Raw genomic sequence first — 56375 nt, forward strand, 5'->3', positions numbered from 1 at the left:
TCGCGACCTTCGACACGACGAGCAGTCCGATCTCGCCCGAGCGGAAGCCCTCGAAGAGGCGCTGTCGCTCCTTGACCGCCGTCTGCCCGGTGATGACGGGCGCGTCCAGCGCCTCGGCGAGCTCGGCGAGCTGCTCGAGGTACTGGCCGATCACCAGCGTCGGCTGACCCGTGTGCCGCTCGACGAGCTCGCGGACGACGCCGAGCTTCTCGGGCGTGCAGGCGGCCAGCCGGTACCGCTCCTCCGGGTCGGCGGTCGCGTAGGTCATCCGGGAGGCGTCGGGCAGGGAGACCCGGACCTCGATGCAGTCCGCCGGGGCGATCCAGCCCTGCGCCTCGATGTCCTTCCACGGGGCGTCGTACCGCTTCGGGCCGATCAGGGAGAACACGTCGCCCTCGCGGCCGTCCTCGCGCACCAGCGTCGCGGTCAGCCCGATCCGCCGTCGCGCCTGCAGGTCCGCGGTCATCCGGAAGATCGGCGCCGGCAGGAGGTGCACCTCGTCGTAGACGATGAGACCCCAGTCGCGGGCGTCGAACAGCTCCAGATGCGGATAGACGCCCTTCCGCTTGGTCGTGATCACCTGGTAGGTCGCGATGGTGACCGGGCGGATCTCCTTGACGGTGCCGGAGTACTCGCCGATCTCGTCCTCCGTGAGGGAGGTACGACGGACCAGCTCGTCCTTCCACTGCCGGGCACTCACGGTGTTGGTGACCAGGATCAGGGTGGTCGCCTGCGCCTGGGCCATCGCGGCGGCACCGACCAGCGTCTTCCCGGCTCCGCAGGGGAGGACCACGACACCGGAGCCACCGTGCCAGAACGACTCGGCCGCGGCGCGCTGGTAGTCGCGCAGCACCCAGCCGTCCTCGGCGAGGTCGATCGCGTGCGCCTCGCCGTCGACGTAGCCGGCATAGTCCTCGGCCGGCCAGCCCAGCTTGAGCAGCGCCTGCTTGAGGTTGCCCCGCTCGGAGGGGTGCACCGCCACGGTGTCGTCGTCGATCCGCGCGCCGAGCATGCCGGCGATCTTCTTGGCGCGCAGCACCTCCTCCAGCACCGGCCGGTCGCTGGACGCCAGCACCAGCCCGTGCACCGGGTGCTTCTCCAGCCGCAGCCGGCCGTAGCGGGCCATCGTCTCGGCGACGTCGACCAGCAGCGCGTGCGGGACCGGGTAGCGCGACCAGGTCAGCAGCGTGTCGACGACCTGCTCGGCGTCGTGCCCGGCCGCGCGTGCGTTCCACAGCCCCAGCGGGGTCAGCCGGTAGGTGTGGATGTGCTCCGGCGAGCGCTCCAGCTCCGCGAACGGCGCGATCGCCTTGCGGCACTCGGCGGCCTGCGGGTGGTCGACCTCCAGCAGCAGCGACTTGTCCGACTGCACGATCAGGGGTCCGTCTGTCACCGCACGAGTTTAGAGGGTCCGCAGATAGGTGGCGCCGTCGCGAGCGTCGCGAGACGCGGGTGATGGCAAGGCGGCGGAGCGAAGTCGTGCTTGGCCGCCCATCGAGCGACGCCAACGCCGCCAGCGCCCGCGTGTCGCGGCGCGCAGCAGGCGGGACCTATCTGCGGACCCTCTCACGCGACGGGGACCACCCTGCTGATCCGGTGCACGGCGTAGCGTCGCTCGGCGTCCGGGTCGTCCGCCTCGGCGTCGGCATCGAACGCGGTGAGCTGGCCGCCCTCCACCACGAGGGGGCGCACGGTCCGCTCGGACACGACACCCTGGTTGTCCGTGAACCCGATGAGGACGACACCGCCCCGCTCGATCGCGTCCCGCAGCGCCGACAGGACGCCGCCGCCGGGGATCGACGCCGACGCGGGTCGGGACCGGGCGGCCTCGTCGCCCTCCCGCAGGGTGGCCACCGCGGAGGCGACGTGCGCGGCGTGCCGGGCTGCCGACCGGGCGGCGTCCGCGACCTCGCGGGTGCGGGGGGTGCGGGCCCGCAGCGAGTCCGGGGTGCCGACCCGGACCACGCCGTCCGGGCCCTCGACCACCGGCGCCAGGCCGAGCTCGCGCAGCCGGGGGAGCAGGACGTCGATCGTCAGGGTCGACACCACGACGGTCGGGGCGATCCGTCGCAGCCCGAGCCCGGCACCCTTGGGGTGGTTGACCAGCGCGGCGAGCGCGGCCTCGTCCTCGGAGCGCACGAACGACGACGCCAGGCCGACCCGCAGCCGGCCGAACGAGCGGACCACGTCGTCGATCAGATAGGTCAGCGGCTGGGGGACCGGCGTCCGCGAGGCCGCCAGCACGAACGCGTGCAGCTCGGCCGCGGTCCAGCCGGCATCCAGCGCCCGTCGTACCGAGTCGGCGGTGAAGCGGTAGACCGTCGCCGCGCCGTGCGAGTCGACGTCCGCGACCTGCTGCAGCTGCCGGGCCAGGTCGGGTTCGAGCGGTCCCGGCGCGACCGCGGTCAGGTCCGCCTGGAGGAGCACGTGGTCGACCGGCGGCGGCAGCAGGGCGGCGAGTGCGGGCGCCGGGTCCTCGCCGGCCAGCAACGGCCGGGCGTACGACGCCAGCACGTCCGCTCCCGTGATGCCGAGGACCGCCGCCTCGGCGACCGCCCACGCCACCAGGTCGGGGCGGGTCCGGGGCCGCCGCGGTCGCTCCCACGCGACGTGCGCGACGAGAGACGGCAGCCCGGTGCCGGCGGCGAGGCCGTGCCCCTCGGGCAGCCGGGCGAGAACGGCCAGCGCCATCGCCTTGGCCTCCGGCATGCCGGCCGCGGAGAGCTCGGGGGTGAGCGCGTTCCACGGCTTCTGGTCCGGTCCCCGCTCGCCGACCAGCGACGGCAGCCGGGGGCTGGACAGCCAGGCCCGGGCGAGCACGGTCCACCGCTCGGCGACGGGCAGCTCGGCCCACTCGTCGAACGCGGTGGTCGGGACCCACACCGGGTTCCCGTCCGCGTCGGCCCGGGTCGCGGCGAGTCCCGCCTCGTGGGCGAGCTCGACCAGCAGCGCCGCCTCGGGCTCCGGTACCTGGAGCTGCGCCGCGGTCGCCCGCAGCTCCCGCACTCCCAGGCCCGTGGTGCGCAGCGCGGGCGCCGGCCGGCCGGCCCACCACTCCAGGAGCAGCCCGACGCGTCGTACGACGTCCGTGGCCGCGCCGAGCGCGGCACTGGTCGCCAGCCGCGGGGACCGCTGCTCGGACGCCACTGCCGGCGCGACGTCGACCGGCTCCGTCGTCGTCCGGCCGCCGCGGACCGCGAGACCCACCTCGCCGGGCACGACCAGCAGGCCCGGCAGCAGGGATCCGCCGGGGACGAGCAGCCGGCGGGCGACGAGCAGCTCGGCCGGCGACTCGGCGTCCTCCGGGCGGACCCCCACCCGCACGGTGCCGGACCTCGCGGTCCCGCCCTCGGCGATGACGTGGTCGAGCAGCGCCCGGGCGGAGTCCGGCAACGAGGCCAGCGCCTCGGCGATCTCCGTGGCCGGTCGGGGGGCGGGGGAGCGGGGCCGCAGCCCGCTCACGCCGGCAGCCGGTCCGCCGGCCATCGCGTCGCTCACGCCGCTCAGGGCGCGGAGGCCCTCCGGGGAGTCCCAGGCGACGGTGAGGTCCCGGAGCCGGGCCAGCGTCGCGGCGACGTACCCGGCCTCGGCGCGCACCATCGCAGTGACTTCGGAATCCGTGGTTTGACCCGCGACGACGAGGGCATCTAGGACCGAGAGCTCGCCTCGGGTGAGGCCGTCGAGAGCGCGTGCGATCGAGTTCCTCACCGCGGCGCGAGAGGCGAGTTGTCCGAAGTCGTGAGGGGCAGGGGTGGCCAGGTCCAGACGTTCGGTGAGCAGGCGTTGGAGCCGCTCGTCAGGCCACGACCGCAGCTGGTCGGCCAACGACCGGTGTCCGCTCGGTCCCGCTCCCACGGTGCCCAACCTAGGACATCGATGAACCGGGTCGAGCTGCACCACGGCGCAGCCACCGACGTCGGCCTGGTCCGGGAGGTCAACGAGGACGCCTTCCTGGCCGATCCGCCGGTCTTCGTCGTCGCCGACGGCATGGGCGGGCACGACCGCGGCGACGTGGCCAGCACCTATGCCGTCGAGGAGCTGGCCCGCCTCGCCCACGGCGACTACGCCCTCGAGGAGGGCGCCGCCGCGGTCGACGCGGCGCTCCAGGCGGCCCAGGACCGACTGCTCGCCTACGACGAGGAGCAGCGCGCCGCCGGGGCCGACGACACCTTCGCCGCCGGCACCACCGTCGTCCTCGCCCTCCTCGTCGAGTCCGCCGACGGGCCGCACTGGCTGCTCGCCAACGTCGGCGACTCCCGGATCTACCGCTACAACGAGGGCGAGCTGGAGCAGGTGAGCGTCGACCACAGCCTGGTCCAGGAGCTCGTCGACGCCGGTCGGCTGACGCCCGACGCCGCGGCCGTCCACCCCAGCCGCAATGTCGTCACCCGCGCGCTCGGCGGAGCGGCGATGCCGGGTGCCGTGAGCGGCGCCGCCGACTACTACCTCCTCCCGCTCGCCGCGGCGGAGCGGCTCCTGCTGTGCTCCGACGGTGTGAGTGGCATGGTGGACGACGTGACGATCGCCTCGATCCTGGCCGGGTACGACGACCCGCGCGATGCCGCCGACGCCCTGGTCGCCGCCGCCGTGGGTGCCGGCGGTCATGACAACGCGACCGCGCTCGTGGTCGATGTGGTGGGATTGGCGAACGACGATCCGTACGACTCGCACGCGCAGCGGCTGAGTCTGGAGCAGAAGTTGGGGGCTCTCCCATGAGCGACGGCATTCAAGGGGCCGAGCGGGCGACCGGTGCCTGGTCGTACCGTGACGGTGCGTGGTTCGCGGTCTTCGGCACCGGCGCCGCCATCGTGCTGCCGGACACGCAGAAGGACCAGGTCGTCGGTCTCTGGGCCATGGTCGACGGTGGCGCCGGGTTCGACGACGTCCTCGACGGCCTGCTCGCCTCCGGGCTGAGCCGGATCCCCGGCTTCGTGCTGGTCAGCGCGGGGGAGGGGCCGACCCGCTTCCTGCTCCGCGGAGCCGGTGTCGTCGCGACCGTCACCGCCGCCGGTGGGACCGTGACCGTCGACGGCGGCGAGAGCCACACCTGGGTCGAGCGCAGCCTGGACGACGTCACCGCGCTGAGCATCGAGCTCCCCGCCGCGGAGGGCGCGGCGGAGCCCGCGGACGTCGACTTCCCGATCGTCACCGGCCTGGTCCGGGTCGGCCGGATCGACCGCCCCGCGGCGATCCCGGCCGTCGGTGGTGCCTACGCCGCCCCGGAGCCCACGGTCGAGCAGGAGCCTGGATCGGCGCCGCTCGATGAGGAGCCGGTCGTCCTCGACGAGCCCGGCCCGCTCGACGAGCCCGGCCCGCTCGACGAGCCCAGCCCACTGGACGAGAGCGCGGCCGCGGTGACCGAGGCGTCGTACCTCGACGACAGCCCCGTCACCGAGGTCATGGACAGCGTCGACGAGCCCGTCGACGAGCCACTCGGCGCGGCGCCCCAGGACCCCGCGCCGGACGGCTGGGTGACCCCGTGGGACACCCCGGCCGCCGAGGGCGACCCGGGCGAGGCTCCGGTCGTCCCGGCTCCGGCCGTCCCGGCTCCGCCGGACTGGGTGCCGCCCCCGCCGCCGGGCGTCCCCGTGCCGGGTGTCCCCGCGCCGGGTGTCCCCGCGCCGGAGGTCCCCGACGCGCCGCCGCTGCCGATCGGCTCCTGGGAGCCCGTCGGCGGGGTCGCGCCACCGCCCGGACCGGGCGTCGAGCACGACGGCTTCACGGTCGCCGGCGCCGGCGAGCCGCCGGCCCCACTGGTGCCGCCCGTGCCCGGCACGCCGGCCGCCCCACCGATCACCCAGCCGGTCGCGAAGCTGCTGGTCTCCGACGGCCAGTCGATCATCGTCGACCGGGCCGTCCTCATCGGCCGCGCGCCGGAGGCCCGGAGGTTCGCCTCGACCGAGCAGCCGACGCTCGTCACCGTGCCGAGCCGGCTCCACGAGATCTCCTCCACCCACATCGAGGTCCGCCCGGGCGTGGGTGCCGACCTCGGCACCGCCGTCGTGACCGACATGGGCTCGACCAACGGCACGGTCCTGGTGCAGCCGGGACTGGGGCCGGAGGACCTCAAGCCCGGCATCGCCGTCCAGCTGATCCCGGGTGCGACCATCAACCTCGGTGACGGCGTCACCATCCAGGTCACCCGTCCCTGACCCTGCCCGCTACTCGGAGCGCCCTGCATGACGCACGTCCCCACCTCACCGTCGCCCGTCGAGGCCGGTGTCGCCTTCCCACCGGCGGAGATGGAGCGTCGGTTCACCGCCGCGGTCATCGACCGGGCGCTGGGCTGGGCGCTCGCCGCCGCGGCGGCGTTCGCGGTGTGGAGGCTCGTCGAGCCGGACCACGCCGGGATCGTCGTGCTCACCTTCGTCGGTGTTGTGGTCCTCGTCGGCCTGGTGCTGGCGGTGCTGGTCGGTACGACGGGCCTGACCCCGGGCAAGGCGGCCACCGGCCTGCGGGTGCTCCGGCGTACGACGGGCCGGCCGATCGGCCTCGGTGCCGCCCTGGTGCGCACGACGGTGCTCGGCATCGCCGGGCTGCCGACCGCCGGCCTCGGCCTGGCCACCCTCGCCTGGACGGCGGCGATGGACCCGACCCGGCAACGGCGCGGTCTCCACGACCGGATCGGCGACGCGGCCGTCGTCGACGTCCGGCCGCGGGAGGTCGAGGTGCCCGCCGAGGTCGAGCGGCCCCAGCAGATCGTGAACCTCACCGCCATGCGGCTGTTGCCGTCGCCGGTCGAGGAGCATCCCGCGACGCCGTTGCCGGACTCGATCCCCACGCCGACCACTGCCCCTGCCCCCGCCCCCGCGCCGACCCCGGCTCCGGTCGCGCCGACCCCCGCGCCTCCGGTCACCCCGGCGCCGGTCACCCCGGGGCCGGCCGCGCCGGCCAGGCCCGCCGCTCCCACGCCCGCCACTCCCACACCGGCGGCCGCCCCGCGCCCGCCGGTCGAGCAGACCCGGGTGCGGCCCACTCCTGGGAGCGAGCCTGCCGTCGCGCCGAGCCCGGACACCGTCCGCTGGCGGGTCGAGTTCGACACCGGCGAGCGCTTCGTGGTCGAGGGCCTCGCGCTCGTCGGCCGGCGCCCGGAGCCCCGGCCGGGAGAGCCGGTGCGCCACGTCGTCCCCCTGCGCTCCTCGGACATGTCCCTGTCGAAGACGCACGCGCAGTTCCAGGTCGCCGCGGACGGCGCGCTGGTGGTGATGGACCGTGGGTCGACCAACGGCTCCTACGTCATCCGCAAGGGGATGTCCCGCTCGCTGTCGCCGGGCCGCCCCAGCACGCTCCTCGCGGGCGACGAGGTGCGCTTCGGCGACCGCACCATGCGCGTCGAGCGCGAGAGCTGAGCGGCGTTGTTGGGCCGAGCGTGTCGGCCGTCCTCCGGACCGCGGCCTGTCAGCGCGCCTCCCACTCGCGGCGCAGCAGCCCGTAGACCGACGTGTCCCCCCATGACCCGTCCCGATCCGCGAAGTCCTCGCGGGTGTGCGCCTCGTGCCGCATCCCCAGCCGCTCGCACAGCCGCGCGGAGGGGAGGTTGCGCGGGTCGAGCTGCGCCATCAGCCGGTGCAGCGGGTAGTGCGTGAACGCCAGGTCGACCAGGGCCCGGGCCGACTCGGTGGCGAACCCCCGACCGGCGTGCTCGGGGGCGAAGACCCAGCCCAGCTCCGCGATCGACGGCGGGTCCTGGGGACCGTGCCGGGCGGCGAGGCGCAGCATCAGGTCACCGACGAGCACGCCGTCGTGCTCGACCGCCAGCGCCAGCATGTCGCCGGGCACCGACGGCGCCGTCCCCGCCACGAGCCGCTCCATCCGCTGCGTCAGGCCCGCGGCGTCGAGCGGCCCGAACGGCAGGTAGCGGGTGACCTCGGGGTCCGCGCAGTAGGCGCCGATCGCCACGTCGTCCGTCGGCAGCACGGCGCGCAGCACCAGCCGCTCGGTCCGGATCGGGAGGAGGGGCGCCGACAGCACCGGCGGGATCAATTCGGTTGCCACGTTCGCGAGAATAGAGGCCGAGACCGCATGTCCTACGATGTGCCGTTCGTGTGCCCGACCGGGCGCACGCCGTGATGACGAGAGGTTGGGCCGACCCGTGCCGACTGGCAAGGTGAAGTGGTACGACGCGGAGAAGGGCTTCGGCTTCCTCTCCCAGCAGGGCGGCGAGGACGTCTACGTCCGGGCCGATGCGCTGCCGGACGGCGTGACCACCCTCAAGGCGGGCACCCGGGTCGAGTTCGGGATCGCCCAGGGGCGTCGCGGCGAGCAGGCCCTCCAGGTGCGGATCCTCGACGCGCCCACCTCGGTCGCGCGCAACCAGCAGCAGGCCAAGCGCAAGAAGCCCGAGGAGATGGTCCCGATCGTCGAGGACCTGATCCGTCTGCTCGACGGCATCGGCGAGGCCTATCGGCACGGCCGCCACCCCGACCGCCGCACCGCGCAGCCGGTGGCCAAGCTGCTGCGCGCGCTGGCCGACGAGCTCGAGTCCTGAGCCACGGATCCAGGCTGAGGGGCGTCAGCCCCGGGTGGCGCCGACCGGTCGCGTCGGCTGGCTCTTCTCGCGCCGAGACGGACTGGACCGCAGCACGAACACGGCCCAGGCCGTCAGCAGGACGGCGGCGAAGCCCAGGCCGATGCCGTTGACCGCGGGGTAGGACAGCATCACGCCCAGGAAGCCGCCGACCACCCACGCCAGCTGCAGGGTGGTGTCGCCCTTGGCGAAGGCGCTCGCGTGCGCGCGCACCGGGACGCCGGACTGGATGGTCGAGTCGAGGGAGACCTTGGCGAGGTACTGCATCAGGCCGACGGTCAGGCCCAGCAGGATGAGGGGGAGCAGGCTGAAGAACACGGTCGCCACCACGAGCGCGACGATGTCGGCGAGCAGGGCGATGACCACCATCGCGGCCGGGTTGATCTTGCGGGCGAGCGACGCCACGACGATGCCGACGGTGTTGCCGAGGCCGGCGGCGCCGACGACCAGACCCACCGTCAGGGTCGCCTTGGTCTTGCTCTCCCAGCCGTCGAGCGGCTCGGTCATGAGCACGAACGTCATGAACATCGTCAAGAAGCCGGACAGCAGGCGAGGACCGCAGTTCGCGCGCAGCGCGAAGGCGACCCGCGGTGGCAGCCCGGTGCTGGGGCGCCCGGGTCGGCGCGGGCCGTCGATGGACTCCTCACCCGTCGAGGAGTCGATCTTGCCGGGCAGCAGGATCGCCGCGACCGTGCCGATCGTGAACACCACGAACGCGTAGCGGCAGGCCCACTCCGGTCCGATCCAGTACGCCGCGCCGGCGAGCGGGGCCGAGGCGCAGGCGCCGACCACGCCGGCGAGCGCCACCCGGCCGTTGGCCTTCACCAGGGTGATCTCCTGGGGGAGCAGGCGGGGCACCGCGGCGGCCTTCGCCACGCCGTACGCCTTGGACGAGACGAGCACGCCGAGCGCGGCGACGTAGAACCAGGGCGAGCCGTCGCTGAGCGTCCCGGCGAGCACCCAGCACAGGAAGGCGCGCAGCGCGAAGGTGGCGCCGATCGCCCAGCGCCGCCCGTGGCTGAACCGGTCGAGGAAGGGGCCGATCAGCGGCGCCACGATCGCGAACGGGACCATGGTCAGGCCGAGGAACAGCAGGACCGGGCCGCGCTGACCGCTGGTGGCGCCGGCGAAGAAGACGGTGCCGGCCAGCGCGATCGCGAACGCCGAGTCACCGGCCGCGTTGGCGGCGTGGAGCTCGATGAGCCGGTTGAGGCCCGAACGCTCCGCCCCCTGCGCGCCGGCGGCCTTCCGCGCCGTGCGCACGGTCGCCTTGCTGGCGCGCCCGGTGACCCGGGCGAAGCCCTTCACCCCGCGCGCGGTCGCCTTGGCCGCGCGGACCGAGCCGGTCTCGGCGGGCGCCTCCCCGGCGGGCCCGCGCTCCGGCGGCGTGCTCAGGTCGGGACCGTCGGTGCTCACCCTCCTATCTTGCCTGTTGCCCCCGACGTGACGCGCGTCGCCGTCATGGGGGATGCTGTGCCGGTGTCCACCCTGGAGCGCAAGCTGACCGACGCCGCCACCGCCGACGCGATCGACGCGGCGCGTTCGGCGCTGCTCGAGGAGGTCGACGCCGCCGACATCGGTGACCACCTCGGCCACCAGGTCGACGGCCTCCGGGTCGTGACCCACCTGTTCGAATGCACGCGCAGGGGCTACCGCGGCTGGCAGTGGGCGGTCACGCTCACGCGGGCCTCGCGCCAGCGCAAGGTCACCGTGGTCGAGGTCGTGCTGCTCCCGGGATCCGACGCCATCATCGCGCCTGCCTGGGTGCCCTACCGCGAGCGGCTGCAGCCCGGCGACATGTCGCCGGGTGACCTGCTCCCCGTCGCCGACGACGACCCGCGGCTGGTGCCGACGTACTCCTTCGGCGACGACGCCCTCGACACCGACGAGCAGGCGCAGATCCGCCAGGTCGCCACGGACCTCGGTCTCGGCCGGGTCCGCGTGCTCTCGCCCGAGGGCCGCGACGCCGCCGCCGAGCGCTGGTACGACGGCGACGCCGGCCCCGAGGCCGCCATCGCCAAGTCCGCGCCGCACCACTGCCACTCCTGCGGCTTCCTGGTCCGCCTCGGCGGCCCGCTGTCGGAGCTGTTCGGCGTGTGCGCCAACGGCGACGCCAACGACGACGGCCGGGTGGTCGCGTTCCAGCACGGCTGCGGCGCCCACTCCGAGGTGCGGCTGAGCAAGCGCCAGCAGCCCCAGCCTCCCGCTCCGCCGGTCATCGACACGATCTCGCTGGACGACCTCGAGAGCCTGTGAGACCGGTCAGGCGCGGGCCAGGATCGTGACCGCGTAGAGATCGTCGACCGGCCGCAGGTCGTACCCGCCGAACCGGTGCTGGACGACCAGGCCGGCCGCCGCGACGTCCGCGGCGAACTCCTCCGGCGCGTACACCCGTGCCGTCGCCGGGCCCTGCTGCAGGTGGAAGCCGACCAGGATCCGGCCGTCGGGCGCCAGCAGTGAGCCGAGGCGCTCCAGCACGGCGACCTCGGTGCCCTCGGCCACGAAGGTCAGCACGTTGCCGACGCACACCACCAGGTCGTACGACGTGGGCGCGTCGGCCGCCGCCAGTGCCTCGGGCGTCAGGGCGAGGATCTCCCGGGGCAGCACCGGCAGGTCCGGATAGGTCTGCCGGGACTGCTCGACGAGCGCGGGGTCGGGCTCGGCGGCGGTGACCCGGTGCCCCAGGGCGCGGAGGTGGGCGCCGATCCGGCCGATGCCCGAGCCGGCGTCGAGGATCGTGGCGCCGCGGGGGACGAGGGTGTCGGCGAGCCGGGCCTCCCCGACGACGTCGGCGCCCTCGGCGATCAGCTGGGCGAAGCGGTCCGCGTAGCCGCCGTTGCGCGGCCCGCCGAGCGCCCAACGGGTGGGGGGCAGGGGACCGGGCTCACCCATGGGCGTCGCGGTCGCGCTCGGCGCGGGCCCGCCGCCGGCGCTTGCAGTACTCCGTGCCGAGGAGGCCGAGACCGACGCCGGTCAGGCACATCCACAGCAGCCAGGTGCGCCCGTCCTCCTCGAGGCGCCCGTAGAACGGCAACAGGCCGACGAAGGCGACGAGGAAGAGCGCGGTGCCGACCTGGACGGTCCGGACGCCGTCGACGTCGAGGGGCTCGACGGGCGCGATCAGGTAGGTCCGGCTGCCGATCTCGTGCCGGGTCGGCTGGTCGTCGCGGAACTCCACAGGACCATGCTACCGCTCCGGGAATAGTTAGCAGAGGTAATGACTTATGCTAACGATATGCCGACTCTCGAGAAGCACGTGCGCAGCAACGCGGGGCTCGCCACCGAGCTCCGCTTCGCCGTGGTGCGGCTGCGCCGGAGGCTGTTGCGCGAGCGGCACCCCGACAACGACCTGGGCGTCACGTCGATGGCGGTGCTCTATGCCCTGGGCCGACGGGGCGACCTCACGGTCGGGGCGCTGGCGGGCCAGGAGCAGATGCAGCCGCCGAGCATGACCCGCACGATCACCGCGCTCGCCGACGCGGAGCTCGTCGAGCGGCACCCCCATCCGAGCGACGGCCGGCAGGTCGTCGTACGGATCACGGACGCGGGCCGCGCCGTCGTGGCCGCCGACGTCGCCCGTCGCGACCGCTGGCTCTCGCGCCGGCTCGCCGACCTGACTCCGGAGGAGCGCGACGTCCTGCGTCGCGCGGCCCCGATCCTCCAGCGCCTCGCCGAGGCCGACTGACCACGCCCGACTGAACCGAAGGAGTCCCCACGAGCCCCCGATTCCGCTCCCTGGCCCACCCGAACTACCGCCTGTACTTCGCCGGCAGCATCGTGTCGAACGTCGGCACCTGGATGCAGCGGGTCGCTCAGGACTGGCTGGTCCTGACCATCCCCGGCAACGGCGGCGCCGCCCTCGGCATCACGACCGGCCTCCAGTTCCTGCCGGTCCTGCTGCTCTCGCCGTACGCCGGCGTCGTGGCCGACCGCATCCCCAAGCGGGTCCTCCTCCAGATCACACAGGCCGTGATGGCCCTCGCCTCGCTCGCCCTCGGCCTGATCGCCGCGTTCGGCGCGGCCGAGACCTGGCACGTCTACCTGCTCGCCTTCGTCTTCGGCATCGGCGCGGCCTTCGACGGTCCGGCCCGCCAGGCCTTCGTCTCGGAGATGGTCGGCGCCGACGACGTCGCCAACGCGGTGAGCCTGAACTCGGCCGCCTTCAACACCGCCCGCCTGGTCGGTCCCGGCCTCGCCGGCCTGCTCATCGGCCTCGGCGGCGGCGGGATGCACGCGACCGGCTGGGTGATCCTCGCCAACGCGGTGTCCTATCTCGCCGTGATCGCCCAGCTGCGTCGGATGGACGAGGCCACCCTGCAGTCCCCGCGCCCCGCCGCCCGCACGCCCGGGATGCTCCGCGAGGGCGTGAGCTACCTGCGCGGCCAGCCCAAGATGCTGATGATCCTCGTCCTCGCCTTCTTCATCGGCACCTTCGGCATGAACTTCCAGATCACCTCGGCCCTCATGGCGACCGAGGTCTTCGGCAAGGGCGCGGAGGAGTACGGCGTCCTCGGGTCCGTGCTCGCGGTCGGCTCCCTGTCCGGCGCCCTGGTCGCGGCCGGTCGCTCCCAGGTCCGGGTCCGGTTGCTGATGGGTGCGGCGGTGGTGTTCGGCGTCGCCGAGATCGTGGCGGGCCTGGTGCCGACGTACCTCACCTTCGTGCTGCTGTGCCCGCTCCTCGGCTTCTCGGTGATCACCGTGCTCAACTCCTGCAACGCACTGCTCCAGATCGAGTCCGCGCCGGCCCTGCGCGGGCGGGTGATGGCGATCTACATGACCATCGTGATGGGCGGCACGCCGCTCGGCGCGCCCTTCATCGGCTGGGTCGGCGAGCAGTTCGGTGCCCGGTGGACCCTGATCCTCGGCGGTGCCCTGGTCCTGGTCGGCGTCGGGCTGGCGGTGCTGGTGCGCCGGACCGCGGCGGGCGCCGGGCCGTCGCCCCTCGGGGCGACCACCGGCTCGACCCCGGCCGTCGCTCCTGCCATGCTTCGGCCGTGAACTCGGTCCCGCCCGTCGCATCGACCCACCCGCTCGACCGCTACTTCCGCATCTCCGAGCGGGGCTCCAGCCTCGGCCGGGAGATCCGCGGTGGCGTCGTCACGTTCTTCACGATGGCCTATATCGTCGTGCTGAACCCGCTGATCCTCGGCTACGCGACCGACATCGACGGCAAGTACCTCGGCGGCGGCAGTGAGCCGAACCTGGCGGCCATCGCCGCCGGCACGGCGCTGGTGGCCGGCGTCCTCACGATCCTGATGGGCGTCGTGGCGAACTTCCCGCTCGCCCTGGCGACCGGCCTGGGGCTCAACGCCTTCCTCGCGTTCGCCGTGGCCAGCCAGATGACCTGGGCCGACGCGATGGGCCTGGTGGTGATCGAGGGTGTCCTCATCCTGGTGCTGGTCCTCACCGGATTCCGCACCGCGGTCTTCCGCGCCGTGCCCGCGCAGCTCAAGGTCGCCATCTCGGTGGGCATCGGCCTGTTCATCGCCCTGATCGGGTTCGTCGACGCCGGCGTGGTGGGGCGGATCCCCGACGCGGCGCAGACGACGGTCCCCGTGCAGCTCGGCACCGACGGCAACCTCAGTGGCTGGCCGGTCCTGGTGTTCGTCGTGGGCCTGCTGCTCATGCTGGCGCTGTGGGTGCGCCGGGTGCGGGGCGCGATCCTGATCTCGATCGTCGTCATGACGGCGGTCGCGGTCGTCGTCGAGGCGATCGGCGACCTCGGCAGGTCCGCGGAGCAGGCCGGTGGCTGGGCGCTCACCGTCCCGGCCTGGCCCGATTCCTTCCACGCGCCCGACTTCGGCACGCTCGGCGAGTTCAACCTGCTGGGCTCGTGGGACAAGGCCGGCGTGGTCACCGTCCTGCTGCTCGTCTTCTCGCTGATGCTGGCCGACTTCTTCGACACCATGGGCACGATGACCGCCATCGGCGCGGAGGCCGAGCTGCTCGACGAGGACGGCGTGCCGCCGCACGCCGAGCGCATCCTGGTCGTCGACTCGGTCGCGGCGATCGCGGGCGGTGCGGCCGGCGTCTCGTCGAACACGTCGTACATCGAGTCGGCCTCGGGGGTCGGCGAGGGTGCTCGCACCGGCCTGGCCGCGGTCGTCACCGGAGCCCTCTTCCTGGTCACCATCTTCCTGTCGCCGCTGGTCGCGATGATCCCGTCCGAGGCGGCGGTACCGGCGCTGGTCCTGGTCGGCTTCTTGATGATGCAGCAGATCACCGGCATCTCCTGGGACGACGTGGAGATCGCGATCCCGGCCTTCCTCACCATCGCCCTGATGCCGTTCACGTACTCGATCACGGTCGGGATCGGGGCCGGATTCGTGTCCTTCGCCTTCCTCAAGGTCGTGCGCGGCAAGGCCCGTGAGCTGCACCCGCTGCTGTGGGTCGTGGCCGGCCTGTTCGTGGTCTACTTCGCGATCGACCCGATCACCCGGTGGCTGACCTGAGACCGCACGGCTCGGCGGCGGGCCCCAGGCGTGTGTGCCGCATTTTGACCCGCCTTTGGGCGGCCGGTAATCTCGAATCTCGTGCCTGGGGCCACCCGGCACATTGAGCATGCCCTCGCACCAGCCGTTCCGGCGGTCGCGGTGGCCGAGGGGTGCTCCGGCACTCCGCATGAACGCATCACCCCCGAGCCCGGCACCGTGTCGAGCCGAGAGAACAGATACGAAAGGGAACCATCAGGTGCCCACCATTCAGCAGTTGGTCCGCAAGGGCCGCCAGGACAAGGTGTCGAAGACCAAGACGCCTGCCCTGAAGGGTTCGCCCCAGCGACGCGGTGTGTGCACCCGCGTCTACACCACCACCCCCAAGAAGCCGAACTCCGCCCTCCGGAAGGTCGCCCGCGTGCGCCTCTCCAGCGGCGTCGAGGTCACCGCCTACATCCCGGGCGAGGGTCACAACCTCCAGGAGCACTCGATCGTGCTCGTCCGCGGCGGTCGTGTGAAGGACCTGCCCGGTGTCCGCTACAAGGTCATCCGCGGCGCGCTGGACACCCAGTCCGTGAAGAACCGTAAGCAGGCTCGCAGCCGCTACGGTGCCAAGAAGGAGAAGAGCTGACATGCCGCGCAAGGGCCCCGCGCCGAAGCGCCCGATCGACGTCGACCCGGTCTACGGTTCGCAGCTGGTGACCCAGCTGGTGTCGAAGGTGCTCCAGGACGGCAAGAAGCAGGTCGCTCAGCGGATCGTCTACTCCGCTCTCGAAGGCACTCGCGAGAAGACCGGCGTCGACCCGGTCATCACCCTCAAGCGTGCGCTCGACAACGTGCGCCCCGCGCTCGAGGTCAAGTCCCGCCGCGTCGGTGGCGCGACCTACCAGGTCCCGATCGAGGTCAAGGGCAACCGCGGCACGACGCTCTCGCTGCGTTGGCTCGTCGGCTACGCCCAGGAGCGTCGCGAGAAGACGATGGCCGAGCGCCTGCAGAACGAGATCCTCGACGCGGCCAACGGCCTCGGCGCCGCGGTGAAGAAGCGCGAGGACACCCACAAGATGGCCGAGTCCAACAAGGCCTTCGCTCACTACCGCTGGTGACCACCCGTACGGCGGAGCCCCGGCTCCGCCGTACGGCACCTGCCCATCCACCCAAACAACCAGCACCGACCTAAGGAACGCTGACTCACGTGGCAGTCGACATCACGACGGACCTGAACGCCGTCCGCAACATCGGCATCATGGCGCACATCGACGCCGGCAAGACCACCACCACCGAGCGCATCCTGTTCTACACCGGCATCACCTACAAGATCGGTGAGGTCCACGATGGCGGCGCCACGATGGACTGGATGGAGCAGGAGCAGGAGCGCGGCATCACGATCACGTCGGCCGCGACGACCTGCTGGTGGAACAAGCACCAGATCAACATCATCGACACCCCCGGGCACGTCGACTTCACCGTCGAGGTCGAGCGCTCGCTGCGCGTCCTCGACGGCGCCGTCGCGGTCTTCGACGGCGTTGCCGGCGTCGAGCCGCAGACCATGACCGTGTGGCGTCAGGCCAACAAGTACGCCGTCCCGCGGATGTGCTTCGTCAACAAGCTCGACCGGACCGGCGCGGACTTCTACCGCGTCGTCGACTCGATCGTGCAGAAGCTCAACTCCACCCCGTTGGTGATGCAGCTCCCGATCGGCGCCGAGGGCGACTTCATCGGCGTCGTCGACCTGGTCGAGATGAACGCCAAGGTGTGGCGTGGCGAGACCCAGCAGGGCGAGGACTACGTCGTCGAGGAGATCCCCGCCGACCTCGCGGACAAGGCCGCGGAGTACCGCGAGAAGCTCGTCGAGACCCTCGCCGAGGCCGACGACGACGTGATGGAGGCCTACCTCGAGGACGGCGACACGTTCGACGTGCCGACCCTCAAGGCCGCCATCCGCCGTGCGACGCTGGCCGACAAGGTCAACCCGATCCTCACCGGCACCGCGTTCAAGAACAAGGGCGTCCAGCCCCTGCTCGACGCGATCGTCGACTACCTGCCGTCGCCGCTCGACGTCGACGGCATCGTCGGCCACAAGCCGGGCACGGAGGAGACCGAGGAGAACGAGGTCGTCCGCAAGCCGTCGTCCGAGGAGCCCCTCGCCGCGCTGGCGTTCAAGATCGCCGCCGACCCGCACCTGGGCAAGCTGACCTTCGTCCGCGTCTACTCCGGCAAGCTCGAGGCCGGTGGCACCGTGCTCAACACGAGCAACGGCCGCAAGGAGCGGATCGGCAAGGTCTACCAGATGCACGCCAACAAGCGTGAGGAGATCGCCTCGGTCGGCGCCGGCCAGATCGTCGCCGTCATGGGCCTCAAGGACACCCGTACCGGGCACACCCTCTCGGACTCGTCCAAGCAGGTCGTGCTCGAGTCGATGACCTTCCCGGCGCCCGTGATCTCGGTGGCCATCGAGCCGAAGACCAAGGCCGACCAGGAGAAGCTCGGTGTCGCCATCGGGCGTCTCGCCGAGGAGGACCCCACCTTCGTCGTCAAGACCGACGAGGAGACCGGCCAGACCATCATCTCCGGCATGGGCGAGCTCCACCTGGAGATCCTCGTCGACCGGATGAAGCGCGAGTTCAGGGTCGAGGCCACGGTCGGCAAGCCGCAGGTCGCCTACCGCGAGACCATCCGCGGCACCGTGTCGAACCACAGCTACACGCACAAGAAGCAGACCGGTGGCTCGGGCCAGTTCGCCAAGGTCGTCATCTCGCTGGCGCCGAACATCGACGCCGAGACCGGTCTCGGCGCGGGCTACGAGTTCATCAACAACGTCTCGGGTGGTCGCGTCCCGCGCGAGTACATCCCGTCCGTCGACAACGGCGGCCAGGAGGCCATGGAGTTCGGCGTCCTCGCCGGCTACCCGATGGTCGACGTGAAGTTCACGCTCGAGGACGGCGCCTACCACGACGTCGACTCGTCCGAGCTCGCGTTCAAGATCGCCGGCATCCAGTCGTTCAAGGAGGCCGCTCGCAAGGCGAACCCGTGCCTCCTCGAGCCCATGTTCGCCGTCGAGGTGACCACCCCCGAGGACTACCTCGGCACGGTCATCGGTGACATCAACAGCCGTCGCGGTCAGATCCGCGCGCAGGAGGAGCGTCACGGCGACATCGTCGTGTCCGCCCTCGTGCCGCTGTCCGAGATGTTCGGGTACGTTGGCGACCTGAGGTCCAAGACCTCCGGTCAGGCGTCGTACTCGATGGAGTTCGACTCGTACGCCGAGGTTCCCACGAACATCGCCGACGAGATCATCAAGAAGGCGCGCGGCGAGTAGCACACACGGGGGCTTCGCCCCCGTGGACCCCCGGACACTCGGGGACTCAAGGCAGACCCTCGGCGCACCACCCCATTAGTACGAGTCAAGTAACAACACACCAGGAGGAGCCCCAGTGGCTAAGGCGAAGTTCGAGCGGACCAAGCCGCACGTCAACATCGGCACGATCGGTCACATCGACCACGGCAAGACCACGCTGACCGCGGCCATCTCGAAGGTCCTGCACGACGCGTACCCGGACCTCAACGAGGCCTCGCCGTTCGACCAGATCGACAAGGCTCCCGAGGAGCGCCAGCGCGGCATCACGATCTCGATCGCTCACATCGAGTACCAGACCGAGGCGCGCCACTACGCGCACGTCGACTGCCCCGGTCACGCGGACTACATCAAGAACATGATCACCGGTGCCGCCCAGATGGACGGCGCGATCCTGGTGGTCGCCGCGACCGACGGCCCGATGCCGCAGACGCGTGAGCACGTCCTGCTCGCCCGCCAGGTCGGCGTCCCCGCCCTGGTCGTCGCGCTCAACAAGTGCGACATGGTCGACGACGAGGAGCTCATCGAGCTCGTCGAGATGGAGGTGCGCGAGCTCCTCTCCGAGTACGAGTACCCGGGCGACGACGTCCCGGTCGTGCGCGTTGCTGCCTTCCCGGCGCTGAACGGCGACGAGAAGTGGGGCAAGTCGGTCCTCGAGCTGATGAGCGCCGTGGACGAGTACATCCCGCAGCCCGAGCGTGAGATCGACAAGCCGTTCCTCATGCCCGTCGAGGACGTCTTCACGATCACCGGTCGTGGCACCGTCATCACCGGTCGCATCGAGCGCGGCGTCGTCAAGGTGAACGAGGAGGTCGAGATCATCGGCATCCGCGACACCTCGATCAAGTCGACCGTCACCGGTGTCGAGATGTTCCGCAAGCTGCTCGACGAGGGCCAGGCCGGTGAGAACGTCGGTCTGCTCCTGCGCGGCACCAAGCGCGAGGACGTCGAGCGCGGCATGGTCGTGGTGAAGCCGGGGACCACCACCCCGCACACCAACTTCGAGGCGAGCGTCTACATCCTCTCGAAGGAGGAGGGCGGCCGTCACACGCCGTTCTTCAACAACTACCGTCCGCAGTTCTACTTCCGCACCACCGACGTGACCGGTGTCGTGACCCTTCCCGAGGGCACCGAGATGGTCATGCCGGGCGACAACACGGACATGACGGTCGAGCTGATCCAGCCGATCGCCATGGACGAGGGTCTGAAGTTCGCGATCCGCGAGGGTGGCCGCACCGTCGGCGCCGGCCGGGTCACGAAGATCACCAAGTGATCTGACCTGCTTCGGGGAGACCCCCTGCTGCTTCGGCGGCAGGGGGTCTCCTGCATTTTCGACAGGGACAGGTCAGCCGGGAGAATGGTCGGGTGGCTGAGCAGACGAACGGGGGCGTGCGTCCGGCACGACCGCACCACAAGCAGACCGAGGACGGCCGGCGGATGCGTGAGGTGCTCACCTACACCCGTCGCGGTAGCCGCTTCTCCCCGAGGCAGCAGGCCGCCTGGGACACCTACGCCGACCGCTGGGTGATCCCCGAGGAGGCGGTCGACGACCCGGACTTCTCCTGGACCCGGTGGTTCGGGCGCGAGGCTCCTCTCGTCGTGGAGATCGGCGGTGGCGTGGGGGAGGCGACCGCGGCCCTCGCGGCGACTCGTCCGGAGGTGAACGTCCTCGCGCTCGAGGTCTGGCGTCCCGGTGTCGCCGAGGGCCTGAGCCGGGTGGCGCAGAGCGGTGCGACCAACGTCCGGTTCAGCGGCGTCGACGCGGTCTGGACGCTCGAGCACCTGATCGCGACCGGCACGATCAGCGAGCTGTGGACCTTCTTCCCGGACCCCTGGCACAAGACCCGGCACCACAAGCGGCGCCTGGTCAACGCGGAGCATGCCGCCGTGATCGCCTCCCGGCTGGCGCGCGGCGCGCTGTGGCGCCTGGCGACCGACTGGGCCGACTATGCCGAGCAGATGGTCGAGGTCCTCGACGCCGAGCCGGCGCTCGAGGGCGGCGTGGTGGAGCGCTGGGCGGAGCGGCCGGTGACGAAGTTCGAGCGCAAGGGCCTGGCCAAGGGCCGTGCCATCACCGATCTCGCCTACCGCCGCGTCTGACACACAGCGTTCACACGCTCGCCGTGGCGTGTCGCCCGAATCCGTTGGGTGCGAGGCGTACTTTCGCAAGCAGTGGCAGGCGGGGAAGCCGGCCACATCGGGAGGCCGAACGTGACGAACCACGAACGCGCACCCCGGTCCGTCTACCAGGGATAGGGCCGGGTGGCCCTGGGGGCGCGCGGTCCGGTGAGGTGAGTCGTGGGAATCCATCACGATGAGGCCCAGCACGATGAGGCCCAGACCAGCACGCAGCGCCGCCGTACCTACGTCCTCGACACCAGCGTCCTGCTCGCCGACCCGGCCGCCCTGCGCCGGTTCGCCGAGCACGAGGTCGTGTTGCCGGTGGTCGTGATCACCGAGCTCGAGGCCAAACGCCACCACCCCGAGCTGGGCTACTTCGCGCGCAGCGCACTGCGGATGCTGGACGAGATGCGGGTCAGCCACGGCCGCCTCGACACGCCCGTCCCGGTGGGCGAGGAGGGCGGCAGCGTCCGCGTGGAGCTCAACCACACCGACGCCTCGTCCCTGCCCTCGGGCTTCCGCCTCGGTGACAACGACACGCGCATCCTCGCGGTCGCGCGCAACCTCGCCGACGAGGGGTACGACGTCACGCTGGTCTCCAAGGACCTGCCGATGCGGATCAAGGCCTCCGCCGTGGGCCTGGACGCCGAGGAGTACCGCGGCGAGACCACCAGTGACTCCGACACCGGCTACTCCGGCATGGCCGAGGTGGAGGTGGGCGCCGCCGAGCTCGACGAGCTCTACGACGACGGCACGCTCGACCTCGCCGACGCCCGGGAGCTGCCCTGCCACACGGGCCTGGTCCTGCTCTCGGACCGCGGCACCGCGCTGGGCCGGGTCGGCCCGGACAAGCAGGTGCACCTGGTCCGCGGCGACCGCGAGGCCTTCGGGATCCACGGCCGCAGCGCCGAGCAGCGGGTCGCCCTCGACCTCCTGCTCGACCCGGAGGTCGGGATCGTCTCGCTGGGCGGCCGGGCCGGCACCGGCAAGTCCGCGCTCGCCCTGTGCGCGGGCCTCGAGGCGGTGATGGAGCGCCAACAGCACAAGAAGGTCGTCGTCTTCCGCCCCCTGTTCGCCGTCGGCGGCCAGGAGCTCGGCTACCTGCCGGGCTCGGAGTCGGAGAAGATGTCGCCCTGGGCCCAGGCCGTCTTCGACACCCTCGGCGCGCTGACCTCGCGCGAGGTGGTGGACGAGATCCTCGACCGCGGCATGCTCGAGGTCCTCCCGCTGACCCACATCCGGGGCCGCTCGCTGCACGACTCCTTCGTCATCGTCGACGAGGCGCAGTCGCTGGAGCGCAACGTCCTCCTCACCGTGCTCTCGCGGATCGGTGCCAACTCCAAGGTGGTGCTCACCCACGACGTCGCCCAGCGCGACAACCTCCGCGTGGGACGCCACGACGGCGTCGTGGCGGTCGTCGAGAAGCTCAAGGGGCACCCGCTCTTCGCCCACGTCACCCTGACCCGCTCCGAGCGCTCGCCGATCGCCGCCCTGGTGACGGAGATGCTGGAGAACGTCGTGGTGTGAGCTCTCCCGGTGACGCTGGTGTGACTCGTGTGATCCACGGTGCCAGCGGTGCTGGAGAGGCTGGGGAAATCGGCCGTTCGGTTTGCGTGAGCACTCTCCGTCAGGCAGGGTGGTCGCTGGCCGCCGGCGGCGATGACCGTGAGTCGGGCCCGATCGGGCGGTGGCCGTGCCCATGTCGCCGAGCCCGAATCCGAGCCCTTGACGAACAACGCGCCGCAGCCGCCGAAGAGGCGCGCACCCAAGCATCGCGGTGCGCCCAAGCACGCCCACATCGCGCAGGCCCCGCGCAAGGCGGCCCGCAACGTCGTCGTGCTCTCGTCCGTCGCGGTGGCCGTCACCGGTGCCTCCGTCGCCGCCGGCCTCGCCGGCCAGCAGGCGGCTCCGGCCGCCGCGGGCGCGGCGGGGTCCGCCGATCTCGACGCGATCGCCAACGTCGGCGCCACGGCGCTCTCGTCCGACGCGACCGAGCGTCGCGAGCCGGTGCTCTCGCGCGACGACCTGCGTCCCGCCGCGGTCCCGGCCAAGTCTGCCGACCTCGACGGCTCCCGGACGGCCGCGATCACCGACAGCCGCGAGCTCTCCGACTCCGACCCGCGCGACATCGCTCGAGCGCTCCTCGGCGAGTTCGGCTTCTCCTCCAGCCAGTTCGGCTGCCTCGACTCGCTGTGGACCCGTGAGTCCAACTGGCGCTGGAACGCCGACAACCCGACCTCCAGCGCCTACGGCATCCCACAGGCGCTGCCCGGCTCCAAGATGTCCACCGCCGGTGCCGACTGGGCCACCAACCCGGCGACCCAGATCCGCTGGGGCCTGGGCTACATCAAGGGCCGCTACGGCAGCCCCTGCAGCGCGTGGGGACACAGCGAGTCGGTGGGCTGGTACTGAGTCGGGCCCCGTCACGGGGCAACGGCACCGGGCGGGTGCGAGGATGCTGCGATGCGCCTGGACCCCGCGCCGCGGATCGCGGTCTGGAGGCTGCGGATCCGGGCGGGCCGGCAGCCGGTCGTCGCCGTCCTGGTCGGCCTGACCCTGCTGGTCCAGGCCGGTGACTGGTGGACGCTCGCGCCCACGGCACCGGTCGGTACGGCGCTCGCCGCGGGGCTGACCGTTGCCGGCGCGGCTGCGGCGCTGCGCGGAGGTAGCCGGCGCGGTGGGCTCTGGCAGGCGGTCGCGGTGCTGCTGCTGGGCGTCTCCGTGGTCGCCGGACCGTGGCTGACTCCGCCCGCGTCGTGGTCGTCACCCTGGTGGCCGTTGACCACGGCGTCGCTCCTGGGCTGCCTCGTGGTGATCGACCGGATCGGCGGTCGGTGGTCGGTCCTGGCCGGCTGCCTGCCGGTCGCGCTGGCGGCCGTCGGCCTGGCGCTCACCGAACCGGCGGACGGCGCGTTCCCGATCGGGACCGTGGTGGCCCAGACGGCTCACCACCTGGGGACGATCGGGGTCTGCGCCGCGGTGGTGTGGGCGGTCTCGAACGTCGCCGACCTCGTCGACCACGCGGACCTGCCGGGCGAGGCGGGGCGACTGGCCGCGGCCCGGGCGGCCGCACTGCGCCGGATCCGGCCGGAGGTGGCGCGTCAGGTGCACGACCGGGTGCTGCCCGTGTTGCAGCTGGTCGCGATGGAGCGCGCCGACGTGAGCGCCGTGGCGTGCCGCGAGGGCGCCCGGTCGCTGCGCCGGGGGAGCGCCTCGGAGCCGGCCATCGTCGACCTGGTCTCCGTGGTCCGCGCCCTCCCCAGCGGAGCCGTGAGGGTCCAGCTCCGCGGTGCGCAGGCGGCGATCGTGCCGCGGCTGGTGGGCGAGACGCTGGTGGCGGCGGTGGACGAGGCGCTGCGGAACGTGGCCCGGCACGCCGGCGTGACCGGGGCGGTGGTCGAGATCGGCAGCCCGTTGCCGTTGGCCGCCGGGGTCCGGGTCCGGGTGATCGACGAGGGGCGCGGCTTCGACCTGGCCGACGTCCCGGCCGACCGGCACGGCGTCGTCGGCTCCATCGGCGACCGGATGCGCGCCCTGGGTGGCAGCGCCGCCATCGCCTCCGCTCCCGGCCGGGGCACCACCGTGACGCTCGGCTGGCGACCGCCGCCCGAGCCGCGGACCGGGACCGCGCCGGCCGCCCTCGGTCCCGCCGGTGCCCGTCGGCTGCTGTGGCCGGCGGCGGTGCACCCGGCGGTCAACGTCGTGGCCGTCGTCGCGACGGCGGGCTCCCTGAGCCACCCGGGGCTCGGGATCGGCGGTGCGGCCGGTCTGCTCGCGCTCGTGCTGTTCCTGGTTCACCGGATCCCGCGGCGCCCGCTGTTGGGTGCCGGTACGGCGTCCGCCGCCCTCGGCATGGTGGTCTGCGTGGCCGCGGCCGGCGCGGCGGTGCCGTCCGGGGCGAGCGATCCGTCGCTGTTCGGCACCGGGTCGTCGGCGGCCGCGGTGGTCGCCGTGATCGGGGCGGTGCGCCCGCGCCGCCCGGCGCTGCTGACCGGCCTCGCCCTGATGCTCACCGTGCTCGGCGTCCTGGTGGCGCGGTTCACGCCGTCACCTGCCTGGTGGGTCGTCCTCGTGGCGCCGCTGGTCGGCGTGGGCGCTGGCGCGGTGATGGGCGCGCTGATCCGCCGGGCCGGCCGCGAGGTGCTCGCCGCGGGCATGCTGGCCGGCTACCGGCTCTCCGGCACCGACAGCTCGGCGCTACGGCGACTGGTCGGCGAGCTGGACCCGGCCGCGCCGGCGCTGCTCGACGGGCTGGCCGACGGCTCGATCGACCCGGCGGCCGAAGCGGTGCGGCGGGCGGCCGTGGCCACCGAGCAGCGGCTCCGTGAGGGGCTCACCTTCCTGCACGTTCCGCGCACCCACCAGGCCGTCGGTGCCGCCCGGGACTCCGGCGTGCCCGTGGTGCTGCACCTGGCGGTCGGTCTCGGCGCCGAGGAGGACGCCGCGCTGGCCCGCCTCGTGGACGATGCGACCGGCCGCGCCGCGCCCGGCGTACGGCTGACGGTGAGCGCGCGGCGCTCCGGAGCCGGGTGGCGGCTGTCCGTCCTGGGGGCCGGTCCCGGCGATGCGGTCGAGCACCGGGTGATCACCCTGACACCGGTCGGCGGGTCGGTGCATCAGCCGACTTGGCCGGGGTCGTCCGCCGGGGAAGGATCGGGAGAATGACGACGGAGCCGATCGCCATCGTGGCCGTCGACGACCATCCTGTCGTGGTCGAGGGGCTGCGCTCGGCGCTGGAGCGCCGGGGCTTCGCGTTCCGGTGGCTCGGCTCGGCGCGGACGGCGGCCGCGCTCCACCTCCTGCTCGACGAGGCCGAGCAGGAGCCCGACCTGGCCTTGGTGGACCTGCACCTGGGCGACGGGTCGGACTCCGAGGACCTGATCCGGACTCTCACCGGCCGCGGGATCCGGTGCGTGGTGCTCACCAGTGAGAGCCGCCCGGTCCCGCTGCGGCGGGCGGTGGCTGCCGGCGCTGTCGGGCTCATCCTCAAGTCGGACCCGCTGGAGCAGATCGTGTCGGTGCTCGAGCAGGTCGACCAGGCCGGGCTGGCGACGTCCAGCGAGCTGGCCCACGCGCTGGTCACCGACGAGCAGGTGTGCGCCCGGCTCGCGCCCCGTGAGCTGGAGGTCCTGCAGCTGCTGGCCGACGGCCACACCCGTCGCTCGATCGCGCGTGCCTTCGACCCGCCCCTCTCCGAGTCGACCGTCTCCACCTACGTCGAACGGGTCTTCCAGCAGTACCGGCTGCTCGGCCGCACCGTGCGCAACACGGTCGAGGCGGTCCGTGAGGCCACGGCCGACGGCTATTTCGGCGAGCCCGCGCGGCCGGTGTCGGTGGATCCACCGACGGCAGAAGACCCGACCTGACGCGTTACTCGCAGATCTCTAGCGTCGTGGGCGTCCACCCACCGTGACTTCAGGAGGTTTCCATGTCGACGAAGCGAGCAGGACGGATCAGGCGGCGGATCGCCGGGGCGGTGGCCGCGCTCGCCGCGGCGGCCTCGATCGGCGTCGTCCAGGCGGCGCCGGCCCAGGCCATCGAACCCTGCACCTTCTGGACGCCCAACCCGCTCAGCATCGGAGCCGACCCCTTCGGCTGGGGCCCGTCGAGCTGCTGGGCCAATCCCGGGACGCGCTACGTCAACCTGCCCGGCCAGCGGATGCTGGACTCCGGGAACAATGCCGGCTACGTACTCTACCAGCGGCCCGGCTCGTCCCGGCTGGACAAGCGGAGCTTCGGCAAGTTCGAGCGGAAGTGGCTCAACAACGTGGGCATCACGGGTTACACCGTCACGGTCCGGCAGATCGTCATCTACTGACCGACGCGCGGGCTCGTCGCGCTCAGGTCCCCAACTCGGGGCCGTGGCGGTGCATGATGGCGCCTAGCCGGGGCGTCCGGGTGCCCCACATGACAGAAGGGGCTCGCTCATGCTCTGGACCATCATCGTCACCCTGGTCGGCGGCACGATCATCGGACTCATCGGCAAGGCCGTGGCGCCCGGGGACCGGACGAAGTTCCCGCTGTGGCTCACGGTCGCGTGCGGTGTCGTCGGCATGCTCGTCGGCAGCCTGCTCTACTGGGTGCTCTTCGGGCACAACAACAAGCCGTTCGACAACCACGAGGCCACCTGGGACAACGCCACCAACGGGATCGACTGGCTGCGCCACCTGTGGCAGGTCGGGGTGGCCGCGGTCGCGGTGATCGTGGCGGCGGCGCTGACGGGGCGCAAGCGAGCCTGAGCCGGCTCCTGCGCCCCTAGGGGTGGGTCATGGACATCAGGTCGAGCGCGGCGTCGAGCTCCTCGAGGGTGAGGTCGCCGCGCTCGACGTACCCCAGGGCGAGCACGGTCTCGCGGATCGTGCTGCCGCTGGCGAGTGCCTGCTTGGCGACCTTGGCCGCGGCCTCGTAGCCGAGGTGCTTGTTGAGCGGCGTCACGACGGACGGTGACGAGGCGGCGTAGCGGAGCATCCGGTCGGCGTCGGCCGTGATCCCGTCGACGCACCGCTCGGCGAGCGTGACGCAGGCCCGCCCGAGCAGCCGGATCGACTCGAGGACGTTGCGGGCCAGGACCGGCATGGCGACGTTGAGCTCGAAGCTGCCGCTGGCGCCGGCCGCGGTGACGGCGGCGTCGTTGCCGATCACCTGCATGCAGACCATGAGGGTCGCCTCGGGGAGCACCGGGTTGACCTTGCCGGGCATGATCGAGGAGCCCGGCTGGAGATCGGGCAGGTGGATCTCGGCCAGGCCGGTCGTCGGTCCGGAGCCCATCCAGCGCAGGTCGTTGCAGATCTTGGTGAGGCCGACGGCGATCGTGCGCAGCACCCCGCTGAGCTCGACGAGGGAGTCTCGGGTCCCCTGCGCCTCGAAGTGGTTGCGGGCCTCGGTGAACACCTGGCCGGTCGCCACGCTCAACGCCTCGATGGCAGCCGCCGCGAAGCCGGGCGGCGTGTTGATGCCGGTGCCGACCGCCGTGCCGCCGAGCGGGAGCTCCCGGACCCGGGGGAGGACGGCGGTGAGCCGCTCCACGCCGTAGTGGACGGTCGCGGCATAGCCCCCGAACTCCTGGCCGAGCGTCACCGGTGTCGCGTCCATCAGGTGGGTGCGTCCCGACTTCACCAGGCCGGCGAACTCGTCGGCCTTGGCGCCCAGCGATGTCGCGAGCCGTCCGAGGGCCGGCACCAGGTCGTCGGCGACCGCCAGGGTGGCCGCGACGTGGATCGCGGTCGGGAAGGTGTCGTTGCTCGACTGGCTGGCGTTGACGTGGTCGTTGGGATGGGCGACCACGCCCTCACGCGCGCACAGCGAGGCGATGACCTCGTTGGCGTTCATGTTGGAGCTGGTGCCGGACCCGGTCTGGAAGACGTCGATCGGGAACTGGTCGTCGTGGCGGCCGTCGGCGACCGCGTGTGCCGCCGTCGCGATGGCGCCCCCGAGCGCCGGGTCGAGCACCCCGAGCTCGACGTTGGCCGCGGCGGCCGCTGCCTTCACGTGGCCCAGTGCGTGGATGAGGGCCGGCTCGATCGGCGTACCGCTGATGGGGAAGTTCTCGACGGCGCGCTGGGTCTGGGCCTGCCACAGGGCGTCGGCGGGGACCCGGATCTCGCCCATGGAGTCGTGCTCGGTGCGGAAGTCGCTCACCGTTCGAGCCTACCCAGGTCGCTGATTGGATTGTTCTAGTATGATGCAAACATGTTGATCCGCGTGGACCCCGCCAGCCCCCTCGGGCTGGCCGATCAGATCGCGGCGCAGGTGCGCGCGGCGGTCATCGACGGGAGCCTGCGGGGCGGCGACAAGCTGCCGCCCGCCCGGGAGCTGGCGGCCGCGCTCGACGTCAACATGCACACCGTGCTGCGCGCCTACGCGGCGCTGCGCGACGAGGGGATCGTCGACCTCCGCCGCGGGCGCGGAGCGCACGTGCGCAGCGACCTCGCCGAGCCCGACCGGGAACGCGTCGCGCTCCGGCGCGAGGTGCGTGACCTGCTCGATCGTGCCGCCCGCATCGGCATCACCCCCGAAGAACTCGTCAACGAGATCCGGAAGGCCCTCCCATGACCAGCCCCCGCCAGCTCCTCGCCGCTCTCGTCGTGCTCCAGGCGCCCGTCTGGGCCGCCGGAGTGGGTCTCGCCCTTCGCGGGGACGTCCCCGACCCGGTGCCGACCCACTGGGACCTCGCCGGGGACGTCGACGGCACCCTCGCCCTGCCCGTCTTCACCGTCGTCGTGCTCGCGGTGGTCGGTGCGGCGACGGCGCTCGCGCTCGGCCTCGTCGCCGCCTCCGGCCGACGCTCGGCGCTGGCGTCGCTGGGCGCCGCCGGTGCCACCTGGCTCGCCTGGCTGCCGGCTGCGCTCTATGCGGCGACGCTCGTCGCGTCCGCCGACGCCGCTCGGGCCGCGGACGTCCGGCTGCCGCTCGTGACGATCCTGCTCGCGACACTGCTGCCGTTCGTCGCCGCGCTGGTGGTCCACCGCCTGCTGCCGAGCCCGGTCTGGCGTGAGCAGCCGCTGCCGGCCGAGAGCGCGACCCTCGCGCTGGCCGACGGCGAGCGGGTGGCCTGGGTCGGTCAGGCGAGCTCCCGCGCCCTGCTGGTCCTGGGGGTCGTGCTCGGCCTGGGCACGGTCCCGCTGTGGTTCGCCGTCTGGCCCGCGGCGCTCGCCGCCGGGCTCGCCGCGATCGCGGTCGCCTGGGTCCACGTGGTCACGGTCCGCGTCGACGACGCCGGCGTCGCCGTCTCGTGGGGACCGGCCCAGTGGCCGCGGGTCCGGGTCGGCCTGGCCGACATCGCCTCGGCCGAGGCGGGCGACATCGAGCCGCTCCGCTGGGGCGGGTGGGGCTACCGGCGGACCACGCGGGGCCGTGCGGCGGTGGCGCGCCGGGGCGAGGGGCTCGTGCTCACGCTCCGGGACGGGCAGCGGTTCGCGGCGACGGTGGACCGGCCGGAGCCTGCCGCCGAGCTGGTGAACGCGCTCGTGGTCCGGCTCAGTCGAACAGCTCGCTGAGCCAGGACTCGCGCTTGCGCTTCTTGTAGTAGCCCTGCTGTTGCGGCGGGTACTGCTGCTGGCGCGGCTCGCGGTAGTTGTCGTACTGCTTCTGCTGCGGCGCCTGCTGCTGCGGCGCGGGCTGGGGCAGGTCGGCGGAGCGGTCGATGATCTTGTCGAGCTCGCCACGGTCGAGCCACACGCCCCGGCACTGGGGGCAGTAGTCGATCTCGATGCCGTTCCGCTCGCTCATCACCAGCGTGGACTCGTCGTTGGGGCAGCGCATGCCTGGTCCAACGCGCCGGCGCGGCATCGGGTTCCCGAATGCAAGGATGGACGGATGTCAGCCGACCCGCCGCCACGGGTCGCCGCGTGGCGGCGCCGGGTGGTGGCGGGACGGCAGCCGATGGTGACCGCGTTGGTGGTACTCACGCTGCTGCTGCAGGTCGGCGAGTGGTGGTCGGTCGCCGCGGCGCATCCGGTAGGCACGGGGATCGGCGCCGGGCTGGTCACCAGCGGTTCGTTCGCCGCCGTACTCGCCCACCGCCGTGCGGCCCGACTCGCGGTGGGTTGGCATGCCGGCGTCGTGTTGTTGCTCGGCACCGCCGTCGTCGCGGCACCCTGGTTGACTCCGCCGGAAACGTGGTCGACGTCGTGGTGGCCACTCACCACGGCCACGCTCCTGGGTTGCGTCCTGATCATCGACGGGATGGCTCGCGAGTGGAGCTTTCTCGTGGGCTGCTTGCCGCTCGTCGTCGCGACGGTCGGCATGTTCTGCACTCGGCCGTCCGACGGGGGCGCCCCCATAGGCGCGGTGGTGACCAAGCCTGCCCATCATTTCGCCATGGTCGCGGTCTGTGCCGCCGTGCTGTGGGCAATCGCTCACGTGGCCGATCTTGTTGATCAGGCCGACCTTCCCGGTGCCGCCGAACGGCTAGCGGCGGCGCACGTGGCTGCGCTACGCCGGGCCCGACCAGAGGCTGCGCGCCAGGTGCACGACCATGTGCTCCCGGTGCTGCAGATGGTGGCAATGGACCGGGCGGATGTCAGCGCGCGGGCGTGCCGCGAGACCGCATCTGCCCTCCATCGCCGGCTCGATGGCGATGCGGATGAGGGCGCGGAGGCGGACCAGAGATCCGGCCAGGGGATCGGCGAGCTGGTCTCCGCCGTGGTGGCGGCGCATGCCGGCGCGCTCACGGTCCGGGTGAGCGGCTCGTCGGTGGTGATCGTGCCGCGGGTGATCGGCGCGGCGATGGCCGCGGCGCTCGCCGAGGCGCTGCGCAACGTGGCTCGACATGCCGACGTGCGGGTCGCTGTGGTGGAGATCAGCAGTCCGTTTCCGCTGTCGGCCGGTGTGCGGGTCCGGGTGATCGACGAAGGTCGCGGCTTCGACGTCGCGACGGTCCCTGACGACCGCCGCGGCGTCACCAGCTCGATCCGCGGCCGGATGCGGGCCGTTGGAGGCACGGCAACGGTTCGCTCCGGGCCGGGCAGAGGCACCGTCGTGACTCTCAGCTGGCGCCCACCGGCCGCGCCGCGGACGGGAACCGCTCCGCCGGGGCTCGGCGTGGCATCGGTCCGTTGGTTGCTGTGGCCCACGGCCGTGCACCCCCTGGCCAATCTGATCGCCGTTGTGGGTGCGGCCGACGGACTGCGTCGGCCGGCATGGGGACTCGCTGGCGCCGCAGGGATCGTGGTCGCCGTTCTGGCCCTCATCTGGTGGATCCCATGGCGTCGGCTGTCGGGGGCGGGCACCGCGCTGTTCGCCGTCTGGATGGTCGCCTCCGTGGCGGTGGCCGGTGCAGCAGTGCCGACGAATGCCAGTGACCCGGGGCTTTTCGGCACGGGATCCTCGGCAGCGGCCGTGGTCGCCGTGGTGTGGGCAGTGCGGCCTCGATGGCAGGCCCTGGCCGTCGGAGCTGCCCTAGCCTGCACCGTGTTGGGTGTCCTGGCGACACGATTCGAGTGGTCGTCGGCATGGTGGGTGATTCTGGCCGCGCCGCTCATCGGTGCCGGCGCTGGTGCCGTGATGGGTGCACTCATCCGTCGAGCCGGCGAGGAGGTGCAAGCCGCGGAGGCTATGTCCGGTGACCGGTGGGCAGCCGACAACGACTCGATCCTGCGGCGCTTCGTGACCGACCTGGACCCTACTGCTCCGGCGCTGCTCGACGGTCTGGCAGCGGGATCGATCAACTCTGCTGACGATCGGGTGCGTCGTCAGGCGGCAGCGACAGAGCAACGACTCCGCGAAGGACTGACATTCGCCGCGTTGCCGGCCACCCGTCGCGCCGTGAATGCGGCGCGTGACCGGGGCATCGCCGTCGCCGTACACCTCGCGGCCGAGCTGGACACCGACACGGACCGCACACTGGCTCAGCTCGTCGCGACTGCGACCGAAAGCAGGCCGCCAGTGCGCCTGACCGTGACGGCACGTCGCCGCGGATCGGGGTGGCGGCTCTCGGTTCTGGGAGTCGACGCTCACGGCGGGACTGATCAGCAGGTCCTCACGGTGGAGCCTCGCCACGCTCCCGCCGCAGAGTCGGTGCATCAGCCGACTTGGCAAGGGCCCGCGGACAGCGAAGGATGGGCGGTGTGAACGCCGACGTGCCTCCCGGGCTGGCGGCTACCGCCGGTGACGAGCCGATGGCGATCGTCGCCGTCGACGATCATCCGGTGGTGCTCGAGGGCCTGCGCTCGGCGCTCGGACGCAGTGGTTTCCCGTTTGACTGGCTCGGCTCGACGAGCACCGCGCGCGACCTGGTCGCCTTGCTCGACAACGCCGCTCGCCCCGCCACGCTGGCGTTGGTCGACCTGCACTTGGGTGACGCTGGCGATACCCACGACCTGATCGGGACGCTCACCGGTCGTGGCGTCCGCTGCGTGGTGCTGACGAGCGAGAGTCGTCCCGTACCCCTGCGACGCGCGGTCGAGGCCGGTGCTGTCGGTCTCATTCTCAAGTCCGACCCCATCGAGCAGATCGTGTCGGTTCTCGAGCAGGTCGAGGAGGTAGGACTGGCCACGTCCAGCGAGCTGGCGCATGCCTTGGTCACCGACGATCAGATGTGCGCCCGCCTCGCGCCGCGGGAGCTCGAAGTGCTGCAACTGCTGTCCGACGGGCACACCCGCCGCTCAATCGCCCGCTCGTTCGACCCGCCCATCTCGGAATCGACGGTCTCGACGTACGTCGAGCGGGTCTTCCAGCAGTACCGCTTGCTGGGACGCACCGTTCGCAACACGGTCGAGGCGGTCCGCGAGGCCGCCGCCGACGGCTATTTCGCGGTTCGACCAGGGTCCCGCAGGGACGGGACTTGAGGCCGTGGCGCGCGTCGGTGAATCTGCCGACAGGACAATGACCGACCTGACGACCGGTCCCGGCTCGACGTATCGTCGCGGCGTTCAGTCAATCTCGCTCGCGGAGGCGTTGCCGGCCGTGGGTGCACCGGAAGGGAAGCCCATGCGCTCCACGTCCCGCTCAATCAGGGTCGTCATGACCACCGTGATCGGCGTCGCCGCCCTGTTCTTCGGCGCACCGACCGTGCCGACTGCTCATGCCGGTGACGACACCGGGGGCTACAACACACCGACCTCGTGTCGAACCGCGGTCCACGACGGCTGGTGGCAGGACTACGGTCAAGTGACCTGTTGGGTGCCCTCGCCAGCGAGGTCCTGGTCTGTCAACGTGTATGTGGGTGTCCGGTGCTCCGGCTCCTGGGACACCAGGTCCGTCTACGGCCCCAACATCCGCACCAGCGGTGCGACCTCCCGGGCGACCTGCCCGCCGGGCTACGTCGCCACGGGCGCTTGGTACTACTACCGTTGACGCACACATCTTGCCGGCGGAGACGTGGCGCGAGGCGCTCTGTTCGTAGCGGGCCCGCGGGATCTCCTACTCCGCGGAGCGCACCCGGATGCCGCTGACGGGCACGGTCACGGTGCCGCCCGGGTCGGTGAAGAAGTCGTTGCCCTTGTCGTCGACCACGATGAACGCGGGGAAGTCCTCGACCTCGATCTTCCAGACCGCCTCCATGCCGAGCTCGGGGTACTCGATGACCTCCTGGCTCTTGATGCAGTCCTGGGCGAGCCGCGCCGCCGGCCCGCCGATCGAGCCGAGGTAGAAGCCGCCGTACGCGTCGCACGCCTCGGTGACCTGCTTGCTCCGGTTGCCCTTGGCCAGCATGACCATCGAGCCGCCCGCGGCCAGGAAGGACTTCACGTAGGAGTCCATCCGCCCGGCGGTGGTCGGGCCGAACGAGCCGGACGCCATGCCCTCGGGGGTCTTGGCCGGGCCGGCGTAGTAGACCGGGTGGTTCTTGAGATAGTCGGGCATCTCCTCGCCGGCGTCGAGGCGCTCCTGGATCTTCGCGTGCGCGATGTCGCGGGCGACCACGAGCGGGCCGGTCAGCGAGAGCCGCGTCTTGACCGGGTACGACGACAGCTGGGCGAGGATCTCGCTCATCGGCCGGTTGAGGTCGACCTTGACGACCTCCCCGCCCGAGATGTCCTCGGCGACACCCGCGTCGGGCATGTACTGCGCCGGGTCGGTCTCGAGCTGCTCGAGGAACACGCCGTCGGCGGTGATCTTGCCGAGCGCCTGGCGGTCGGCCGAGCAGGAGACGGCGATCGCGACGGGGCAGGAGGCGCCGTGGCGGGGGAGGCGGACCACCCGCACGTCGTGGCAGAAGTACTTGCCGCCGAACTGGGCGCCGATGCCGAAGGACTGGGTCAGCTTGAAGACCTCCTCCTCCAGCTCGAGGTCCCGGAAGCCGTGCGCGCTCATGGAGCCCTCGGTCGGGAGGTTGTCGAGATAGTGCGCCGAGGCGTACTTCGCGGTCTTGAGCGCGAACTCCGCCGAGGTGCCGCCGATGACCACGGCCAGGTGGTACGGCGGGCAGGCGGCCGTGCCGAGCGAACGGATCTTCTCGTCCAGGAACTCCAGCATCCGCTTGGGGTTCAAGACGGCCTTGGTCTCCTGGAACAGGAAGGACTTGTTGGCCGAGCCGCCGCCCTTGGCCATGAAGAGGAACTTGTACTCCGGCCCCTTCTCGCCCTGCGCGGTGGAGTAGAGCTCGATCTGGGCCGGAAGGTTGGTGCCGGTGTTCTTCTCCTCGTACGTCGTCAGCGGGGCGAGCTGGCTGTAGCGCAGGTTCAGCTTCGTGTAGGCGTCGTACACGCCCTTGCTGATCCACTCGCCGTCCTCGGCGCCCGTGAGCACGCCCTCGGACTTCTTGCCCATCACGATCGCGGTGCCGGTGTCCTGGCACATCGGCAGCACGCCGCCGGCGGAGATGTTGACGTTCTTGAGCAGGTCGAGCGCGACGAAGCGGTCGTTGCCCGAGGCCTCGGGGTCGTCGATGATCTTGCGCAGCTGCGCCAGGTGCGCGGGCCGCAGGTAGTGGCTGATGTCGTGCATCGCCTCGGCGGTGAGCCGCTGGATGGCCGCCGGATCGACCCTGAGGAAGGTCTGGCCGTCGGGGCCCTCGACGGTCTCGACGCCCTCCTTCGTGAGCAACCGGTAGGGCGTGTCGTCCTTGCCGGTGGGGAGGAGGTCGGAGTATCGGAACTCAGCTTCAGCCACGGCTACCGAGGATATCGCCGTGGGGGAACGCACGAGGGGCCGGGCCGCCTGCTGGCGACCCGGCCCCTCGCGACCGGTGCGGAGCGCGATCAGTAGATGATCGTGCTGGCCTGGCCGATCTCGATCACGGCGCCGACCGGCAGGCCGGCGGTGGAGGTGTCGAGCGTGATCTTCAGGGCGTAGATCTGGTTCGCGCGGATCGACTTGTTGACGACCTGCTTGTTGATCTCCACCTTGCCGAGGTTGGCGATCTTGAGCGTGGTGTTCGGCGAGACGTCGATCGGGATGGACTTCCCGGCGATGACCAGGTTGACCAGCGTCATGTTCATGCTGCCGGTCCACTGGGTCCCGACCCGCTTGCCACTGGCGCTGACCCCGATCGCGTCGGCCTTGATCAGGCCGCCGAGGAGGTTGAGCCCGGCCAGCTGGTTGGTGTTGACGATCTCGGCGTCCTTGCCCGTCTTGCTCGACGTCGAGGTCGACGTGATGGCGCCGAGGTTGAGCAGGCCCGGGACGGTCACGCTCGCGGTGCTGTTGCGCAGCGTGCGGCCACCGCTGGACGAGAACGGGACACCGATCTGCGCGGTCGGGTCGCTGACGATCTTGATGTCGGAGCCGACGTTGGCCGCGATCCGGGTCCCGTAGGCATTGCCGCCGAGGATGGCGCCGGCGTTGTCGTTGACGTGGATCAGGCCCTGGCTGACCGGGTTGACGAGGACCGTCGTACCGATGTCGAAGCCGCCGATCGGCTTGAGCAGCTGGACGGCGAGCGCCCAGTTGACGGCGATCGCGCCGTTGCCGTCCTGGCCGGACATGTCGTAGTTGAGGCTGACGGTCGCCACGCCGGGGACGGTCACGGCGAAGTTCTTGGGGATCTTCACCGGCAGGTCGATGCCGATGATCTTGATGCCCAGCAGCTCGGAGTTGCCGGTGTGGGTGACGGTGCCGTTGGCATGTCCGGTCGTGACCGACGTGGTCTCGATCGCGTCGACCTTGATCAGGCCGTTCAGCAGGCTGACGCCGGCGGTACGCGCCCAGGAGGTCAGGGTCGTGCCGGCGCTGGAGTAGTCAGCGGTGGTCTTGGTCTGGGCCGCGCCGATGGTCAGCAGCTGGCTGACCTGGCCACCGACGGTGCTGTTCTCCGAGACGCGGGAGAAGTTGCCGCCGGACACGCCCGTCTGGGCGGTGAGGTCGGACTGGACGACGCCCCCGATCGCCTTGACGTAGGTCGCGCCGGTCGCGGCGTTGTAGGCCCAGCCGGTGGTCTCTGCCGCGTGGGCAGGTGCCGGAACGGCGACAAGGCCGACACCCAGCAGGGTGAAGGCGACAAAGGAGACGAATTTCCGCACGTTCACGGGACCCCATTCCCATCCGTGTTGGTTGTATGAATTTGCCCCCCAAGGCAAACCACCCCGGACAGCGCTGAACGAGCCGGGAGAGCGTTCCCGAGGGAATCAACGAGGAGTCACCCAGAAGGTCACGGCCCGGGCATATTCGGACGGAGGTGGCCGTTCCTTCCCCGTGGACGTGTACGACGCGGTGGTGATCGGGGCCGGCCAGGCCGGGCTGTCGGCGTCCTTCCACCTGGCCCGGCTCGGTGTCGACCACGTCGTGCTCGACGCCGACGACGGCCCCGGGGGCGCCTGGCAGCACCGGTGGGACTCGCTGTCGATGCACGACGTCCACGGTGTGGCCGACCTGCCCGACGCGCCCGCGCCGGGAGACTCCGCCGACCGCGCGAATGTCGTCCTGCCCGCCTGGTTCGGCGACTACGAGCGCACGCACCGGCTCCCGGTCGTGCGGCCGGTGCGGGTCGATGAGGTGCACGGCGACGGCGACCTGCTCGTCGTCCGTGCAGGGCGGCGGTCGTGGACGACGCGGACGCTCGTCAACGCGACCGGCACCTGGACCCGGCCGTTCCTGCCGTACTACCCGGGCGCCGAGACCTTCCGCGGGGAGCAGCTGCACACCGCCGACTACCCGGGGCCCGAGCACTTCGCGGGACGGCGGGTCGTCGTGGTCGGCGGTGGCGCGTCGGCGGTGCAGTTCCTGGGGGAGCTCGCGCCACGCGCGGACGTCGTCTGGGTGACCCGGCGGCCGCCGGTGTGGCGCGACCACTTCGACGAGAACGCCGGCCGGCACGCGATCGAGCTCGTGCAGGAGCGGGTCCGGGCCGGGCTGCCGCCCGCGAGCGTGGTCAGCGTGACCGGACTCGCCCTGCGACCGCAGGAGCAGGAGGCTGCCCGGCTGGGGGTCTACGAACGGCGGCGGTCGATGTTCGCGCGGATCGAGCCGGACGGCGTGCGCTGGGCGGACGGCGCCTTCGAGCGGGCCGACGTGATCCTCTGGGCGACCGGCTTCCGGCCCGCGGTCGGGCATCTCGCGCCGTTGCGCCTGCGCAGCGAGCACGGGGGGATCGCCCTGCTGCAGAGCGGAGCCGACGTGCAGACCGCGACGACGGCGCTCCGCGACCCGCGCGTGCAGCTGGTCGGCTACGGCCCGTCGGCGAGCACGATCGGCGGCAACCGGGCGGGGCGCGCGGCGGCGCTGGCCGTACGTCGCTACCTCGTCGAGCACCCCCTGGAGATCGCCGACGACCGTGCGCTAGCGTGACGCACGACCACCCACGGGAGTCCGCGGCAGCGGGCTGAGAGGGAGCTGGAGCCGCTCCGACCGTCACACCTGATCCGGATCATGCCGGCGAAGGAACGGACACGATGAGCGCACTGCCCCAGTTCCCCAGGCTGCACTGCCTGGTCTCGCACGACGACGACCTCTCCCTGCTGCCCGCGCTGGTCGACGCCGGCATCGACGGCTTCCAGGTCCGCGACAAGGCGCTGCCGACCGGCGCGCTCGTCGCGCTGACCCGCACGGTCCTCGCCGCGGTCCGGCCGGCCGGCGTCACGGTCGTGGTCAACGACCGGCTGGACGTCGCCCTGGCGGCGGGAGCGGACGGCGTCCACCTCGGTGCTGCCGACCTCGCCGTCGCCGACGCCCGGCGGCTCGCTCCCGGGCTGGTGGTCGGCGCGACCTGCCGCACCCGTGCGGAGGTCGCCGCGGCCGCGTCCGACGGCGCCGACTACGCCGGCTTCGGGCCGGTGTTCGCGACCGACTCCAAGCCCGGCCTGCCCGCCCCGCTGGGTGTCGCGGCGATGACCGACGCGACCGGCCTGCTGCCCCTCCTCGCGATCGGCGGCATCACCGCGGGTACCGCGGGCGAGGTGCGCGAGGCCGGGGCGCACGGCGTCGCCGTGATCGGCGCGATCTGGCGACATCCCGATCCGGTGGTGGCAGCGAAGGAGCTCCTCGCGGCGCTCGCCTGAGATGGCGACGGGGATGCGCGTCGACGTGCTCGGCGCGGGGATCGTGGGCCTTACGGTCGCCGAGGAGCTCGTGCGCCGTGGCCACGACGTGGCGGTGGTCGACCCCCACCCGGCCGGCGGGGCGTCGTACGCCGCGGCGGGGATGCTGAGCCCGGCCGCCGAGGTCTGGCACGGCGAGGAGGAGATCCTCCGGCTCGGGCTGGCGTCGCTGGCGCTGTGGCCGGCGCTCGCCGCGCGGCTGGAGGTCGGGCTGCGCCGGACCGGCACCCTGCTCGTCGGGTACGACGGCGGCGACCTCCAACAGGTCGAGCGGCAGGCCGCGCTGCTGCATCGTCACGGTCACCCGGTCGAGCTGCTGGGCCGTGCGGGACTGCGGTCGGCCGAGCCGACGCTGGCCCGCGCGGCGGGCGGAGCGCTGCTGCCCGACGAGGCGAGCGTCGACCCGCGCGCGGTGTGCGCGGCGCTGCTCGACCGCGTCCCGCTGCGGGGGGTGGCCCGGGCGGACGCCGACGTCACTGTCGTCGCGACGGGCGCGGCGCTGCCGGAGCCGTGGACCGGCCTGGTGTCGGGCGTGCGCGGCGAGATCCTCCGGCTGCGCTCGGACGACCCGCCGCGCCGGACCGTGCGCGGTTGGGTCGGCGGTGAGCCCGTCTACCTGGTGCCGCGCGGCGACGGGCGGGTCGTGCTGGGCGCGACCTCCGAGGCCCACGCGGCGCCGCCGGTCGTGACGGCCGGCGGAGCGCTCCGGCTGTTGACGGCCGCCCGGACGCTGTGGCCCGCGCTCGACCGTGCCGAGCTCGTCGAGGGGACGGCGCGCGACCGGCCCGCGACCGCCGACGGCCTGCCACTGGTGGGGCCGAGCGGCGTCGCGGACGTCGTCCTCGCGGCCGGGCACTACCGGCACGGGGTCCTGCTGGCGCCACTGACGGCACGGCTCGTCGCCGACCACCTGGAGACCGGCGTGATCGAGCCGGCCCTCGACCCGCGTCGGTTCCCCGGCGCCGTATCGCAAGGAGCATGATGACGATCACCTGCAACGGAGCGGTCGTCGCGCTCGACGGCGCGACCGTCGCCGACCTGCTGGCGACCCGGCTCGGTGACCCCCGCCCGCACGGGGTCGCGGTCGCGGTCAACGAGGAGGTCGTCCCGCGCGGCGACTGGCCCGCCCGGCCGCTCGTCGAGGGCGACGTCGTGGAGATCGTGACGGCGGTGCAGGGCGGATGACGCTCACGATCGCCGGTGAGTCACTGACCTCGCGGCTCTTCCTGGGGACCGGCGGGCTGCCGAACGTCGCCCTGGTCGGCCCGGTGCTGGAGGCGGCGCGGCCGGCGCTGGTGACGGTGTCGATGCGGCGTACGTCGTCGCCGGCGGAGGGCGGGCTGCTCGCCGCGCTGCGCGGCGCGGGGGTGCGACTGCTGCCGAACACGGCAGGCTGCCTGTCCGCGCGGGAGGCGGTGCTGACCGCCGAGCTGGGTCGCGAGGCGCTCGGGACGGACTGGGTGAAGCTCGAGGTGATCGGCGACGAGCGTTCGCTGCTGCCGGACGCCGTCGAGCTGCTCGACGCCGCCGAGCAGCTGGTCCGGCGCGGTTTCGTCGTGCTGCCCTACGCCACCGACGACCCGGTGCTCGCGCGGCGCCTCGCCGACACCGGCTGCGCGGCGGTGATGCCGCTCGGCTCGCCCATCGGATCGGGCCTGGGTGTGCTCAACCCGCATGCGATCGCGGCGGTGCGGGCGGCGGTCGAGATCCCGGTCGTCCTCGACGCCGGGGTCGGCACGGCGAGCGACGCGGCGCTGGCCATGGAGCTCGGCTGCGACGCGGTCCTCGCCGCCACGGCCGTCACCCGCGCCGACGACCCCGTCGCGATGGCGTCGGCGCTGCGGCTGGGGGTGGAGGCCGGGCGGCTCGCCTGGTCGGCCGGTCGGATCCCGCGCCGCAACGAGGCCCGAGCGTCCAGCCCGGTCCTCGGGAGGATCGGATGAACCACGCCGGGAGCCGGCGGCTCGTCGTGCTGACCGACCGGACGCAGGTGCCGGTGGGTCGCTCGCTGTGCGACGTGCTCGGCGCGGCCGCCGGGGCGGGGCTGCTGACCGTGCTGCTGCGCGAGACCGACCTGCCGGACGACGAGCGGGCCACGATCGCCGATCAGGCGCGGTCGGCGGGGCTCGAGGTCATCGCGGCACACCGGCCGGTGCCGGGGTGCGCGGGCGTCCACCTGCCCGCGGGCACCACCGTGCCGGAGGTCGCGACCCGGTGGGGACGCTCCTGCCACAGCCGCGCCGACGCGGTCGCCGCGGCGGCCGACGGCGCCTGGTGGGCCACCCTGTCGCCGTACTCCTCGACGCAGAGCAAGCCGGGCTACGGGCCGCCGGTGCCCGCCTCCGCGTTCGCGGGGCTGCCGCTGCCGGTGTTCGCCTTGGGCGGCATCACCGCTGCCAACGCGGCGCAGGCGCGGGCCGAGGGCGCCTACGGCGTCGCGGTGATGGGCGCCGTCATGCGGGCGGACGACCCGGGCGCCGTCGTCGCCGCGCTGCTGGGCGAGGTGCGGCCGTGAACCCCCCGGTCGTGCTGACGATCGCCGGCACCGACTCCGGCGGGGCCGCGGGCATCGCCGCGGACCTGACGACCTTCGCGGCGCTCGGCGTCCACGGCGCGTGCGTGGTCGCCGCCGTCACCGCGCAGGACACGACCGGCGTGCGGGCGATCCACGCGGTGCCGTACGGCATCGTCGAGGCCCAGCTCGACGCGGTCCTCGAGGACCTCGATCCGGTCGCCGTGAAGACCGGGATGCTCGGGACGCCGGACGTCGTCCGGCTCGTCGCGGACCGGTGCGCGGATCGGCTGCTCGTCGTCGACCCCGTGCTGGTCGCCACGTCCGGTGCCGTCCTGGCCCCGGCCGCCGTGGTCGACGCCTATCGCACCCACCTGCTGCCCGTCGCCACGGTCGCGACGCCGAACGAGGAGGAGTTCGTGGCGCTGGGCCGGCCCGATCGGCCCGGCGTCATCGTGACCCGCGGCGGTGACATCGCGACGACCAACGACCACGGCACCGGCTGCACGCACAGCAGTGCTCTCGCGGCGTACCTGGCGCACGGCGCCGACATCCCGACCGCGGCCGACCGCGCCGCGGCGTACGTCGCCCGGCAGCTGTGCCTCGGCAGGGACTGGACCCTCGGCCGCGGTCGCGGGCCGGTCGCCCACATCCACCACTCCGCCCCCACCCAAGGAGAGATCGCATGACCGTCCACCCCGCCCACACCCGAATCCTCAAGAGCGACGACGCCGGCGACCTCGCCGTGCCGTTCACCCGCGTCGCCCTGACGAACGGCGAGACGTTCGACCGCTACTGCACCGAGGGGCCCGGCTCCGATCCCGAGGTCGGCCTGCCGCCGCTGCGCGCCGACTGGGTCGCCGCCCGCGGCGACGTCGCACCCTACGAGGGGCGGGAGACGCAGCTCGTCGACAACGGCCGCTCGGCCATCCGGCGCGGCGCGGCGCAGGGGGAGTGGCGGGGCGCGCGCCGTGCGCCGCTGCGTGCCTCCGGCAGCGCGCCGGTGACGCAGATGGCCTACGCCCGCGCGGGGATCGTCACCGACGAGATGCGGTACGTCGCCGTTCGCGAGGGCTGTGACGTCGAGCTGGTGCGCAGCGAGGTCGCCGCCGGCCGCGCGATCATCCCCGTCAACGTGAACCACCCCGAGTCGGAGCCGATGATCATCGGCCGGCGGTTCCTGGTGAAGGTGAATGCCAACATCGGCAACTCCGCGGTGACCTCCTCGATCGCGGAGGAGGTCGACAAGCTCACCCACGCGATCACCTGGGGCGCCGACACCGTCATGGACCTCAGCACCGGCGAGGACATCCACACGACCCGCGAGTGGATCATCCGCAACAGCCCCGTGCCGATCGGCACCGTCCCGATCTACCAGGCGCTGGAGAAGGTCAACGGGGAGGCGGACAAGCTGAGCTGGGAGGTCTTCCGCGACACCGTGATCGAGCAGTGCGAGCAGGGCGTCGACTACATGACGATCCACGCGGGCGTGCTGCTCCGCTATGTGCCGCTGACGGCGCGCCGGGTGACCGGGATCGTCAGCCGGGGCGGCTCGATCATGGCCGGCTGGTGCCTGGCCCACCACGAGGAGAACTTCCTCTACACGCACTTCGACGAGCTGTGCGAGATCTTCGCGACGTACGACGTGTCCTTCTCGCTCGGGGACGGCCTGCGCCCCGGCGCCACCGCCGACGCCAACGACGAGGCCCAGCTCTCCGAGCTGCGCACGCTCGCCGAGCTCACCGCTCGCGCGTGGGAGCACGACGTGCAGGTCATGGTCGAGGGGCCCGGCCACGTCCCGCTGAACCTGGTCGAGGAGAACGTCCGCCTGCAGCAGGAGTGGTGCCACGGCGCGCCGTTCTACACGCTCGGCCCGCTCGCCACCGACATCGCGCCCGGCTACGACCACATCACCTCCGCCATCGGCGCCGCCACGATCGCCATGCACGGCACCGCGATGCTCTGCTACGTCACGCCCAAGGAGCATCTGGGCCTGCCCAACCGGGACGATGTGAAGACCGGCGTCATCACCTACAAGCTGGCCGCGCACTCCGCCGACGTGGCCAAGGGTCACCCCGGCGCCCGCGACTGGGACGACGCGCTGTCGAAGGCCCGCTTCGAGTTCCGCTGGCACGACCAGTTCGCCCTGTCCCTCGACCCGGTCACGGCCGAGTCCTTCCATGACGAGACCCTGCCCGCCGAGAACGCAAAGACCGCGCACTTCTGCTCGATGTGCGGCCCGAAGTTCTGCTCGATGCGGATCAGCCAGGACGTGCGGGAGCGGTTCGGGTCGGAGCTCTCTGCGGAGGACGCCGCCTTGGGGATGAAGGAGAAGTCGGCGGAGTTCCTCGAGCTGGGGGCGTCGGTGTACGTCGAGCCGTCCGCGGGGTGAGGGGGCTCCTGGGGGTCGGGGAGGTGGGGAAGGCCGGGGAGGTCGGGGAGGTGGGGAAGGCCGGGGAGGTCGGTTGGTGTCGTCGTGGCTCGCCGGTCGTGCTGCGGGGGCTGTCCGCGGGCTTCGGTCGGGTGGCCGGTTCCGTTCCGAAAGGCAGCGACGAGGAAGGTCGGGGAGATGGCTGGGTCCGGCGGTCGGGCTGCGGTCCGGCTGTCGGATCGGGCCACTTCTGTCACGGATGGTGACGTTGGCTCTCCACACCCCACCGATCGGGTTTCGCCTGTCCACAAGCGGGTTTCCGCCGCTTTGAAGTGTCGTAGCCGGGTGGGAGAATCCAGTCATGGATCTCGGAACCACGCCCCGCACGACAGCCTCGCTGCTGTCGCGCCTGGGTGCTGGGGTCGAGGCCCGCAACCAGCTCCTCGTCGAGGAGTGGGCGGGGATCGTCACCTGGGCCGGCGACCACATCATCGACAGCCCCGAGGGCGCGGCGACCATCACCGAGGGCTACCTCGACACCGGGGTCCCGATCGCCGGACCAGGTGCACCCCTGGTCAGCGAGTTCGCGTTGATGGAGCTCATCGCCGTCCTCGGCCGCACCCCGGACGGTGGACGGGCCTATGCCGGGCGGGTCATCGAGTGCGCCTGGCGGCTCCCCAACGTCTACAACTCTGTGACGACGGGGCGGTTGGCGCCGTGGCGGGCCGAACGGATCGCCGACCTCACCCGCCCTCTTTGCGCTGAGGCGGCCGGGTTCGTGGACCGGCAGCTGTGGGACGCCTCCGGGGTCGGGTGGGCCCAGCTCGAACGACTCGTCGCCGAGGCGGTGATCCGGTTCGACCCCGAACAGGCCGAGGCCGAACGACGGGCCGCGGCTGACGGTCGTCGGTTCGACATCGGTGGAGTCGACGAGCACGGCCTGGTCCACCTCGACGCCCTCCTCGATGCCGCCGACGGCCACGACCTCAACCAGGCGGTCGCCCGACGAGCCGAGACCCTCGCGAAGCTCGGCGACGAGTCGTCGCTCGACGTGCGGCGCTCCAAGGCCGCCGCCGAGCTCGCCCGCCAGGACCTCGCCCTGGACCTGCTGATCCCCGACCCCGACACCGGCGAGATCATCGCCACCGTCCCGGGCCGCAAGGTCGTCCTCAACGTCCACATCACCGACACCACCATCAGCGACGATCACCCGTTGGCGAACCCGGTGGGCCGGTGGGAGGAGGGCCGCTGCCCCATCACCTCGGCCCAGATCCGCGAATGGCTCCGGGTCGGGCACACCACGATCATCGTGCGACCGGTCATCGACCTGGCCGACCATCTCCCCGTCGGCTCCTACGAGATCCCCGAGCGTCACCGCACCCGCGTGATCCTGCGGGACCACACGTGTCGGTTCCCCCACTGCTCTCGACCTGCGCAGCGTTGCGACGTCGACCATGCCCGGCCCTACGGTCAGGGTGGACTCACCTGTCCGTGCAACGAGGTCGCGCTATGCCGACGGCACCATCGGGCGAAGACCCACTCCACCTGGGCCTACGACATTCCGATGCCGGCCACCTACATCTGGACCAGCCCCACCGGCCACCGGTTCCGCGTCGACCACCACGGCACCCACCCCATCCATCCCGGACACCCACCGGACCAGTAGCCACCCCGCCCCGGACCCCGCAGAACCACCCATCTGCGGGGCTTCAGGCGCGTCCGGATCAGTTCGGAAGGTCAGCCGCGGGCCGCGTCGCCGTACGGCGAGCGTGGCGCCGACGCGCGGCCTCGTGCGCCTCACGGAGCAGGCGCAGCGCCGGTGCCAGGGTCTCCGGTCCCGGGCAGACCATCGCCACCCAACCCTGGGCCCGGTAGACGGGGTGCGGGAGCACGGTGTCGGCGGCGGCGAGGTCGACGTCCGCACGGGTCGGCGCACCCGGCGCCTCACCGAGCAGCTCGATGAACCGCACCCTCCCGACGTGGATGTTGAGCCGCCAACGGTCGGGTGGCTCCAGCCGGCTGACGGCGTCGTCGGGGTAGTCCCTGGTCACGATGCGTCGCCCAGCGAATGCTGGCGTTGCTGCGGGCGGGCGCCGTCCTGGCCGAGATCGTCAGCGGGCCGCGGCCGCCGCGGCGGCCGCAGCCCGCTCGACCCACTTCGGGATCTCCCCGTAGCGCTGGCTCGGGATGAGCCGGCCGGCTGCGGAGTCCTCGACCAGCTGGGCCATCCGGCGCTCGCGGGTCGACTCCTGCTTGGCGGTGATCACCCAGTTGGTGCAGATCCGGCGATAGGTGTTGGTGGCGGCCTCCCAGAAGGCGGTGGCCGCGGGGGAGGCGGCGAGCTGAGAGGCGTAGGCCGGCGGCAGCACCATCGCGGGGTCGGCCTCGTGGGTGTAGGGCGCGGCGTCGCGCCGCCGCTGCTCCCAGATCGCGAGCCCGGAAGCCTGCATCCGACCCTCGGCGCGCAGCTTCTCGACGAGGTCGATGTTGACCTTGCTCCAGTTGCTGGTCTTCTTGCGCGGCGTCCACCGCTGGCGGACGGCGTCGTCGTCGATGCGTTGGGCGACGGAGTCGATCCAGCCCCAGCACAACGCCTCGGGGACCGCCTGCGCCCAGGTCAGGCCGCGGTCGGGCACGTGCTTCTTGTAGAGACCCATCCACAGCTCGGTCTCGGTGTCGTGGTGCGCGGCCAGCCACGCGCCGAACTCGGCGGCGTCGGCGAAGAAGCGGGCGGGCCGCTCGGCCGAACCGCCCATCCGGCCGGGGATCTGGTCCTGGGACATGCCGTCACCCTGTCACCGCGCGCCGACATCCGGCCACATCCGGCCACATCCGCGAGGATGGCGCCATGACCGGCACGCCCACCGTCGCCATCGGTGCCCTCGGCGGCACCATCGCCTCGACCTCCAACGCGACCGACGGCGGTGAGATCGTGCCGACCCTGTCCGCCGAGCGGCTCGTGGCCGCCGTGCCCGGGCTCGGGGAGATCGCGGCCATCCGCGCCGAGACCCTCGCGCAGCTGCCGAGCCCGTCGCTCGACGAGCCGACGATCCTGCGCACCCTCGGCTGGGCACGTGCCGTCGTCGATGCGGGCGCGCGGGGCGTCGTCGTCACCCAGGGCACCGACACGCTCGAGGAGTCGGCCTACCTGCTCGACCTGTTCTGGGACCGCCCCGAGCCGCTCGTCGTCACGGGCGCGATGCGCTCGCCGCAGGTCGCCGGCGCGGACGGCCCGGCCAACCTGCTCACGGCCGTGCGCTGCGCCCTCGCATCGGTCTCGCGGGAGCGCGGCGTGCTCGTGGCCTTCGACGACGAGCTGCACCAGGCCCGCTGGGTCGCGAAGACCGACTCGATGTCGACCAGCGCCTTCCGCTCACCGGTGTTCGGGCCGATCGGGCGCTGCGTCGAGGGCGAGGTCGTGTACGCCGTACCCGCCGCGCGAGTGCCCCCGCTGCGGCTGCCTCCGGGCCAGGAGACCGGCGATCCGCGGGTCCCGCTGGTCGCGACCTACCTCGGCGACGACGGATACGTGCTCGACGCGATCCGGGCCGGCGGGGCGAACGGCGTCGACGGTGTGGTCATCGCCGGGTTCGGCGCGGGGCACGTGTCGGCGCGGATGGCCGAGGCGGTGGGACGGATGGCCGGCCGGGTGCCGGTGGTCTTCGCCTCGCGGACCGGCTCGGGCCCCACGGGACGGGCGATGTACGGCTACCCGGGCTCGGAGATCGACCTCACCGCCCGCGGTGCGGTCGGCGCCGGCTGGCTGTCGCCGGTCAAGGCCCGGCTGCTGCTGTGGGCGCTGGCGCTGCATGGCCCGGTCCCGCGGAGCGACCTCGCCGCCGAGTTCGAGCTCCGCGGCCGTCCCTGATCGCTACCCCAGCCCCGAAGGCGTGTCCGGCGGCCGGTGGGGGAGCACGTCCGCCACGTAGTCGCGGGCCGAGTCGAAGATGTCGACCTCGTGACCGGCCTCGGCGGAGAGCGCCCAGCGGTGCTCCATCACCTCGTGGAAGTACTCCGGGGCGGAGATGGCGCGACGTAGCGCCGCCGGCAGCAGGTCCACGATCGGCGTGTAGACGCTGGTCAGCCAGCGCCGGGCGACCACCTCGCGGTCCTCGTCGTCGTAGCCGCCGTGGGCGGTGAACGCCGCCAGGTCGTTGAGCAGCTTGCGGGCCTGGCTGTCCTCGGCGACCAGCCCGGTGAGCTCGCGCAGCTCCCGCCGGTGGTGGCCGGCCTCGACGACCTTGGGCTGGATCCGGACCCGGTCGGAGTCCGCCTGCACGTCGAGCTCGTCGACGTCGAAGCCGAGGTCGTTGAGACGCGCGATCCGCTGCTCGACGCGGTACCACTCGTCGGCGCTGAACTCCTCCACGGCGGTCAGCTCGTCCCACAGCGCGTGGTAGCGCTCCGCGAGCTGGTCGACGATCGCGAACGCGTCGACCTCGATGTCCGTGTCGCCGCTGGCCTGGAGGTCCATCAGCTCGGCGAAGATGTTCTCGACCCCCACCGTCACGTCCTGCTCGCGCATCGCGTCGGACACCGATGACCGCAGCTCACCGGTCTCGGCGTCGACCAGGAAGGCCGCGAATCCACCGGCACTGCGGCGGAAGAGCGCGTTCGACAGCGACACGTCGCCCCAGAAGAAGCCCGCGAGGTGCAGCCGGACGAGCAGCACCACGAGCGCGTCGACGAGCGCCGGCACCTGGTCGGAGCGCAGCCCGTGCTGGAAGACGGTGCGATAGGGGAGCGAGTAGTGCAGGTGCTCGGTGAGCAGCGCGGCCGGCAGCGGCTCGCCGTCCGGGGTGGTCCTCCCCGTCACCACGCCCCGCGGAACGACGGCCGGCTGGTCGAGGCGCTGGAGGTCGCGCAGCAGGTCGTACTCCCGCAGCGCGATCGCCTCCTCGGTCTCCTTGGCCGCGAGGAACTGCCGGTTCACCTGGATCACCCGGACGACATGCCGGGACAGGCCGAGGGGGAGCGGCACGACGTACCAGTCCTCCCACTCCGCCAGCGGACGCGACCACGGCAGCCGGAACAGGGCCGGGTCGGTACGAGCGGCGACGACATGCAGCGCCATGAGCGAAACCTACGGCGTCTGAACGAGCACGTCACGGGCACCTGTGCAGCACGGGGTCGTGGACAAAGACCCCGACTGGGGGTAGGACTGGGTGACACACGCCACACTCTGGGAGGGGTGATCGGGGCGATGAGACCAACCATCCGTCCGCTCGGACGGGGATCTCGACGCCGGTGCGCTGCGCTCGCGGCCGTCGCCGTGCTCGCGGCCGGAGGCCTCACCGCCTGCGGTGGGTCCGGGAAGCCGGTGCTCAACTGGTACGTCAACCCCGACGGGGTCGACACCTTCGAGAAGTACGCGAAGGAGTGCAGCACCGACGACTACGACATCGACGTGCAGCTGCTCCCGAACGGAGCCACGGACCAGCGCACCCAGCTGGCCCGGCGGCTGGCGGCAGAGGACTCCTCGACCGACCTGATGAACCTCGACCCCGTCTTCGTGGCGGAGTTCGCCAACGCGGGCTGGCTGCAGGAGGTGACGGGCGACCTCGCCGACGCGATCACCACCAGCGTCGAGGGTGAGGGCGACTACCTCTCCGGCGCCGCCGAGACCGTCACCTGGGACGACAAGGTCTACGCGATCCCGCTGTGGGCCAACACGCAGGTGCTCTGGTACCGCAAGTCGCTGGCCCAGGCGGCAGGACTCGACATGACCCAGCCGGTCACCTGGGACCAGGTGATCCAGGCCGCGGCCGACAATGGCGGCACCGTCGGCGTCCAGGCGAACAAGTACGAGGCCTACGTCGTGTGGATCAACGCCCTGGTCCAGGGCGCCGGCGGCGACATCGTCTCCGACACCGAGGCCGGGCGCGACGCGAAGGTCGACATCGGCTCCGATGCGGGCCGCAAGGCCGCCGAGGTGATTCAGAAGCTCGCCGACTCGAAGGCGGCCCAACCGGACCTGAGCGTCTCCAACGAGGGCACCAGCCTCGGCCAGATGTTCCCGGAGGGCGGAGCCGGCGAGTTCATGGTCAACTGGACCTTCGTCTACAAGAACTACGAGGGTCTCGTCGGGTCCGACGTCACCGAGGAGCAGTTCGCCGACCTCGGCTGGGCGCGCTACCCGGAGACGGTCGCGGGTGAGACGTCGAAGCCGCCGGTGGGCGGGATCGACATCGGCGTCGGCGCCTACAGCGACCACCCCGACTTCGCGATGGAGGCGGGTCGCTGCATCACCTCCGAGCAGGCGCAGGTGGACCTGGCTCTCGACAACGGCCTGATGCCGTCCACGAACGCGGCCTACGACAAGGTCGTGGCCAGTGGCGACTACCCGGCGGACCTCGTCGAGCTCTTCCGCACGAGCGTCGACGAGGGCGGTCCTCGGCCCAAGAGCGCCTTCTACGCGATGATCTCGGGCGCCATCCAAGCCAAGTGGCACTCGCCCACCTCGGTCGACCCGGCGGACACCCCGGAGGAGTCGGCGACCTACCTGAAGGACGTGCTGGAAGGGAAGTCGCTGCTGTGAGCACCGTGACCGCACCCGTCAAGGGCAAGCCCGCCAAGGCGGTGGTCAGTGACCGCTCCCGGGCGGAGACCCGTCTGGGCCAGAAGCTGGTCGCGCCGGCCATCGTGCTGATGCTGCTGGTGACGGCGTTCCCCATGCTGCGCGCGCTCTACCTGTCCACCTTCGACTACGCGTTGACCGCCCCCGACGACCGCAACTTCGTCGGACTCAGCAACTACCTCACCGCGCTGACCGACCCGCTGTTCTGGCAGACCACCGGGGTCACCGTGCTGTACATGGTGGTGACGGTGGCGATCGAGCTGGTCATCGGCTTCGCGTTCGCCATGGTGATGCATCGGGTGATCTTCGCCCGCGGCGTCATCCGCACCTCGATCCTGATCCCCTACGGCATCATCACCGTCGTCTCCGGCTTCGCCTGGCAGTTCGCCTTCTCGTTCCAGAACGGCTTCGTCAACGGCTGGCTGCCGTTCGTCGGCGACGACTTCAACTGGTTCGGCCAGACCGGCTCCTCGGTGGTCGCGATCATGGTGTCGGAGATCTGGAAGACCACGCCGTTCATGTCGCTGCTGCTGCTGGCCGGGCTCGCCCAGGTCAGCGAGGACATGATCGAGGCGGCGAAGGTGGACGGCGCCACCTGGACCCAACGGCTGACCAAGGTGATCCTGCCGAACATGCGCGCGGCGATCATGGTCGCCGTCCTGTTCCGGGCGCTCGACGCCTACCGGATCTTCGACAACATCTTCGTGATGACCGCGGGCGCGGTGAAGACCGAGTCGATCAGCTTCCTGACCTACCGCCAGACGATCGAGCAGTTCCAGCTGGGCATGGGCTCCGCGCTGTCGGTGCTGCTGTTCCTCTCGGTCCTGGTGGTGGCGTTCGCGATCGTCAAGCTCTTCCGCGTCGACCTGGCGCAGGCACGGCAGGAGTCCTGAGATGGGCAACGGAATCCGTAACCGCATCGGCATCATCGTCGGCTGCGTCCTGATCATGGTCTGGTGCCTGTTGCCCGTGGTCTGGATCATCTCGCTGTCCTTCAAGTCCGAGACCGCGATCACCAACGGCAGCCCGGGCTTCTTCCCCTCCGACGGCGGGGGAGCCGGCTGGGACAACTACCAGGCGGTCTGGGACAACGAGCAGTTCCGACGGGCGATCCTCAACTCGATCGGCATCAGCCTGATCGCGACCCTGCTCTCGGTCGTCGTGGCCACGCTGGCGGCGTACGCCATCGCCCGGCTGGAGTTCCGCGGCAAGAAGGCCGTGCTCACGATCGCCCTGGCGATCGCGATGTTCCCGGTGGTCTCGCTGGTCGGCCCGCTCTTCGACATGTGGCGGGCGATCGGCCTCTACGACACCTGGCCCGGCCTGATCATCCCGTACATGTCGTTCACGCTGCCGCTGGCGATCTGGACCCTCTCCGCCTTCTTCCGCGAGATCCCGTGGGAGATGGAGCAGGCGGCGCAGGTCGACGGTGCGACGTCGTGGCAGGCCTTCCGGAAGGTGATCGTGCCGCTGGCGGCACCGGGCGTCTTCACCGCCGCGATCCTGACCTTCTTCTTCGCCTGGAACGACTTCGTGTTCGGCATCTCGCTCACCTCGACCGAGAACGCCCGACCGATCCCGGCGTCCCTGTCGTTCTTCGTCGGCTCCGACCCGTTCAACCGGCCGGCCTCGCTGCTGGCCGCGGGAGCGGTCATCGCGACCGTCCCGATCGTCATCATCGTCCTGATCTTCCAGCGCAAGATCGTCGCCGGCCTGACCTCCGGCGCCGTGAAGGGGTGAACCACTGATGGCTGCCATCACGATGAAGAACATCGTCAAGCAGTACGGCGACGGCTTCCCGGCCGTCAACGACGTCTCGATCGACGTCGCGGACGGGGAGTTCATGATCCTCGTCGGGCCGTCGGGCTGCGGGAAGTCCACGCTGCTGCGGATGATCGTCGGGCTGGAGGACATCACCTCCGGCGACATGATGATCGGGGAGCGGCGGGTCAACGACCTCGCGCCCCGCGAGCGCAACCTGGCGATGGTGTTCCAGAACTACGCGCTCTACCCGCACCTGACCGTCTACGAGAACATCGCGTTCCCCCTCCGGTTGGCCAAGAAGCCGGACAGCGAGGTCGACCGGCTGGTGCGGGAGGCCTCGGCCACCCTGGAGCTCGACGAGCACCTCGAGCGCAAGCCCGGGAACCTCTCCGGCGGCCAGCGGCAGCGGGTCGCCATGGGCCGGGCGATCGTGCGGCAGGCGGACGCCTTCCTCTTCGACGAGCCGCTGTCCAACCTCGACGCCAAGCTGCGCGGCCAGATGCGCACCGAGATCGCCCGGCTGCAGAAGCGGCTCGGCATCACCACCGTCTACGTCACCCACGACCAGACCGAGGCGATGACGCTCGGTGACCGGGTCGCCGTCCTCAAGCGCGGACTGCTCCAGCAGCTCGCGACGCCGCGTGAGCTCTACGAGAACCCCGGCAACCTGTTCGTCGCCGGCTTCATCGGCTCGCCGCCGATGAACTTCCTGCCCGCGACGGTCGAGGGGAACCGGGTGCAGCTGCCGTTCGGCAGCGTCGAGATCCCGGCCGAGAAGGCCGAGCGGGCCGCCGGGCGCGGACTGCTCATCGCCGGCATCCGGCCCGAGCACTTCGAGGACGCCTCGCTGGCGGCCGCCGAGGGGCGCAGCGGGTCGACGTTCTCGGCGAACGTGGACGCGGTGGAGTGGCTGGGCAACGAGACCTACGCCTACATCCCCTTCGAGGCCCCGGACGAGGTGAAGCAGCAGCTGCACCAGCTGGAGAAGGACCTGGACGGCGAGGCGATGCGCACCCAGCTCGTCGTCTCGCTCGACGGCGCCAGCAGGATCGTGGAGGGCCAGGACGCGGAGATCTGGGTCGACGGACGCCGCATCCACCTCTTCGACCCGGCCTCGGGGGAGAACCTCACCGTCGACCACTCGCGCGCCGGCCGGATCCCGGGCACCGAGGTGAGCGCCTGACCGCGATGATCAGGCCTCGCGACGGGCGCGGTCGGCGGTGCGGCGGATGCCGCGGATGAAGGTCGGGAACAGTGCGGCCGGCAGGTCATGGCCCCAGCCCGGGATCACGACCAGCTCGGCGCCGCGGATCGCCGCCGCGGTCGCGCGCCCACCCGAGACATGGACCATCCGGTCGGCGAGCCCGTGCATGACGAGGGTCGGCAGCCGCAGCGCCGCCAGGCTGCGGGTGCGGTCGGGCTGGGTCACCACGGCCATCATCTGACGCAGCACGCCGGCCTCGTCGATGCCGCGGTCCCAGGTCTCGCCCGCCCGGCGGCGCAGCTCCGCCTCGTCGTACGGGAAGCCGGGCGATCCGATGATCCCCCACACGACCAGCGCGCGGCTGATGTAGGCCTCCCGGCCCGGACCGCGGGGCGTCGCCAGGGTCGGGAGGAGGGCGGGGCTCTGCCAGCCGACCCTCCGGCCGCCGGTGGTGGACATCATGCTGGTCAGGCTCCGCACCCGCTCGGGCGCCGCGAGCGCCATCGTCTGCGCGATCATGCCGCCCATCGAGATGCCGGCGACGTGGGCCGAGGTCCACCCGAGATGGTCCATCAGCGCGAGGGCGTCCTGCGCCAGGTCGCCGATCGAGTACGGCGCCGCGACGGGTCGGCCGACGAACGCGCGGGCCAGGCGCCCCGTGGTCACCCGCCCGCTCATCCGCGTCGACCGACCGGTGTCGCGGTTGTCGTAGCGCACGACGTGGAAGCCGGCCTCCGCCAATCGGACGCACAGCTCCTCGGGCCACCAGGTCATCGGGCCACCGAGCCCCATCACCAGCAGCAGCGGATCGCCGGCCGGGTCGCCGAAGGTCTGGTAGCAGAGCTCGACGCCCGTCGACACCGGCGCCAGCAGCTCGTCCGAGGCGGTCATGCCACCAGTGTGCCCAAATGCGGGTAGTTGTCGTTTCAACTGGGTACGGTTTGTGACGTGAGCAACACCTTGGCACCCTGGCTGCTGCCGGACGGCTTCGGCCGCCCGGCGCTGGCCGCGCTGCTGCGGGAGGGCAGCGTGGTCACCGAGGCCGGTCGGTTCGCGGCCCGTCGTGGCGCGTCCCGGCGCGTGCGGCGTCGTACCCCGGTCGCCGTGCGCTCGGCGGCGCGGCTCGCCGAGCCCGTGCTGCTGATCCCGGGCTTCCTCGCCGGTGACTGGACGCTCACCGCGATGGCGAGCGAGCTGCGCGGGCGCGGGTTCCGCACCTACCGCTCGCGCATCCACGCCAACGTCGGGTGCACCCTCGGCTCGGCCCTCGCGCTCGAGGCCAGGCTGGAGCAGATCGCCGAGCGGCGCGACGCCCGGGTCCAGATCGTCGGCCACAGCCTCGGCGGGATGATCGCCCGCGGCCTGGCCGCGCGGCGCCCGGACCTGGTGTCGGGCATCGTCACCATGGGCAGCCCCATGCGGGCTCCGGCGGCCCATCACGCCCTGCTCACCCGCGGCGTGCGGGTGCTCAACCGGCTCTCCGACGTGGGCGTCCCCGGCCTGATGAGCGAGGACTGCGTCGCGGGCGAGTGCGCGCACCTGAGCTTCACCGAGTCGCAGGAGCCGCTGCGCGCCGATGTCGCGATGACCAATGTCTACTCCCGGCGCGACGGCATCGTCGACTGGCGGGCCTGCATCGACCCTGCGGGTGCCGCGGTCGAGGTGCGTGCGTCGCACATCGGCATGGCGGTGGACCCGCGGGTGATCGACGTGGTCGCCGCCGCGCTGCTGGTGCCGGACACGCGTCGTACCCGGCATCTGGGTCGCGACTCTGCCTGAGCCACGACCCGGATGCCGGGTACGACGGGGGACCGGCCCGGCTCACATCGTGTTGACGATGAGTCCGATGTGCGTGAAGAAGTTCATCGCGCCGAACAGCAGGAACAGGATGCCCGACAGGCCCCAGAGCCAGCCGGTGACGCGGCCCCAGACGCCGGCCGTTCCGGTCGAGCGGATCCGGTTCACCAGTACGGCGAAGGCGAGGGCGCCGAGACCGACGAGGGCGATCAGCAGCGACATGAACGTCGCCTCGACCATCGGGTGGTCGGCGAAGGCGCCCGAGATGGGCTCCTCGGCGGGCGCGGCGAACAGCTCGTACTTGATGCCGGCGACCGCGATCGCGAGCAGGCTCAGGCCGAGGCCGCCGACGAACACCGTGATCGGCTGGGCGACCCGCGCGAGTGCCTCGACGGGCTTGCTGCTCGCGAGCGCGGTGGCTCCGCGCTTCCACAGGTAGAGCGCCGCGGCGAGGAGCAGGACGCCGAAGCCCAGGCTGGTCTCTCCGAAGATGATGTTGTCGAAGGGGAAGCCTCCGGCCGCGAGCGGCCAAGTCAGCGTCATGTGCAGGCCGGTCGTGGTGAGGACGGTGCCGAGGACACCGAACGTGAGCGCCCAGCCGTCCGGCTCGACCTCGTCCGGCGCGCGGAGGAGCTCGCGGCCGAGCAGGACGAGTCCGATCAGCCCGGCGCCGACGGCGACCGCCATGATCGTGTTGTAGGTGGGCATGTTCGCCCAGTCGATCTTCAGGCCCTCCTGGGCCGCAAGGCTGTTCATGTGCTGCACCTCTGGTTGAACCGTGGGGCCGGATCTCGACCCTCGTCCAACAGAACCTATACGCGCGTATAGATATTCCGTGGCAGTGGCCGGCCGCAGGCCGGTGCGTAGGCTGGCGCTCGTGGCCACCGCTCCCCGACGCACCCAGGAGCGCAGCGCCCAGCGCGCGCAGGCGATGACCGAGGCTGCGGCGCGCCTGCTCATCGAGGAGGGCCCGGACGCGGTGACCCACCGCCGGGTCGCGGCGGCGGCGGGCGTGCCGGCCGGCTCGGCCGGCTACTACTTCCCGACCCGGCAGGAGCTGTACGCCGCCGCGGTCGCCGCCGCCGAAGGGATCCGGTCCGCGGGGGCGGCGGAGCGGGCCCGCTCGCTGCCGCGGCGCCGGCGCTCGGCGAGCGCCACCGCGGCGCTGCTCCTCGAGGTGCTCTATGCACCCGCGCTCGACGGTGCCGTCGTCACCCGGCGGCTCCAGCCGATGCTCGAGGCCACCGCCGACCCGGACCTGCGCCCGATCATGGCCGCCTCCCGGCCCGCCCTGCTGGACGCGCTGCGCGACGCCCTCGAGCGGTGCGGCTGGAGCGAGGTCGCCGAGAGCCGGGACTTCGACCTCGTCGTCCGCATGCTCGACGCCGCTCTGCTCTACGGCGCCGCCACCGGGGACGAGGACCCGGTGGCCGACGCCGTGATCGACGTGGCCCGGTTGCTGGAGCTGGTCCGCGCGGCGCGACCCGCGCGACCAGCGCCCTAGTCGAAGTCGATGCTGCTGAAGCCGCGGAGCTTGGAGAGCTGGTGCTCGGAGGTGATGGTGCGGATCGTGCCGCTGCGCGAGCGCATCACCAGCGACTGGGTGACGGCGCCACCGGCGCGGTAGCGGACGCCGCGGACCAGCTCGCCGTCGGTGATCCCGGTCGCGACGAAGAAGCAGTCGTCGCCGGTGACCAGGGTGTCGGTGGTGAGGATGTGGTCGGGGTCGAGGTCGTGGCCGGCGTCGATGGCGCGCTGGCGCTCCTCATCGTCGGTGGGCCACAGCCGGCCCTGGATGGTGCCT

55 protein-coding genes and 1 pseudogene (2 of these 56 cut by a window edge) are annotated in these 56375 nt (G+C 72.1%); 40 read left to right on the forward strand and 16 right to left on the reverse strand.

Going from position 1 to position 56375, the window contains the following annotated elements; all coding sequences use genetic code 11:
* Positions 1-1393, reverse strand: the 5' portion of a protein-coding gene (locus tag KVF89_RS16700; RefSeq protein WP_257427212.1) for a DNA repair helicase XPB. Its footprint begins 272 nt before the window's first position; 1393 of the gene's 1665 nt are visible here — the first part of the coding sequence; the start codon lies at positions 1391-1393; its stop codon lies off the left edge, out of view.
* 173 nt (positions 1394-1566) lie between these two features.
* On the reverse strand, positions 1567-3600 hold the full coding sequence (locus KVF89_RS16705) for a helicase-associated domain-containing protein (RefSeq protein WP_257427213.1): 2034 nt from the start codon (positions 3598-3600) through the stop codon (positions 1567-1569).
* A gap of 276 nt (positions 3601-3876) precedes the next feature.
* Between KVF89_RS16705 and KVF89_RS16710 the strand changes: the two genes are divergently transcribed.
* Genes KVF89_RS16710 through KVF89_RS16720 form a run of 3 tightly spaced genes read left to right on the forward strand, consistent with a single transcriptional unit; the run spans position 3877 to position 7349 of the window.
* Entirely contained in the window at positions 3877-4716 is an 840-nt protein-coding gene (locus KVF89_RS16710; protein ID WP_257427214.1) for a PP2C family protein-serine/threonine phosphatase, read from the forward strand.
* Entirely contained in the window at positions 4713-6152 is a 1440-nt protein-coding gene (locus tag KVF89_RS16715; RefSeq protein ID WP_257427215.1) for an FHA domain-containing protein, read from the forward strand. The genes KVF89_RS16710 and KVF89_RS16715 overlap by 4 nt, the downstream gene beginning before the upstream one ends.
* A gap of 27 nt (positions 6153-6179) precedes the next feature.
* Positions 6180-7349, forward strand: a complete 1170-nt coding sequence (locus tag KVF89_RS16720) for an RDD family protein (RefSeq protein WP_257427216.1) — start codon at positions 6180-6182, stop codon at positions 7347-7349.
* Positions 7350-7398: 49 nt separating this feature from the next.
* Here the strand turns inward: KVF89_RS16720 and KVF89_RS16725 are convergent, their stop codons facing one another.
* Positions 7399-7995 carry a GNAT family N-acetyltransferase gene (locus KVF89_RS16725; protein ID WP_257427217.1) on the reverse strand — a complete coding sequence of 199 codons (597 nt, stop codon included), beginning with the start codon at positions 7993-7995 and terminating at the stop codon, positions 7399-7401.
* A 97-nt stretch (positions 7996-8092) separates the two neighbouring features.
* Here KVF89_RS16725 and KVF89_RS16730 point away from each other — a divergent pair, with 97 nt between their 5' ends.
* Positions 8093-8488 (forward strand): cold-shock protein, encoded by a 396-nt coding sequence (locus KVF89_RS16730; RefSeq protein WP_257427218.1) that lies wholly within the window; start codon positions 8093-8095, stop codon positions 8486-8488.
* A 24-nt stretch (positions 8489-8512) separates the two neighbouring features.
* Here the strand turns inward: KVF89_RS16730 and KVF89_RS16735 are convergent, their stop codons facing one another.
* Positions 8513-9943, reverse strand: a complete 1431-nt coding sequence (locus KVF89_RS16735) for an MFS transporter (RefSeq protein ID WP_257427219.1) — start codon at positions 9941-9943, stop codon at positions 8513-8515.
* A 63-nt stretch (positions 9944-10006) separates the two neighbouring features.
* On the opposite strand from KVF89_RS16735, the gene KVF89_RS16740 reads away from it, so the two are divergent.
* Entirely contained in the window at positions 10007-10783 is a 777-nt protein-coding gene (locus tag KVF89_RS16740; protein WP_257427220.1) for a DUF3027 domain-containing protein, read from the forward strand.
* A 6-nt stretch (positions 10784-10789) separates the two neighbouring features.
* Here KVF89_RS16740 and KVF89_RS16745 read toward each other — a convergent pair whose 3' ends face one another.
* Positions 10790-11419: a class I SAM-dependent methyltransferase gene (locus tag KVF89_RS16745; RefSeq protein ID WP_257427221.1), complete on the reverse strand. Its 630-nt coding sequence runs from the start codon at positions 11417-11419 to the stop codon at positions 10790-10792.
* Positions 11412-11705, reverse strand: coding sequence for a DUF2530 domain-containing protein (locus KVF89_RS16750; RefSeq protein ID WP_257427222.1), 294 nt, complete (start codon positions 11703-11705; stop codon positions 11412-11414). Before KVF89_RS16750 ends, KVF89_RS16745 begins: the two co-directional genes overlap by 8 nt.
* A gap of 57 nt (positions 11706-11762) precedes the next feature.
* Here KVF89_RS16750 and KVF89_RS16755 point away from each other — a divergent pair, with 57 nt between their 5' ends.
* The 14 genes from KVF89_RS16755 to KVF89_RS16820 all read left to right on the forward strand — a co-directional run bounded on the left by KVF89_RS16755 (position 11763) and on the right by KVF89_RS16820 (position 26673).
* Positions 11763-12212, forward strand: a complete 450-nt coding sequence (locus KVF89_RS16755) for a MarR family winged helix-turn-helix transcriptional regulator (protein ID WP_257427223.1) — start codon at positions 11763-11765, stop codon at positions 12210-12212.
* A 50-nt stretch (positions 12213-12262) separates the two neighbouring features.
* Positions 12263-13525 carry an MFS transporter gene (locus KVF89_RS16760; protein ID WP_257427623.1) on the forward strand — a complete coding sequence of 421 codons (1263 nt, stop codon included), beginning with the start codon at positions 12263-12265 and terminating at the stop codon, positions 13523-13525.
* The gene (locus KVF89_RS16765; RefSeq protein WP_257427224.1) at positions 13522-14979 is read left to right on the forward strand and encodes an NCS2 family permease; all 1458 of its coding nucleotides are present in this window, start codon (positions 13522-13524) and stop codon (positions 14977-14979) included. Before KVF89_RS16760 ends, KVF89_RS16765 begins: the two co-directional genes overlap by 4 nt.
* 238 nt (positions 14980-15217) lie before the next feature.
* Positions 15218-15592 (forward strand): 30S ribosomal protein S12, encoded by a 375-nt coding sequence (gene rpsL / locus KVF89_RS16770; protein WP_257427225.1) that lies wholly within the window; start codon positions 15218-15220, stop codon positions 15590-15592.
* A gap of 1 nt (position 15593) precedes the next feature.
* A complete protein-coding gene (gene rpsG / locus KVF89_RS16775; RefSeq protein ID WP_141800194.1) occupies positions 15594-16064 on the forward strand; it encodes a 30S ribosomal protein S7 in 471 nt (156 codons plus the stop codon).
* A gap of 140 nt (positions 16065-16204) precedes the next feature.
* Positions 16205-18277 carry an elongation factor G gene (gene fusA / locus KVF89_RS16780; protein WP_372497937.1) on the forward strand — a complete coding sequence of 691 codons (2073 nt, stop codon included), beginning with the start codon at positions 16205-16207 and terminating at the stop codon, positions 18275-18277.
* Between the two features lie 115 nt (positions 18278-18392).
* Positions 18393-19586, forward strand: a complete 1194-nt coding sequence (tuf, locus tag KVF89_RS16785; protein WP_257427227.1) for an elongation factor Tu — start codon at positions 18393-18395, stop codon at positions 19584-19586.
* Between the two features lie 92 nt (positions 19587-19678).
* Complete coding sequence (trmB, locus tag KVF89_RS16790) at positions 19679-20413, forward strand: tRNA (guanosine(46)-N7)-methyltransferase TrmB (RefSeq protein ID WP_257427228.1); 735 nt, start codon at positions 19679-19681, stop codon at positions 20411-20413.
* Between the two features lie 198 nt (positions 20414-20611).
* A complete protein-coding gene (phoH2, locus tag KVF89_RS16795) occupies positions 20612-21961 on the forward strand; it encodes an RNA 5'-3' helicase PhoH2 (protein WP_257427229.1) in 1350 nt (449 codons plus the stop codon).
* A gap of 198 nt (positions 21962-22159) precedes the next feature.
* Positions 22160-22846 carry an aggregation-promoting factor C-terminal-like domain-containing protein gene (locus KVF89_RS16800; protein ID WP_257427230.1) on the forward strand — a complete coding sequence of 229 codons (687 nt, stop codon included), beginning with the start codon at positions 22160-22162 and terminating at the stop codon, positions 22844-22846.
* Positions 22847-22897: 51 nt separating this feature from the next.
* The gene (locus KVF89_RS16805; protein WP_257427231.1) at positions 22898-25099 is read left to right on the forward strand and encodes a sensor histidine kinase; all 2202 of its coding nucleotides are present in this window, start codon (positions 22898-22900) and stop codon (positions 25097-25099) included.
* A complete protein-coding gene (locus KVF89_RS16810) occupies positions 25096-25800 on the forward strand; it encodes a response regulator (RefSeq protein ID WP_257427232.1) in 705 nt (234 codons plus the stop codon). The genes KVF89_RS16805 and KVF89_RS16810 overlap by 4 nt, the downstream gene beginning before the upstream one ends.
* A gap of 62 nt (positions 25801-25862) precedes the next feature.
* On the forward strand, positions 25863-26252 hold the full coding sequence (locus tag KVF89_RS16815; protein WP_257427233.1) for a hypothetical protein: 390 nt from the start codon (positions 25863-25865) through the stop codon (positions 26250-26252).
* A gap of 109 nt (positions 26253-26361) precedes the next feature.
* On the forward strand, positions 26362-26673 hold the full coding sequence (locus KVF89_RS16820) for a hypothetical protein (protein WP_257427234.1): 312 nt from the start codon (positions 26362-26364) through the stop codon (positions 26671-26673).
* 16 nt (positions 26674-26689) lie between these two features.
* On the opposite strand, the gene KVF89_RS16825 is transcribed toward KVF89_RS16820, so the two are convergent.
* Complete coding sequence (locus KVF89_RS16825) at positions 26690-28072, reverse strand: class II fumarate hydratase (RefSeq protein WP_257427235.1); 1383 nt, start codon at positions 28070-28072, stop codon at positions 26690-26692.
* A gap of 51 nt (positions 28073-28123) precedes the next feature.
* On the opposite strand from KVF89_RS16825, the gene KVF89_RS16830 reads away from it, so the two are divergent.
* Complete coding sequence (locus KVF89_RS16830; RefSeq protein WP_257427236.1) at positions 28124-28486, forward strand: GntR family transcriptional regulator; 363 nt, start codon at positions 28124-28126, stop codon at positions 28484-28486.
* Positions 28483-29430: an SdpI family protein gene (locus KVF89_RS16835; protein ID WP_257427237.1), complete on the forward strand. Its 948-nt coding sequence runs from the start codon at positions 28483-28485 to the stop codon at positions 29428-29430. The genes KVF89_RS16830 and KVF89_RS16835 overlap by 4 nt, the downstream gene beginning before the upstream one ends.
* Here KVF89_RS16835 and KVF89_RS16840 read toward each other — a convergent pair.
* Positions 29411-29695: a TFIIB-type zinc ribbon-containing protein gene (locus KVF89_RS16840; protein ID WP_257427238.1), complete on the reverse strand. Its 285-nt coding sequence runs from the start codon at positions 29693-29695 to the stop codon at positions 29411-29413. The genes KVF89_RS16835 and KVF89_RS16840 overlap by 20 nt on opposite strands.
* Positions 29696-29749: 54 nt before the next feature.
* Here KVF89_RS16840 and KVF89_RS16845 point away from each other — a divergent pair, with 54 nt between their 5' ends.
* From KVF89_RS16845 to KVF89_RS16855, 3 genes are all read left to right on the forward strand, one after another.
* Entirely contained in the window at positions 29750-32005 is a 2256-nt protein-coding gene (locus KVF89_RS16845; RefSeq protein ID WP_257427239.1) for an ATP-binding protein, read from the forward strand.
* On the forward strand, positions 32002-32721 hold the full coding sequence (locus tag KVF89_RS16850; RefSeq protein ID WP_257427240.1) for a response regulator transcription factor: 720 nt from the start codon (positions 32002-32004) through the stop codon (positions 32719-32721). The genes KVF89_RS16845 and KVF89_RS16850 overlap by 4 nt, the downstream gene beginning before the upstream one ends.
* Positions 32722-32896: 175 nt before the next feature.
* Entirely contained in the window at positions 32897-33229 is a 333-nt protein-coding gene (locus KVF89_RS16855) for a hypothetical protein (protein ID WP_257427241.1), read from the forward strand.
* Between the two features lie 66 nt (positions 33230-33295).
* Here KVF89_RS16855 and KVF89_RS16860 read toward each other — a convergent pair whose 3' ends face one another.
* Together KVF89_RS16860 and KVF89_RS16865 are read right to left on the reverse strand one after the other, a co-directional pair.
* A complete protein-coding gene (locus tag KVF89_RS16860) occupies positions 33296-34984 on the reverse strand; it encodes a fumarate hydratase (RefSeq protein WP_257427242.1) in 1689 nt (562 codons plus the stop codon).
* Positions 34985-35073: 89 nt separating this feature from the next.
* The gene (locus tag KVF89_RS16865; RefSeq protein WP_257427243.1) at positions 35074-36339 is read right to left on the reverse strand and encodes a choice-of-anchor P family protein; all 1266 of its coding nucleotides are present in this window, start codon (positions 36337-36339) and stop codon (positions 35074-35076) included.
* A 166-nt stretch (positions 36340-36505) separates the two neighbouring features.
* On the opposite strand from KVF89_RS16865, the gene KVF89_RS16870 reads away from it, so the two are divergent.
* The 9 genes from KVF89_RS16870 (at position 36506) to KVF89_RS16910 (ending at position 44895) form a co-directional block, all read left to right on the forward strand.
* Positions 36506-37597 (forward strand): FAD-dependent oxidoreductase, encoded by a 1092-nt coding sequence (locus KVF89_RS16870; RefSeq protein ID WP_257427244.1) that lies wholly within the window; start codon positions 36506-36508, stop codon positions 37595-37597.
* A gap of 104 nt (positions 37598-37701) precedes the next feature.
* Complete coding sequence (gene thiE / locus KVF89_RS16875) at positions 37702-38307, forward strand: thiamine phosphate synthase (RefSeq protein WP_257427245.1); 606 nt, start codon at positions 37702-37704, stop codon at positions 38305-38307.
* Positions 38308-38320: 13 nt separating this feature from the next.
* On the forward strand, positions 38321-39328 hold the full coding sequence (locus KVF89_RS16880) for an FAD-dependent oxidoreductase (RefSeq protein WP_257427246.1): 1008 nt from the start codon (positions 38321-38323) through the stop codon (positions 39326-39328).
* Positions 39325-39531 (forward strand): sulfur carrier protein ThiS, encoded by a 207-nt coding sequence (gene thiS / locus KVF89_RS16885; RefSeq protein ID WP_257427247.1) that lies wholly within the window; start codon positions 39325-39327, stop codon positions 39529-39531. Before KVF89_RS16880 ends, thiS begins: the two co-directional genes overlap by 4 nt.
* Positions 39528-40289: a thiazole synthase gene (locus KVF89_RS16890; RefSeq protein WP_257427248.1), complete on the forward strand. Its 762-nt coding sequence runs from the start codon at positions 39528-39530 to the stop codon at positions 40287-40289. The genes thiS and KVF89_RS16890 overlap by 4 nt, the downstream gene beginning before the upstream one ends.
* The gene (locus tag KVF89_RS16895; RefSeq protein WP_257427249.1) at positions 40286-40861 is read left to right on the forward strand and encodes a thiamine phosphate synthase; all 576 of its coding nucleotides are present in this window, start codon (positions 40286-40288) and stop codon (positions 40859-40861) included. Before KVF89_RS16890 ends, KVF89_RS16895 begins: the two co-directional genes overlap by 4 nt.
* Positions 40858-41547 (forward strand): bifunctional hydroxymethylpyrimidine kinase/phosphomethylpyrimidine kinase, encoded by a 690-nt coding sequence (gene thiD, locus KVF89_RS16900; RefSeq protein WP_257427250.1) that lies wholly within the window; start codon positions 40858-40860, stop codon positions 41545-41547. The genes KVF89_RS16895 and thiD overlap by 4 nt, the downstream gene beginning before the upstream one ends.
* Positions 41544-43250, forward strand: a complete 1707-nt coding sequence (gene thiC / locus KVF89_RS16905) for a phosphomethylpyrimidine synthase ThiC (RefSeq protein WP_257427251.1) — start codon at positions 41544-41546, stop codon at positions 43248-43250. The genes thiD and thiC overlap by 4 nt, the downstream gene beginning before the upstream one ends.
* 340 nt (positions 43251-43590) lie before the next feature.
* Positions 43591-44895 carry an HNH endonuclease signature motif containing protein gene (locus KVF89_RS16910; RefSeq protein ID WP_257427252.1) on the forward strand — a complete coding sequence of 435 codons (1305 nt, stop codon included), beginning with the start codon at positions 43591-43593 and terminating at the stop codon, positions 44893-44895.
* 58 nt (positions 44896-44953) lie between these two features.
* Here the strand turns inward: KVF89_RS16910 and KVF89_RS16915 are convergent.
* A pseudogene (locus KVF89_RS16915) lies at positions 44954-45295 on the reverse strand (DUF6194 family protein); the annotation flags it as partial.
* A gap of 45 nt (positions 45296-45340) precedes the next feature.
* Positions 45341-46012: a YdeI/OmpD-associated family protein gene (locus tag KVF89_RS16920; RefSeq protein ID WP_257427253.1), complete on the reverse strand. Its 672-nt coding sequence runs from the start codon at positions 46010-46012 to the stop codon at positions 45341-45343.
* 65 nt (positions 46013-46077) lie between these two features.
* On the opposite strand from KVF89_RS16920, the gene KVF89_RS16925 reads away from it, so the two are divergent.
* Complete coding sequence (locus KVF89_RS16925) at positions 46078-47097, forward strand: asparaginase (protein WP_257427254.1); 1020 nt, start codon at positions 46078-46080, stop codon at positions 47095-47097.
* A gap of 3 nt (positions 47098-47100) precedes the next feature.
* Here KVF89_RS16925 and KVF89_RS16930 read toward each other — a convergent pair whose 3' ends face one another.
* Positions 47101-48303, reverse strand: a complete 1203-nt coding sequence (locus tag KVF89_RS16930) for a DUF4032 domain-containing protein (RefSeq protein WP_257427255.1) — start codon at positions 48301-48303, stop codon at positions 47101-47103.
* A gap of 129 nt (positions 48304-48432) precedes the next feature.
* On the opposite strand from KVF89_RS16930, the gene KVF89_RS16935 reads away from it, so the two are divergent.
* From KVF89_RS16935 to KVF89_RS16950, 4 genes are read left to right on the forward strand one after another with little or no spacing between them, the layout of a single operon-like run.
* On the forward strand, positions 48433-49767 hold the full coding sequence (locus KVF89_RS16935) for an extracellular solute-binding protein (protein WP_257427256.1): 1335 nt from the start codon (positions 48433-48435) through the stop codon (positions 49765-49767).
* The gene (locus KVF89_RS16940; protein WP_257427257.1) at positions 49764-50699 is read left to right on the forward strand and encodes a carbohydrate ABC transporter permease; all 936 of its coding nucleotides are present in this window, start codon (positions 49764-49766) and stop codon (positions 50697-50699) included. Before KVF89_RS16935 ends, KVF89_RS16940 begins: the two co-directional genes overlap by 4 nt.
* 1 nt (position 50700) lies before the next feature.
* Positions 50701-51546, forward strand: a complete 846-nt coding sequence (locus KVF89_RS16945; protein WP_257427258.1) for a carbohydrate ABC transporter permease — start codon at positions 50701-50703, stop codon at positions 51544-51546.
* 7 nt (positions 51547-51553) lie between these two features.
* The gene (locus tag KVF89_RS16950; RefSeq protein ID WP_257427259.1) at positions 51554-52753 is read left to right on the forward strand and encodes an ABC transporter ATP-binding protein; all 1200 of its coding nucleotides are present in this window, start codon (positions 51554-51556) and stop codon (positions 52751-52753) included.
* Between the two features lie 9 nt (positions 52754-52762).
* Here the strand turns inward: KVF89_RS16950 and KVF89_RS16955 are convergent, their stop codons facing one another.
* Positions 52763-53665, reverse strand: coding sequence for an alpha/beta fold hydrolase (locus tag KVF89_RS16955; protein WP_257427260.1), 903 nt, complete (start codon positions 53663-53665; stop codon positions 52763-52765).
* A 57-nt stretch (positions 53666-53722) separates the two neighbouring features.
* Here KVF89_RS16955 and KVF89_RS16960 point away from each other — a divergent pair, with 57 nt between their 5' ends.
* Positions 53723-54553 carry a lipase family alpha/beta hydrolase gene (locus KVF89_RS16960; RefSeq protein WP_257427261.1) on the forward strand — a complete coding sequence of 277 codons (831 nt, stop codon included), beginning with the start codon at positions 53723-53725 and terminating at the stop codon, positions 54551-54553.
* Between the two features lie 42 nt (positions 54554-54595).
* Here KVF89_RS16960 and KVF89_RS16965 read toward each other — a convergent pair whose 3' ends face one another.
* Entirely contained in the window at positions 54596-55327 is a 732-nt protein-coding gene (locus KVF89_RS16965) for a DUF981 family protein (protein ID WP_257427262.1), read from the reverse strand.
* Between the two features lie 121 nt (positions 55328-55448).
* Here KVF89_RS16965 and KVF89_RS16970 point away from each other — a divergent pair, with 121 nt between their 5' ends.
* A complete protein-coding gene (locus KVF89_RS16970; RefSeq protein WP_257427263.1) occupies positions 55449-56075 on the forward strand; it encodes a TetR family transcriptional regulator in 627 nt (208 codons plus the stop codon).
* Here KVF89_RS16970 and glpX read toward each other — a convergent pair.
* Positions 56072-56375: the final stretch of a class II fructose-bisphosphatase gene (gene glpX, locus KVF89_RS16975; protein ID WP_257427264.1), read on the reverse strand. 710 nt of this gene lie beyond the right edge of the window; the window shows 304 of its 1014 coding nt (coding positions 711-1014); its start codon lies beyond the right edge, outside the window; the stop codon is at positions 56072-56074. The two genes, KVF89_RS16970 and glpX, sit on opposite strands and share 4 nt — an antisense overlap.

It is taken from the genome of Nocardioides carbamazepini (assembly GCF_024614185.1).
Taxonomy (GTDB): domain Bacteria; phylum Actinomycetota; class Actinomycetes; order Propionibacteriales; family Nocardioidaceae; genus Nocardioides; species Nocardioides carbamazepini.

Excerpts from the sequence above, each read along its gene's own strand:
- KVF89_RS16715 (WP_257427215.1), top strand. The coding sequence starts at position 4,713 with ATGAGCGACGGCATTCAAGGGGCCGAGCGGGCGACCGGTGCCTGGTCG.
- rpsG (WP_141800194.1), top strand. The coding sequence starts at position 15,594 with ATGCCGCGCAAGGGCCCCGCGCCGAAGCGCCCGATCGACGTCGACCCG.
- KVF89_RS16830 (WP_257427236.1), top strand. The coding sequence starts at position 28,124 with ATGTTGATCCGCGTGGACCCCGCCAGCCCCCTCGGGCTGGCCGATCAG.
- KVF89_RS16935 (WP_257427256.1), top strand. The coding sequence starts at position 48,433 with ATGAGACCAACCATCCGTCCGCTCGGACGGGGATCTCGACGCCGGTGC.
- KVF89_RS16820 (WP_257427234.1), top strand. The coding sequence starts at position 26,362 with ATGCTCTGGACCATCATCGTCACCCTGGTCGGCGGCACGATCATCGGA.
- KVF89_RS16945 (WP_257427258.1), top strand. The coding sequence starts at position 50,701 with ATGGGCAACGGAATCCGTAACCGCATCGGCATCATCGTCGGCTGCGTC.
- KVF89_RS16835 (WP_257427237.1), top strand. The coding sequence starts at position 28,483 with ATGACCAGCCCCCGCCAGCTCCTCGCCGCTCTCGTCGTGCTCCAGGCG.
- KVF89_RS16855 (WP_257427241.1), top strand. The coding sequence starts at position 32,897 with ATGACCACCGTGATCGGCGTCGCCGCCCTGTTCTTCGGCGCACCGACC.
- KVF89_RS16840 (WP_257427238.1), bottom strand. The coding sequence starts at position 29,695 with ATGCGCTGCCCCAACGACGAGTCCACGCTGGTGATGAGCGAGCGGAAC.
- KVF89_RS16815 (WP_257427233.1), top strand. The coding sequence starts at position 25,863 with ATGTCGACGAAGCGAGCAGGACGGATCAGGCGGCGGATCGCCGGGGCG.
- KVF89_RS16710 (WP_257427214.1), top strand. The coding sequence starts at position 3,877 with ATGAACCGGGTCGAGCTGCACCACGGCGCAGCCACCGACGTCGGCCTG.
- KVF89_RS16955 (WP_257427260.1), bottom strand. The coding sequence starts at position 53,665 with ATGACCGCCTCGGACGAGCTGCTGGCGCCGGTGTCGACGGGCGTCGAG.
- thiE (WP_257427245.1), top strand. The coding sequence starts at position 37,702 with ATGAGCGCACTGCCCCAGTTCCCCAGGCTGCACTGCCTGGTCTCGCAC.
- KVF89_RS16895 (WP_257427249.1), top strand. The coding sequence starts at position 40,286 with ATGAACCACGCCGGGAGCCGGCGGCTCGTCGTGCTGACCGACCGGACG.
- KVF89_RS16755 (WP_257427223.1), top strand. The coding sequence starts at position 11,763 with ATGCCGACTCTCGAGAAGCACGTGCGCAGCAACGCGGGGCTCGCCACC.
- KVF89_RS16925 (WP_257427254.1), top strand. The coding sequence starts at position 46,078 with ATGACCGGCACGCCCACCGTCGCCATCGGTGCCCTCGGCGGCACCATC.
- KVF89_RS16720 (WP_257427216.1), top strand. The coding sequence starts at position 6,180 with ATGACGCACGTCCCCACCTCACCGTCGCCCGTCGAGGCCGGTGTCGCC.
- KVF89_RS16810 (WP_257427232.1), top strand. The coding sequence starts at position 25,096 with ATGACGACGGAGCCGATCGCCATCGTGGCCGTCGACGACCATCCTGTC.
- KVF89_RS16965 (WP_257427262.1), bottom strand. The coding sequence starts at position 55,327 with ATGAACAGCCTTGCGGCCCAGGAGGGCCTGAAGATCGACTGGGCGAAC.
- KVF89_RS16930 (WP_257427255.1), bottom strand. The coding sequence starts at position 48,303 with ATGGCGCTGCATGTCGTCGCCGCTCGTACCGACCCGGCCCTGTTCCGG.
- KVF89_RS16910 (WP_257427252.1), top strand. The coding sequence starts at position 43,591 with ATGGATCTCGGAACCACGCCCCGCACGACAGCCTCGCTGCTGTCGCGC.
- thiS (WP_257427247.1), top strand. The coding sequence starts at position 39,325 with ATGATGACGATCACCTGCAACGGAGCGGTCGTCGCGCTCGACGGCGCG.
- KVF89_RS16880 (WP_257427246.1), top strand. The coding sequence starts at position 38,321 with ATGCGCGTCGACGTGCTCGGCGCGGGGATCGTGGGCCTTACGGTCGCC.
- KVF89_RS16845 (WP_257427239.1), top strand. The coding sequence starts at position 29,750 with ATGTCAGCCGACCCGCCGCCACGGGTCGCCGCGTGGCGGCGCCGGGTG.
- KVF89_RS16890 (WP_257427248.1), top strand. The coding sequence starts at position 39,528 with ATGACGCTCACGATCGCCGGTGAGTCACTGACCTCGCGGCTCTTCCTG.
- KVF89_RS16920 (WP_257427253.1), bottom strand. The coding sequence starts at position 46,012 with ATGTCCCAGGACCAGATCCCCGGCCGGATGGGCGGTTCGGCCGAGCGG.
- fusA (WP_372497937.1), top strand. The coding sequence starts at position 16,205 with ATGGCGCACATCGACGCCGGCAAGACCACCACCACCGAGCGCATCCTG.
- thiC (WP_257427251.1), top strand. The coding sequence starts at position 41,544 with ATGACCGTCCACCCCGCCCACACCCGAATCCTCAAGAGCGACGACGCC.
- KVF89_RS16745 (WP_257427221.1), bottom strand. The coding sequence starts at position 11,419 with ATGGGTGAGCCCGGTCCCCTGCCCCCCACCCGTTGGGCGCTCGGCGGG.
- KVF89_RS16950 (WP_257427259.1), top strand. The coding sequence starts at position 51,554 with ATGGCTGCCATCACGATGAAGAACATCGTCAAGCAGTACGGCGACGGC.
- KVF89_RS16705 (WP_257427213.1), bottom strand. The coding sequence starts at position 3,600 with ATGGTGCGCGCCGAGGCCGGGTACGTCGCCGCGACGCTGGCCCGGCTC.
- KVF89_RS16805 (WP_257427231.1), top strand. The coding sequence starts at position 22,898 with ATGCGCCTGGACCCCGCGCCGCGGATCGCGGTCTGGAGGCTGCGGATC.